Annotated in this window: 35 protein-coding genes, 2 tRNA genes and 2 pseudogenes; 15 read left to right on the top strand and 24 right to left on the bottom strand. The window is 42.0% G+C overall.

The window, feature by feature from the left end; all coding sequences use genetic code 11:
• Nucleotides 1-113 precede the first annotated feature (113 nt).
• A pseudogene (locus FTU39_RS11355) lies at nt 114-2,837 on the bottom strand (type VI secretion system Vgr family protein); the annotation flags it as partial.
• Nucleotides 2,838-3,231: 394 nt separating this feature from the next.
• Between FTU39_RS11355 and FTU39_RS11350 the strand changes: the two are divergent.
• The 3 genes and pseudogenes from FTU39_RS11350 to FTU39_RS11340 all read left to right on the top strand — a co-directional run.
• Nucleotides 3,232-3,459, top strand: a complete 228-nt coding sequence (locus FTU39_RS11350; RefSeq protein ID WP_004970172.1) for a hypothetical protein — start codon at nt 3,232-3,234, stop codon at nt 3,457-3,459.
• Nucleotides 3,460-3,664: 205 nt separating this feature from the next.
• Nucleotides 3,665-3,740, top strand: a tRNA-Thr gene (locus tag FTU39_RS11345).
• A 362-nt stretch (nt 3,741-4,102) separates the two neighbouring features.
• A pseudogene (locus tag FTU39_RS11340) lies at nt 4,103-4,360 on the top strand (PAAR domain-containing protein); the annotation flags it as partial.
• Nucleotides 4,361-4,430: 70 nt separating this feature from the next.
• On the opposite strand, the gene FTU39_RS11335 reads toward FTU39_RS11340, so the two are convergent.
• The 7 genes from FTU39_RS11335 to FTU39_RS11305 all read right to left on the bottom strand — a co-directional run bounded on the left by FTU39_RS11335 (nt 4,431) and on the right by FTU39_RS11305 (nt 12,477).
• On the bottom strand, nt 4,431-5,261 hold the full coding sequence (locus FTU39_RS11335; RefSeq protein WP_104852875.1) for a cyclopropane-fatty-acyl-phospholipid synthase family protein: 831 nt from the start codon (nt 5,259-5,261) through the stop codon (nt 4,431-4,433).
• Between the two features lie 297 nt (nt 5,262-5,558).
• Nucleotides 5,559-6,866 carry an FAD-dependent oxidoreductase gene (locus FTU39_RS11330; RefSeq protein ID WP_180052198.1) on the bottom strand — a complete coding sequence of 436 codons (1,308 nt, stop codon included), beginning with the start codon at nt 6,864-6,866 and terminating at the stop codon, nt 5,559-5,561.
• A gap of 423 nt (nt 6,867-7,289) precedes the next feature.
• Nucleotides 7,290-8,174 (bottom strand): pirin family protein, encoded by an 885-nt coding sequence (locus tag FTU39_RS11325; RefSeq protein WP_154321175.1) that lies wholly within the window; start codon nt 8,172-8,174, stop codon nt 7,290-7,292.
• Nucleotides 8,175-8,370: 196 nt separating this feature from the next.
• Complete coding sequence (gene ahpC / locus FTU39_RS11320) at nt 8,371-8,934, bottom strand: alkyl hydroperoxide reductase subunit C (RefSeq protein ID WP_004970191.1); 564 nt, start codon at nt 8,932-8,934, stop codon at nt 8,371-8,373.
• 250 nt (nt 8,935-9,184) lie between these two features.
• The gene (ssb, locus tag FTU39_RS11315; protein WP_096902231.1) at nt 9,185-9,760 is read right to left on the bottom strand and encodes a single-stranded DNA-binding protein; all 576 of its coding nucleotides are present in this window, start codon (nt 9,758-9,760) and stop codon (nt 9,185-9,187) included.
• Nucleotides 9,761-9,811: 51 nt separating this feature from the next.
• Nucleotides 9,812-11,176, bottom strand: coding sequence for an MFS transporter (locus tag FTU39_RS11310; protein ID WP_136144259.1), 1,365 nt, complete (start codon nt 11,174-11,176; stop codon nt 9,812-9,814).
• A gap of 215 nt (nt 11,177-11,391) precedes the next feature.
• Nucleotides 11,392-12,477, bottom strand: a complete 1,086-nt coding sequence (locus FTU39_RS11305; RefSeq protein WP_004970195.1) for a DUF475 domain-containing protein — start codon at nt 12,475-12,477, stop codon at nt 11,392-11,394.
• 304 nt (nt 12,478-12,781) lie between these two features.
• Here FTU39_RS11305 and tenA point away from each other — a divergent pair, with 304 nt between their 5' ends.
• Both tenA and uvrA read left to right on the top strand, forming a co-directional pair.
• Nucleotides 12,782-13,456, top strand: a complete 675-nt coding sequence (gene tenA, locus FTU39_RS11300; protein WP_004970198.1) for a thiaminase II — start codon at nt 12,782-12,784, stop codon at nt 13,454-13,456.
• A 146-nt stretch (nt 13,457-13,602) separates the two neighbouring features.
• Complete coding sequence (gene uvrA / locus FTU39_RS11295) at nt 13,603-16,437, top strand: excinuclease ABC subunit UvrA (protein ID WP_180052197.1); 2,835 nt, start codon at nt 13,603-13,605, stop codon at nt 16,435-16,437.
• Nucleotides 16,438-16,561: 124 nt separating this feature from the next.
• Here uvrA and FTU39_RS11290 read toward each other — a convergent pair whose 3' ends face one another.
• Nucleotides 16,562-18,265: a diguanylate cyclase gene (locus FTU39_RS11290; RefSeq protein ID WP_180052196.1), complete on the bottom strand. Its 1,704-nt coding sequence runs from the start codon at nt 18,263-18,265 to the stop codon at nt 16,562-16,564.
• A 411-nt stretch (nt 18,266-18,676) separates the two neighbouring features.
• Here FTU39_RS11290 and FTU39_RS11285 point away from each other — a divergent pair, with 411 nt between their 5' ends.
• The gene (locus FTU39_RS11285; protein WP_004970207.1) at nt 18,677-18,859 is read left to right on the top strand and encodes a hypothetical protein; all 183 of its coding nucleotides are present in this window, start codon (nt 18,677-18,679) and stop codon (nt 18,857-18,859) included.
• 513 nt (nt 18,860-19,372) lie between these two features.
• On the top strand, nt 19,373-20,296 hold the full coding sequence (omp33-36, locus tag FTU39_RS11280; protein ID WP_257224483.1) for a porin Omp33-36: 924 nt from the start codon (nt 19,373-19,375) through the stop codon (nt 20,294-20,296).
• 89 nt (nt 20,297-20,385) lie between these two features.
• On the opposite strand, the gene FTU39_RS11275 is transcribed toward omp33-36, so the two are convergent.
• From FTU39_RS11275 to FTU39_RS11265, 3 genes are all read right to left on the bottom strand, one after another.
• Nucleotides 20,386-21,084 carry an ion channel gene (locus tag FTU39_RS11275; RefSeq protein ID WP_180052194.1) on the bottom strand — a complete coding sequence of 233 codons (699 nt, stop codon included), beginning with the start codon at nt 21,082-21,084 and terminating at the stop codon, nt 20,386-20,388.
• 208 nt (nt 21,085-21,292) lie between these two features.
• Nucleotides 21,293-23,002, bottom strand: a complete 1,710-nt coding sequence (locus FTU39_RS11270; protein ID WP_154321179.1) for a cation acetate symporter — start codon at nt 23,000-23,002, stop codon at nt 21,293-21,295.
• 1 nt (nt 23,003) lies between these two features.
• Nucleotides 23,004-23,336, bottom strand: a complete 333-nt coding sequence (locus FTU39_RS11265; RefSeq protein ID WP_180052193.1) for a DUF485 domain-containing protein — start codon at nt 23,334-23,336, stop codon at nt 23,004-23,006.
• A gap of 185 nt (nt 23,337-23,521) precedes the next feature.
• Here FTU39_RS11265 and FTU39_RS11260 point away from each other — a divergent pair, with 185 nt between their 5' ends.
• Nucleotides 23,522-27,013: a PAS domain-containing hybrid sensor histidine kinase/response regulator gene (locus FTU39_RS11260; protein WP_179988835.1), complete on the top strand. Its 3,492-nt coding sequence runs from the start codon at nt 23,522-23,524 to the stop codon at nt 27,011-27,013.
• 523 nt (nt 27,014-27,536) lie between these two features.
• Nucleotides 27,537-28,304 (top strand): hypothetical protein, encoded by a 768-nt coding sequence (locus FTU39_RS11255; protein WP_096902222.1) that lies wholly within the window; start codon nt 27,537-27,539, stop codon nt 28,302-28,304.
• A 125-nt stretch (nt 28,305-28,429) separates the two neighbouring features.
• Here FTU39_RS11255 and FTU39_RS11250 read toward each other — a convergent pair whose 3' ends face one another.
• Both FTU39_RS11250 and FTU39_RS11245 read right to left on the bottom strand, forming a co-directional pair.
• Entirely contained in the window at nt 28,430-30,130 is a 1,701-nt protein-coding gene (locus FTU39_RS11250; protein WP_004970216.1) for an NAD-dependent malic enzyme, read from the bottom strand.
• A 170-nt stretch (nt 30,131-30,300) separates the two neighbouring features.
• Nucleotides 30,301-30,582 carry a DUF2798 domain-containing protein gene (locus FTU39_RS11245; RefSeq protein ID WP_004970219.1) on the bottom strand — a complete coding sequence of 94 codons (282 nt, stop codon included), beginning with the start codon at nt 30,580-30,582 and terminating at the stop codon, nt 30,301-30,303.
• Between the two features lie 195 nt (nt 30,583-30,777).
• Between FTU39_RS11245 and argS the strand changes: the two genes are divergently transcribed.
• Together argS and FTU39_RS11235 are read left to right on the top strand one after the other, a co-directional pair.
• Nucleotides 30,778-32,568 carry an arginine--tRNA ligase gene (gene argS, locus FTU39_RS11240; protein WP_104852866.1) on the top strand — a complete coding sequence of 597 codons (1,791 nt, stop codon included), beginning with the start codon at nt 30,778-30,780 and terminating at the stop codon, nt 32,566-32,568.
• Nucleotides 32,569-32,602: 34 nt separating this feature from the next.
• Entirely contained in the window at nt 32,603-33,211 is a 609-nt protein-coding gene (locus FTU39_RS11235; protein ID WP_004970222.1) for an SPOR domain-containing protein, read from the top strand.
• A 95-nt stretch (nt 33,212-33,306) separates the two neighbouring features.
• On the opposite strand, the gene FTU39_RS11230 is transcribed toward FTU39_RS11235, so the two are convergent.
• The 3 genes from FTU39_RS11230 to FTU39_RS11220 form a co-directional block, all read right to left on the bottom strand.
• Nucleotides 33,307-33,960: a glutathione S-transferase family protein gene (locus tag FTU39_RS11230; RefSeq protein WP_131261277.1), complete on the bottom strand. Its 654-nt coding sequence runs from the start codon at nt 33,958-33,960 to the stop codon at nt 33,307-33,309.
• A gap of 123 nt (nt 33,961-34,083) precedes the next feature.
• Nucleotides 34,084-34,482 (bottom strand): OsmC family protein, encoded by a 399-nt coding sequence (locus FTU39_RS11225; protein WP_004970227.1) that lies wholly within the window; start codon nt 34,480-34,482, stop codon nt 34,084-34,086.
• Between the two features lie 32 nt (nt 34,483-34,514).
• On the bottom strand, nt 34,515-35,462 hold the full coding sequence (locus FTU39_RS11220; RefSeq protein ID WP_004970229.1) for a pirin family protein: 948 nt from the start codon (nt 35,460-35,462) through the stop codon (nt 34,515-34,517).
• Nucleotides 35,463-35,708: 246 nt separating this feature from the next.
• Between FTU39_RS11220 and FTU39_RS11215 the strand changes: the two genes are divergently transcribed.
• Nucleotides 35,709-37,001, top strand: a complete 1,293-nt coding sequence (locus FTU39_RS11215) for a GGDEF domain-containing protein (RefSeq protein ID WP_180052192.1) — start codon at nt 35,709-35,711, stop codon at nt 36,999-37,001.
• Between the two features lie 215 nt (nt 37,002-37,216).
• On the opposite strand, the gene guaA is transcribed toward FTU39_RS11215, so the two are convergent.
• The gene (gene guaA / locus FTU39_RS11210; RefSeq protein WP_180005906.1) at nt 37,217-38,785 is read right to left on the bottom strand and encodes a glutamine-hydrolyzing GMP synthase; all 1,569 of its coding nucleotides are present in this window, start codon (nt 38,783-38,785) and stop codon (nt 37,217-37,219) included.
• A gap of 224 nt (nt 38,786-39,009) precedes the next feature.
• Complete coding sequence (locus FTU39_RS11205; RefSeq protein ID WP_180052191.1) at nt 39,010-39,432, bottom strand: DoxX family protein; 423 nt, start codon at nt 39,430-39,432, stop codon at nt 39,010-39,012.
• Between the two features lie 231 nt (nt 39,433-39,663).
• Here FTU39_RS11205 and FTU39_RS11200 point away from each other — a divergent pair, with 231 nt between their 5' ends.
• Complete coding sequence (locus FTU39_RS11200; RefSeq protein WP_096902210.1) at nt 39,664-40,299, top strand: DedA family protein; 636 nt, start codon at nt 39,664-39,666, stop codon at nt 40,297-40,299.
• Between the two features lie 98 nt (nt 40,300-40,397).
• On the opposite strand, the gene FTU39_RS11195 is transcribed toward FTU39_RS11200, so the two are convergent.
• From FTU39_RS11195 to FTU39_RS11175, 5 genes are all read right to left on the bottom strand, one after another.
• Nucleotides 40,398-40,988 carry a LysE family translocator gene (locus FTU39_RS11195; RefSeq protein ID WP_004970239.1) on the bottom strand — a complete coding sequence of 197 codons (591 nt, stop codon included), beginning with the start codon at nt 40,986-40,988 and terminating at the stop codon, nt 40,398-40,400.
• A gap of 241 nt (nt 40,989-41,229) precedes the next feature.
• Nucleotides 41,230-41,625 (bottom strand): hypothetical protein, encoded by a 396-nt coding sequence (locus FTU39_RS11190; protein WP_004970241.1) that lies wholly within the window; start codon nt 41,623-41,625, stop codon nt 41,230-41,232.
• Nucleotides 41,626-41,638: 13 nt separating this feature from the next.
• Nucleotides 41,639-42,475, bottom strand: a complete 837-nt coding sequence (locus FTU39_RS11185) for a ParA family protein (RefSeq protein ID WP_070155018.1) — start codon at nt 42,473-42,475, stop codon at nt 41,639-41,641.
• A 189-nt stretch (nt 42,476-42,664) separates the two neighbouring features.
• Nucleotides 42,665-43,057: a SirB2 family protein gene (locus tag FTU39_RS11180; RefSeq protein WP_131261283.1), complete on the bottom strand. Its 393-nt coding sequence runs from the start codon at nt 43,055-43,057 to the stop codon at nt 42,665-42,667.
• 13 nt (nt 43,058-43,070) lie between these two features.
• Entirely contained in the window at nt 43,071-43,382 is a 312-nt protein-coding gene (locus tag FTU39_RS11175; protein WP_096902208.1) for a BolA family transcriptional regulator, read from the bottom strand.
• A 233-nt stretch (nt 43,383-43,615) separates the two neighbouring features.
• Here FTU39_RS11175 and FTU39_RS11170 point away from each other — a divergent pair.
• Together FTU39_RS11170 and FTU39_RS11165 are read left to right on the top strand one after the other, a co-directional pair.
• Nucleotides 43,616-43,691, top strand: a tRNA-Gly gene (locus FTU39_RS11170).
• A gap of 346 nt (nt 43,692-44,037) precedes the next feature.
• Nucleotides 44,038-45,012 (top strand): hypothetical protein, encoded by a 975-nt coding sequence (locus FTU39_RS11165; protein ID WP_257224482.1) that lies wholly within the window; start codon nt 44,038-44,040, stop codon nt 45,010-45,012.
• Nucleotides 45,013-45,117 lie beyond the last annotated feature (105 nt).

Here is a 45,117-nt window from a genome sequence, read left to right as displayed (position 1 = left end):
ACTGGCAGTACTTTTATAATCATGAACGACCTCATATGTCAGTAAATGGTTGTCCACCTATTTTTAAACAATAACAAGGCTTTAGATTTTCTACCCATTAATTCAATTAAAAATGGGGGTATTACCCGTAACGTACTCAATTGATTATTTTCATTTAATATAGATTTATTAGTTTTAATGAGCTTTCCATTCAATTTATCTAAAACAAAGATTTCTTTTTCTCCTGTAGAGGGCTGATTCCACTGATAATTAATTTTATTACTGAATAACGTTGGTGACTTAGGCAAGCTTATTTTTTCTTCAATAATCTTCTCCCCACCCTCAAAACAATGCTGTCCTGCTTTCGCCTCAAATTTAGCTGAAGTACTCACAAAAACACCTTTTGAATTAATTTTGATTTGTGAACCACCTGCCGTTAGCACAATTTCTTTTGGACTGGTAATTTCCACCCGATCTTCCGTAGAAATCAGCTTGATTTTCTGGCGTGCAATTGCATCTATAGCACCATCTTGTGCCTGAATTTCGACTTTACCCTTGGCTGCAAAAGCACGTATACCTTGCTCCGCTGCAAATAAACTGATTTTATCGCGTGCATGTGTAATCACAGATTTTTGGGTAGAAACATTAATACTGCCTGCGGCACTTTGATGAATATGTTGATCTGCAGAAAGGTGTAAATCTTGCTGAGTTGAAACTGCAATTGAGTTGGGCGCACAAAGAATCATAACCGCCTGCTTAAAACTTGCCGCTTTAGTTTGATCTTCTAGTTCAATTTGATTTAAAAATTCTTTGAGATGCTCCAGTGTTTCCAAAGGATCTGTTTGCTGATTTTGTGCCAACTCACTTAAGCCTTTGCTTGCCGCTAAACTGGACTCCAATTGCCTTTTGGCAGGACTCGCATCTAAATGATACGCTTGTGCCTGTGCTTGTGGATGAGTTGAAAGCAGTAAGCCTGCACCTGCACGCACAGCTCCCCACCGATCAGTTCTTAATTCAAAGCCTTCGCCGCGCCCAATTGAATCCTCCTGCCGCATTGGATGGCTCAAATATCCTAAATTCAACTGACTCGCAGCATGACTACTCTGCAATTGCGCACTGAATTGTTTGGTGGTGTCATTGAAGCGAAGTTGGTTAAACCCTGCACCACGTATTTCTTGTGAACGAATCCCGCTCAAGTATTTGGTATCGGGTAGAGTTCCAACTGTATCGAATTGTGTCTGTTGTCGTTCTGCCTCATGTAAACGTCCAACCACAAAAGGACGATCAATATTGCCATCAAAGAAATCCACCACCACAATTTCACCAATACGTGGGTGAAATCTTGCACCATAACCCTCACCTGCCCACGGTGTGAGTACATCCACCCACGCCGAATCGCTCTCATTGTCGTTGGCACCCGCACCACCATCATGCAAGTGGTCATCACTTCGGGTAAATAAAAACCGAACTTTAATACGCCCCCACGCATCTACATGCACGGTTTCATCCTCAGGTCCAACCACTTTAGCGCGCTGTGGATAAGCCACGGGACGATGCAGTAATGGATTAAACTCTGGAACGAGCGCAATATGTCGTCGAATCAAATTCAATTGACAAAATTGTTGAGGATCACCCTCCAACGGTAACTGAAATGTCCACTGACTTTGTTGCAGCAGACTCAAAAAATGCTGTTGTAATTCAGGTGCTAAATTGTTTTGGTTATAAAACTGTTTGGACAGTATTAAAAACTCTCGTTCAGTTTGGGGATGTTGATCAATTTCAGCATGCCCGTGTAATTCAAACCAATACCCCACTTGCGCATCACGTAAATTACTTTGCGCGGAAAAATATTTTGCCTGCAAATCATAATACTGAGCCAATTGTTGTCCCAATTGTTCTAATTGTTCGGTACTTGCAGCTGTCACCTGATCTTGCCCAGTTAAGTCTTGCATCCACGCAGGACTCACGCACCACGCCTGTTCTAAACTTAAAGCTTCACTATTTTGTGTGCTACTTTGTAAGGGCGATGTGAACTGTACTGAATTTTGGTCCTGTGCCAAAAGATCGGGTTGCCAGCGTTGTAACTGTACTTCAGTGGGTTGCAGGTTACGCTGTGCCATCCAAGTGTAAATGCTATCCCGCTGCTCGATTGCACTTGTACGCTGAAATGCCACTCGTCTACGTTTTAAGGGCTGATAATGACTATTCTGCTCAATCAGTCTTAATTTTTGTGTATCCATAGGCGTTAAAAAATGCTCAACCCAAGGTTGTTTTTCATCCACCAACCAATTGATGCCTTCGCTACGCCACAAACGGGTTAAAAACTCATAATCGCTTTCGTTGGATTGTATGATGAGAGGTCGAACTGCATAACGCTGACTGAGACCACTTAAATCTAAACTTAAACTTGCAGCAAATAATGCACTGCGGTCTTGCCATTCTTTAAACAGAATTTCACTCACCTCCACCACAGTTTTATTCATAAATACCCGACTGTTGCGGCGTTTATGCCACAAAGCCGTTGCATCCTGAATCTGCAATTTATAGAGACTGAGCGTGCCATCACTTTGCCCTTGCGCTGCTGCAGTAATAATGCCGCTATGTCGAAATAATTCGCCTTGATCGGTGAGTTGATCTACAGCCACCCGACTGCCAATAAATTGTTTCAACGGCAAATTTGCATGCGGTGAGAGGCATAAGACATCCATCTGCAAACCTTGGTTGATGGCATGCTGACCATAAACGCACTGCAAAAAGACCTGATGATTTAAGGCTGAATTAGAAAACTGGATATGAATTGTGCGGTGTTGAGGGCTTAAGCCAAATTTTTCTAATACAGCAAAGAGTGAACTTTGCATTGTTATTATCGTTGCTATTTTTATAGTGGCGCTATTCTAATCAGCAACTTGGCAATTATCTAGAGCGTAAAATGGATAAAGCGATAAACGGAATTTGCAGTTAAGACCATCTCCATCGCCAATTTTGATAATCCTCAATCCCTCTATTGATGAAAAATCAACAAACATGACACATTGCGTTACTCTGCAGTCAAGACAATCTTCAATCGCTATGCTACAACTGAGTTATGCCGTCAAAAAAGGAGAGGTGAAGAAATTTATTGTTTTTTATCAAAACCTTTTTTTATTTTTATTTCGTCATCTCAGCTTTCTACATAAAAGGGTCATCATTAAGCTTTAGCATAATAAAAGCATGCAAATGCCTTACATATATAACTGCTATTCGGGAGCGAACATGAATAACAGCCAAAATTATGTCAAACAAATTAAAAATGCTAAACGTGGAGGATATACGCCTACCATCGCCAAAGACATCAACAAACATAAGATTCAAAAAGCCATTCGCCTAATTGAACAATGGAGAACGCTCGCAAATGAACTCAAACCACAAATGCAACTTGATATGGCCTTTACCTTAGAAGAATGTGCACAGGATTTAGATCGCATCTTAAGAAATAAATAATCGCTTTTCACACTTCATTTCAAGTTATTTTCTTCAATGAGCCCACCCGCTGGGCTCATTTCATACAAAACCTTCTATGTGATTTCCTCGTTTGTAACGCGCCAAAATACTGTGTACAAAATCTTCAAAAACTCTATGCCCTGCATTAAACGGTTACTTTTTGGCTTGCGCACACGTAAAAATTCTGTAAAATTCTCTACACAACGCCGGCATAGCTCAGTTGGTAGAGCAACTGACTTGTAATCAGTAGGTCCACAGTTCGAATCCGTGTGCCGGCACCATATTAAACCTCATAAGTTTTTAATTTATGAGGTTTTTTGTTTCTATAAACGTATATTTTTATCTTCCTCATGCTGCTCGAATCTCCAATTTATTTAGGGCTTCGATGTATCTGCAAAACTTCAATTGCAATACAAGATTGTGACTTTTCACTTGTTAAATGTATTTTATGATTTAGAATGCTGTACACATATTTCAGATCGTATTTTTATATTGATGGTCTATTTTGTTGATGTTTCATCCATATAGACTGACATTTAAAAATATTTTTGTGAATTAAAATAAAAATTTAAAATTATAAGTCTTAGAAAATTGAGTATTAAAACAATGCTTCTCTAAAATTTTCCAGTTTAAGGAAGACCTCATGGCTCAAAGCTTTGCAACGCATCATTCCATGACCAATCATGGTGGAATCATCCTTGCCAACCAAATGCGTGTTTCTCAAATGGGAAATTTATTTTTAGTGGCGGGTGATGGACATTTCTGCCCTCAGTGCCAACGTTGGTCCACGATTATAAAAAGTCACGATCATATTCTTTTTGATGATAAAGCCGTGGCTTATGTCGGAGATCAATTGACGTGTGGCGCAAAAATTTTACCGAAGCAGTTTCATGTGGTGGGTAGGATTTAAAGCTAAGCATGGACAACTAAACACCGAAAAATCCCATCATCTAACAGCTCATTACAATAGATTAAGCTTTTTCCGCACTCACCTGCACATATTTAATCCAGCCATCTGCATAGAGCTTGGCACATAAACGTGCGGTCATGGCAATTTTAAACCAGTCTGCATCTCGCGTTTGAATTTGATGCTTGAGATGCTGATGCACATAATCAGCAAAACCCGCCAAAACCTGTGCCGACAAATCTTCCACCTGAATCTGTTTAAATTCAAACTGTGCCAAGACCGCTCGAAGCTGACTTTCGGACATTAGATCTTTAAAATTGACATCGGCAGATTTTAATAAGGCACGATATTGCAGCTGTTTGAATGCATGTGGTGGCGCTTGTTCTGCCCAAATTAAATAATGAAAGCCCAAACGTCCGTTTGAATTCAAAACTGCATTGACCTGACTTAAAAATGAATTCAAATGACTGTGATATGCCGCATCAATACAGAACACCACATCAAAACGTGGTTGTGGAAAAAGTGCTTTTAAATTTAAAAATGAAGCAGCGTGAATTTTAATATTTGAATTTAAATGTTGTCGAATCGACTGCACATGATGATCTTGTAGCTCAACAGCTTCAAGTCGTTGTATTTGATAGTGTTCCAACCAATATTTAAGACTGGCACCTTGCCCACAGCCTAAATCCAACACAACATCTTTTGAATTTAAATGCACTGCTGCTGCCAAATGCGCTGCCAAATTTTGACATGCAGCGGGATAATCAGATCCCACTGCATCTGACCAATAACCTAAATTGCTCCACGGCAGTGCGGAAGTATCTCCCAAATATGCCGCTTGAATGGCATATTTATGTTTTGGAAAATGCTGTCGTATCGCCTGTTGCCATTTCATACTGACTCAGTCTAATTCAAAAAAGAGGGGCTGTTGATAATTCATCTATGTTTGCGACAACGCATATTTTTTAGCTGATATAAGGCATGAGGCAGGAAATTTAGTCATTCTAAATGACTGACTCATAACGCAATAGCAGCAAAAAATATGCTTGTCCTGAAAGGCTGTGGCTAAAACTTTCTCAGATTGCGTTATGAAACTTGGCAATAGTCTCGCTATTCCCTGCGTTTCATGCCTGATCTGCTCAGTTTTAGCCTACAGCACAAACCATTTATGAAATATCAACAGACCCTAAACTTAATAACCTAATTGCGGCGCAACCTCAACTTGTGGTTTTAAATCAATAAACGGTAATGGTGCACCAAAAGTTTCTGCAATATGCATAGCGGAAGTCACTGCAGATTCTAAAATTGGTAAACCATCGCACGACCATGAACCGCAGAAGAACACTTTACGATTGTCTTGGTGATGGCGCTGCTGCAACTCTTTGTTTAATGCCACTGTCTTTGAATCCACCACAGCGCGGGTTAAAGTTACCGTTGAAATGATCTTTTTCGGATCAATTGGTGTAACTGGACGCCATGTTTGGAACACTGGCGATTTACCGACCAAAGTTGGTTCGATCGAGTTAAGCCATACCGTAAATTGCTGACGAGTAAATTTACGATCCATCATATAACTTAAAACAGACCAATCTTTACGTTTTGGCGGCATCACCGTTTGATCAGTGTGAATCACCAAATCACCCTGCTCGAATTTGAACTGTTTAAGCAATTCAATATCTTCTGCAAATTGTTGATTGTCCAAGAAGTCTTGGACTTTAGTGGTTGGCGTTGCAATCACCACACGGTCAAATGTTTGCGACTGACCCTCAGAATTTTCAACAATTACACCATCTTCTTGTTGATGAACACGAGTAATCGCTGCACCACTTTGAATATTAATACCTTCAATCAACTTATCAACCAATGCAGGCGTGCCACCTTGTAAACGCAATAATGCATCACCATCAGTCAATTGGCGTAAAAATACCAACAATGGTTTTGCTGGCCATTCACCAATGGTTTTAGGGTCACAAGTACAAATGGTGTAAAGCACTGGCATCACTGCACCATGCCAAAACACTTCTTCAATTTCGTTACGGTTGATAAATTCCGCAAGGGTAATGTCTTGGTTTTTAGATTTGAAAAATTTAGCGATGGCTGTTTTTAACTGCAACATGCCTTTTACCAAACGCCAGCCGTATTGTTGTATGCCTTTACGGTTGTTAATGATTGGGAAATTACCAATACGGGTACGGCTTGTGGTCAGCCAAGTTTCGGTACGATCTTCAAATAACCAACTGCACGCCATATAAGTACGCACAGGATAAGTTTTAATGCCTAAATGTGTGGCCAAGCTGAGGGTGTTTTTCCACAAATGTGGGTTCATGACCCGTAACGGCGCATCAATTAAACCATCCTCAAATTCGATGCTATGACTGTCCATTCCACGACCAGGCAGCGCCTCAAAAATTGTAATGTTATGCCCTGCATCTTTAAGAATTCTTGCGGTAGCCAGTCCAGCCATACCACTACCGATCACTGCGATATCCAAACCGATCATCCATCTTTTTACATACTTTATGAAATTATGAACCATGCCTAAGGAAAATGAGCTATTAAAAACTACCAGATTGTGTACTTTTCACAGAGAAACAACACAAAGTACATTGGCAATATGATTACATTTTTTAACAATCAGAAAGTGCTTAAATAAGCCTTAGAATTTATTTATATTATTTCTTTAATACTATAAATAGTGTTCTAAACCATGTAGATAAATTCACCAATTTTATAATTTTCGTTTTACAAATAAATCTCTAAACGCTATGATACCAAGCACAAAAATGATAGCTACATCACATATAATTATCATAAGGAATATGATCAATCCGCTAAAACTAGAAATTTGACAGCGCCAGAACAACAAAAGCCTCGGTCGGGACATCGACATGAGGCTTTTTTCTTGGCTAAGATTTTTTAAAGCTTAACCCGCTTGATGTTGAATCGGAATTTCACCAAACTTGCCTTGATTAAAATCTTCAAAAGCTTGAATGATTTCCTGCTTGGTATTCATGACAAATGGACCATAGCCTTGAATAGGTTCATTTAATGGCTTGCCTGTCAGCACTAAAAATTGCGTATCTTGCAGTGCTTCAAGCTGAATTAACGCTTCGCCATCTTGAGCAAATAACACCACTGAGTGATCTTGCACAAGTTGACTGCCATTGACCCGCACTTCACCTGCCAACACCACCAATAAAGTATTGTGATCTACCGGCACATGCAGCGCTTGGGTCTGTGCAGCTTTCAATTGTCCATCCCAAACATTGACAGGGCTAAAGGTGCTGGCAGGCCCAGATTGCTCTGCGTACTGACCTGCAATAATGCGTAAATGCCCCGCCTGATTTTCAAACTCAATTTTCGGAATATTTTGAGATTCAATGGCTTGATAACGTGGCGATGTCATTTTGTCTGCGGCAGGCAAATTCACCCAAAGCTGCACCATTTCAAACAATCCGCCTTGTGCTGCATAGTCTTTGGAGTGAAATTCCTCATGCACCACACCCGCACCTGCTGTCATCCACTGCACATCGCCTGTTTTGATGGTGCCACCACCACCTGCCGAATCTTTATGCGTCACTTCGCCCCGATAGGCAAGCGTCACCGTTTCAAAACCGCGATGTGGATGCGAACCAACACCATGTTGTGCGGTAGTCGCATCAAAATGATACGGCGCTGCATAATCCAAGAGTAAAAATGGACTGATCGCCTGCCCTAAACGGTCATAAGAAAATAGATTTTTGACTGGAAAACCATCGCCCACCCAATGCATGTTTTGGTTGCGATATAAACCGATTATTTTTTTCATGTGTTACACCTATTGCTAGGAGAATAGATGTTTTGATCTTAATCGCTCATCGCACCACAACCTAGTGCAAATTTGGCATACAGCATTGCAAGAATGGAATAATCTTGCTGAAACTTATACATGGTTAAACAAATCATGAGCATAAAAAATCCAGAAGCGAGGTTCTGGATTTTTAAAATTGAGTGCGATGATTCGATTAGATTTTACCCACCAAATCAATAGATGGTGCTAGGGTTGCATCGCCTTCTTTCCACTTGGCAGGGCAAACTTCGCTAGGGTGTGCATGCACATATTGCGCTGCTTTTACTTTACGCAACAACTCTTGCGCGTCACGACCAATACCGCCTGCATTGATTTCTACAATTTGGATTTTACCTTCAGGGTCAATCACGAAAGTACCACGATCTGCCAAACCTTCTGCTTCAATCAGCACCTCAAAGTTTTTAGACAATGTCCAAGTTGGGTCGCCAATCATTGGATATTGAATCTTTTTAATTTCTTCTGAGGTGTCGTGCCATGCTTTATGGGTAAAGTGTGTGTCTGTAGATACTGAGTAAATTTCCACACCCATTTTTTGGAATTCAGCATATTGATCGGCTAAATCGGCAAGTTCAGTTGGGCAAACAAAGGTGAAATCTGCAGGGTAGAAAAACACCACTGACCATTTACCAATAAAGTCTTGCTCAGATACGTCAATAAATTGACCATTGTGGTAAGCGGTTGCGTTAAATGCTTTGACTTGGGTATTGATTAAACTCATGGATGACTCCTCAATTCGTTTCGGGGATTGCTTATCTTGTGTAGCTAGAATACGAAAATCGAAAGAATCGGTAAAACAGTGTTTTTTTATAAAAATAATCGGATTTATGAATTATAAATCCTATCATAGTTTGAAATTTAATCGAGAAAATAGATATTTGCTAAATATCTGCATAAAAAACCCTTTGTCGAAACAAAGGGTTTGGATGATGATTTTCCATTTTGAATCAAATGGCTATCTCTAGTATGTCTCAAAACGGCAAATCATCATCTAAATCTGCAGGTGCGGTTGCAGGCGCAGCTTGTGGCTTCGGTGCAAAACCACTTGGGTTATTGTTGGCATAGCCACCACCCTGATTTTGGTTAAAACCGCCTTGATTTTGATTCGCATAACCTGTGGCTGGAGCTTGGTTCTGATTGCCATAACCGCCTTGGTTATTGTTAAAACGTGGTTGAGCAAAGCCACCATCTTGCTGGTCAGATTGTCCACGGTTAGCAGAGTCGAGCATTTGCATTTGATCGCCACGAATTTCAGTGGTGTAACGCTCTTGACCATTTTGGTCTGTCCACTGACGCGTACGCAATGAACCTTCAATATATACTTTAGAACCTTTGCGTAAATATTGCTGTGCAATCTCGCCTAAACGGTTATGTAAAACAATGCGATGCCACTCTGTTTGCTCTTTACGCTCACCTGTGTTTTTGTCTGTCCAGACATCACTGGTTGCGATAGAAAATTGAGTGAGAGAACCACCATTTGGGAAAGTTTTTGTTTCAGGATCACGACCTAAAGTACCCACTAAAATGACTTTATTTACACCACGCATTAGACGTTTTCTTCCTATTTGTTTCTATTATTTACTTTATAAGAGTTATGCTTAAATGGCTACCTCTTTCCCAAACAAGTGCGTTAATTGTTGTCGCGCAGCATCATCAATTTGCTGTTTATCCACTTTCACATAAGCCACTTGCTGGTCAGACATCACCACGACCTCTTCAATACCACGAATTGCCAAAAGTTGAGAAGTCCATTCATCTGTTTCTCGGTTCTCAGGCAAACGCAACACCAAAGACGAAAGATAGCGCGGCTGCGCCAATCCAAAACTAACGAATAGCCAAATTATAGCAATCGCGGTCAAAATACTCCAACCGATTGCGGTGTGGTTGAGCATCAATAATTGTCCGCCAATCATCCCACCAAAGAATGCACCCAAAAACTGACTGCTGGCATTTACACCCATCGCGGTGGCTTTAGATTGAATTGGTGCAGCCTTTGACAACCACGAAGGTAATAAGGCTTCCATAACGTTAAAGGCAATAAAGAATAAACCCAAACCCAATAAAAGGATGTATTTCGATTCAAACCCGAAAATCAGCACCAACAGCCCTAAAATAATACCTGCAATCGCGGTCAGGAAAATGCCACGCATTTTGCGATATTTTTCTGCCAAAACAATGCTTGGAAATGCCACGAACAGACTGACCAACAACAATGGCAAATACACCCAACCATGATGCTGCAAAGGAATATCGGCAAATTGGATTAATTGCGAAGGCACATAAATAAACATGGCAGTCAGCAATAAATGTAGGGTAAATACCGATACATGCAGACGGTTTAAATCGCCCATTTTCAGGACTTGCTTTAACTGAGTGATATAGCCTTGCTGAAAATTACGATGATGACGCGTGACTTTAGGCACCAATAACAACATGAGAATCGCTGCTAGTCCCATCACTGTGGTGACCCAAAATAACCCTGAAATACCAACCCAGCCCGTAAGCCATGGCCCTAAACTAAAGGCCACCACAAAGGACATACCGATACTCATCCCCATCACCGCCATGGCTTTCATGCGGTTTTCTTCGCGGGTCACATCGGCCAGTAATGCCATCACCACGGCAGATACTGCGCCACCACCTGCAATGGCACGACCAATAATCACGCCATAAATGGTGTCAGACATGGCTGCAATTGCACCACCCAAAGCAAACAGTAATAAGCCAAAAACCACCAATGGCTTACGGCTATAACGGTCTGCAATTAAGCTAAACGGAATTTGTAAAATGGCTTGGGTGAGTCCATAAACACCAACGGCAAGACCAATCAGTGCAGGAGTTGAGTATTGATATGACTGCCCTGCTACTGAAAATACAGGAATAATCATGAACAGACCCAACATGCGCAATGCAAAAATACTGCTTAAAGCAAAGGTCGAGCGGCGTTCTAAGGCATTCATCATATCAATCGACTAAAACTAAATAATTTTGAATTTGCAGATATCCTACAACATTCAGCTTAAGGATGCTGATTTTTCCCGATGTTTATTCAACAGACCCTACTTTTTCAATAAAAAAGGGCGCAACGTTGTGCACCCAAATTTATATTTTATACAGTCTTCATCACCGTATTGCTCTGTGATTTCGCGGCAATACAGCAACGGGCATCACCATAGCATTAACCCGCTTTTGCCTGACGTTTTTTAAATTGAATAGATGCAATCACCGCCCAAACAATAAAGGCAACACCAATTAAACCTGTCACCACTTCTGGCACATGCAAGCCTGTACCGCTGGCAATCATAATAAAGGCCAACGCACCAATCGCATAGTGCGCACCGTGTTCAAGGTAAATATAGGCATCCAACGTGCCTTTTTCGACTAAATAAATCGTCATCGAACGCACGAAAATTGCACCAATCGCCAAGCCTAACATGATGATCACCACATCAGAGGTGATTGCAAATGCACCAATGACACCATCAAAACTGAACGAGGCATCTAGCACTTCCAGATATAAAAAGCCCCCAATACCCGCTTTCACCACGCCTGTCGGTACGCCATTTTCGTCATGACGCACAGCATTGCCCTGTTCATCGACCTCTGGTTCACCGCCCAACATGTGACTCAGCACTTGTACGCCAATATAAATCACGATGCCCCAAATACCCGCCATCGTCACCACAAGGCGCTTATCTTCCACCACATTGGCCGCCATGATTAACAAAGTCACTAAGGCCAAAAATACCGACATGGCAGGCACGCTTGCCAGATTGCTCAAACGACGCTCAAACCATCTAAACCAGTGCGTGTCTTTTTCATCATCCAAGAAAAAGTTTAGGAAAACCATCAACAAGAATGCGCCACCAAAAGCAGCAATTTCAGGGTGATGTGCCATCAGTTTAGCCGAATATTGCTTCGGATCATTCAATGCCAGTTGCACCACTTCCATCATGCCCATATCGGCAGTGACCGCCACAATGACCACAGGGAAAATTAAACGCATACCAAAAACTGCAATGATAATCCCCACGGTTAAAAACAGCATTTTCCAGAAATGATCCCAACCGCGCAGCACTGACGCATTCACCACCGCGTTATCAAACGACAACGACACTTCCATAATCGCCAAAATTGCGGTAATGGTTAGTGCGGTAAGCATGGTTTGCACACCTGCTTCTGGGCCATGGGTATAGCCCCAGTATGCAGATAGCGCAAGACACACAATCGAAAATACGATTGAGAAACCAAAATGTTTCATCATGAGAAACGACCTATCACTATATTTTGATCTGAACTTTTCATCTGCCGAATCTGTACCATCAAAGCAAAGTACAGTTTTGATTAAGCTTTAACAGATACAAAAATTCTGAAAATTGAATTGCCCGAATTTTAAATCGGACAAAAACTGAGAATGTAAAATTTTATGCTGCAATTATGACGCTTTTTCCTCAACTTCGGCAAAATTCTTCGTATGATTTTTGGTTTCCCGATCAGATACCGTGAAAACCGTGTTTTTCATTCCCAAACTACTATAGTGAAATGCAACGACATATTAGGAATTTAGGATGCGCTTTTCTCAAGACGCTTGGCAACGTAACCTTGCCCTTTATCACAAGACGCTCGCTTTACCATTTAATCAGGAGTTGGCACAAGGCACCTTAAGTAAAGCTGCTTTTGCACATTATGTGATTCAAGATTCACATTACTTAATTGCCTACGGGCGTGCACTGGCAGTCTGTGCGGCTAAAGCTTTTGATGCAGATGATATTATTCAGTTCGCAGATGCCGCCAAAATCGCAATTGTGGTGGAACGTACCTTACATGACAGCTTTATGCAGGAGTTTGATATTTCCAAACAGGAATTTGAAAGTACTCCGCTGACCCTTGCCTGTCATCACTACACTTCTTATTTAGTCGCAACCGCATGGTCAGAAAGCTATCCTGTGGTATTGGCATCACTACTGCCATGTTTCTGGATTTATGCCGAAGTTGGTAAAGATATCGTCAATAATTCTGCACCGAATAATCCGTATCAGGCATGGGTCGATACCTATTCGGGCGAGGAATTCCACACCGCAGTCAATAATGTGATTCAAACCATAGACCGTGTTGCTGCGCGCTGTGATGCCGATACCCTTGAAAAAATGCACCACGCCTACACCAAAGCTGCAGAACTGGAATGGTTATTCTGGGATAGCGCCTATCATCAACGTCAGTGGCCGGGTTTAGATCAAGCTTAACGGCCGCCCTCACGCACCGTATGGCAATAGCTCCATACATACAGTGCGACAGCTCATGACCGATAAAGCATGAAAAATAACACTTGAACAATTTTCATGCGCTATCATATATAGGTTTTTCATTTGCAAAATATCGAGAAGTTTTTATGAGCCAAAGTCATATCCGTATTCGAGGTGCACGTACCCATAACCTAAAAAACGTGAACCTTGATATTCCACGCGATAAATTTGTGGTAATTACGGGTTTATCTGGTTCAGGAAAATCTTCACTGGCGTTTGATACCCTTTATGCCGAAGGACAGCGTCGTTATGTCGAATCGCTTTCTGCATACGCACGCCAGTTTTTATCGCAAATGGAAAAACCTGAAGTCGACTCGATTGAAGGTCTAAGTCCCGCAATTGCCATTGAACAGAAATCGACCAGCCATAACCCGCGTTCAACCGTGGGTACCATTACCGAAATTTACGACTATTTGCGTTTACTGTATGCACGTGTCGGCACACCTTACTGTCCTGAACATGATTTACCAATGGTGGCGCAAACTGTTTCAGAAATGGTCGATGCTGTAAAAGCACTGGAAGAAGGCACTGCCTTAATGCTACTCGCGCCTGTGATTCGTGAGCGTAAAGGCGAATATGTGCATCTGTTTGAACAGCTACAAAGTCAGGGTTTTGTACGCGCCCGAGTTGATGGCGAAGTCATGGACATTGACCCACCACCAGAACTCGATAAAAAGAAAAAACATACCATTGAAGTGGTGGTAGACCGTTTTAAAGTCCGAGATGATTTGGGCAACCGTATTGCCGAAAGCTTTGAAACTGCACTGCGTTTAGGTGGCGATTTAGCCATTTTATCGTGGATGAATGCGGAACAACCTGATCGTATTTTTTCGGCCAAGCACTCTTGCCCGCAATGTGACCGTGCCGTGGCAGAACTTGAACCGCGCCTGTTCTCATTTAACAACCCTTTTGGCGCTTGTCCAACTTGTGATGGTTTGGGGACACGTAGCCATTTCAGCGCAGAAAAACTAATTCCAAACCCTGAACTTTCAATCAGTCAGGGTGCAATTCGCGGTTGGGACAGACAGCGTCCCTATTATTACAGCATGCTAGAAAAAGTCGCAGCACATTATGAACTTTCATTAGAAACTGCGTGGAATCAGCTTGACAGCACTACCCAGAAGAAATTTCTGTACGGTACAGGCAAAGACAAAATTGACCTGAGCTATACTGATGAACGTGGTCGCCATCATAAACGTGTGATTGCGTTTGAAGGCGTGTTACCGCATTTAGAACGTCGTTACCGTGAAACCGAAAGTAATTATGTACGTGATGATTTGGCGCAGTATTTATCTAATGCTGCCTGTGATGCCTGCGGAGGTTCACGCTTAAATGAAATCTCCCGTAATGTCCGCGTGAAAGACAAAACCATTGCTCAAATTACCCAAATGTCGATTGGCGATGCCGAAGACTACTATCAAGGCTTAAATCTTGAAGGGGCTAAAGGTGAAGTCGCAGATAAAATCTTTAAAGAAATTCGTGAACGTCTGCACTTTTTAGTGTCGGTGGGTTTGAATTATTTAAGTCTGTCACGCTCCGCCGAAACTCTTTCAGGCGGTGAAGCACAACGTATCCGCTTGGCATCTCAAATTGGTGCGGGGCTTATGGGCGTGATGTATGTGCTAGATGAACCTTCAATTGGCTTGCACCAGCGTGACAATGATCGCCTGTTGGAAACCCTGATTCGTTTACGTGACTTGGGTAACACGGTGTTGGTGGTAGAACACGATGAAGATGCGATTCGCGCTGCCGACCATATTATTGATATTGGCCCAGGTGCAGGTGTGCATGGTGGACATATTATTGCCGAAGGCACCTATGCAGAACTGGCCGAACATGCAGACTCCCTAACAGGGCAGTATTTATCGGGCAAATTAAAAATTGAAGTGCCGAAAACGCGCACCCAACCGCCACATCCCGAACAACAAATTAAGCTAATGGGCGCAGCAGGACATAACCTGAAAAAAGTGGATCTCACTTTGCCTTTAGGGGTAATGACTTGTGTCACAGGCGTGTCGGGTTCAGGAAAATCCACCCTAATTAACCGTACTTTGTTGCCTTTGGCTGCAACACAATTAAATGGCGCAACTACATTAACCGCAGAAAAATTCGACTCGATTGATGGTTTGCAATATTTAGATAAAGTGGTGGATATTGACCAAAGCCCGATTGGGCGAACGCCACGCTCGAACCCCGCGACCTATACAGGCTTGTTCACTCCAATTCGTGAGCTGTTTGCGCAAACCCCTGAAGCTAAAGCACGTGGCTATGCAGCAGGACGCTTCTCCTTTAACGTTAAAGGTGGACGCTGCGAAGCTTGTGAGGGTGATGGCATGATTAAAGTTGCCATGCACTTCTTGCCAGATATGTACGTGCCTTGCGATGCCTGTCATGGTAAACGCTATAACCGCGAAACTTTGGAAGTCAGTTATAAAGGTCGCAATATTTCTGATGTTTTGGAAATGACCGTTGAAGATGCCATGCATTTCTTTGATGCCATTCCTGTGATTCATCGTCGGTTGGAAACGTTAAATCAGGTTGGCTTGGGTTATATCCGCCTTGGTCAATCAGCTACAACTTTATCTGGCGGTGAAGCACAGCGCGTAAAACTGGCGCGTGAACTGGCCAAACGAGATACAGGCAAAACCCTGTATGTACTGGATGAACCGACCACTGGTTTGCATTTCCATGACATTGCCAAATTGCTCGACATCCTGCATGAGCTACGCAACAAGGGTAATACCATTGTGGTGATTGAACACAACCTAGATGTGATTAAAACTGCAGACTGGATTGTCGATTTAGGCCCTGAAGGTGGTGCAGGCGGTGGACAAATCATTGCCGAAGGCACACCTGAAACTGTCGCAAAATCTAAAATTTCACATACCGCAAAATTCTTAAAACCGATGTTAAAAGGCTAAAATAGATTATTTCAGTTTTTAAGCACATTCAAGTTTAAATCCAGATTCAGCACAAACTTGTGCTGAATCTTTCACTCTAGGCTTTTTATCACTTCGGAAATGCTCGTGGATCAATTACTGTGACTTAATCACCAGCAACGGCATTGCGCCCACGTGCTTTGGCTCTAAATAAGTGTTTATCGGCTTTTTCCAACAATCTGCTCCATGACGCAGCACCCACCGCCACGCCAGCACTGACCGACACTTGAATATAATCATTCAGTTCTGGAATAAAAATTTCTTGATTCACAATATGGCAGCGCAATTTATCTGCCAAATACAGCGCCTCAGTAAATTCTATTTGCTCAATCAAAACCAAAAACTCATCGCCACCATAACGCACCACCAAGTCTGAGGCACGGACATGCGCTTTGAGAGTATCGGCAATACATTTTAAAGCTTGGTCACCTACCACATGCCCGAAGGTATCGTTAATGTGTTTGAATTTATCCACATCCATAATAATCAGACCAGTTTTGCTCAATTTTTCAGGTCGATGTTCTAAATATTTGATGTATTCCTCAAGCGCCAAACGGTTGGAAACACCAGTTAAGGCATCGGTATTGGCAATATTACGCAGCTGAAATTCTAAAATATCGCGTTGCTCTAGGCGTTGTTTTAGTTTTTGAATAGCCTCCAAAAGTGTTACTTTGTCTGGATTTTGCGTACCATGAGCTTCATCATCATAAGCTGCCAAGCGCAAAATTTGGTTGCGTGCCTGAATTAAAGGAATAAATACCTTCGAACGCGCATAGACCATGGTAAAAATAGCAGCCATCAAAGAAATTAATGCGACCACCAAAGTTAAAACAAGTTTTTGCTGCGCTTTGATATAATCTTTTTTAGCTAAGTTCAAACTATAATCTAACAAGTAATTTTGTAAGTCGACCACGGTGCTAAATTTATTCACCATAACTTCGGTCAATTGTGTGCCTGTCAAAGAATAAGCTTCATCCTGTAAGCTCTGCTCCATCAGCTGCTTTACGATTGGAATCCCTTGATCTAAAAACTCAGTCTTTAAGCGATGATGTAAAGCTGTATATTCAGGCACTTTATGTGCTTCAGGCAGAATCGTATGCACCAAGTCCCATAAATGATAAGCTTGACGCTGGTTTTGTAAGGAGTTGGCTAAGTTTTCCGCGGGAATTTTTTCACCAAAAGTGATGGCAGCCATAATATTCGATGCGACTCGCCCAGCTTGATCACGCAATTCTGATAAAATAAAAATCACACTATAATAAGTTGATGCACGCGAATCTTTGCCCACAGAATCCAGCATCACATGCTTCAATACATACTGAGAACTATCCCAAGCAGCAAACATTTTCTGAATCGCATGATCCAATTGAGCTGAACTGCGAGAAGACTGAGGAGTTGCAGCATAAGCATCTACCGCATCACGTCCCTCTTTTAACGAAGATTTTAATTGAAGTGACAAATGCTCCGCATGCGGAATAAAACCCTTGCTTTTGAGTAGTTGAGTAGTTTCTTCGATTTGCTGATCAACATTAGCCCGATAGCGTTTTAATTCTTCAATATATTCTGCTCTTTTCTCGGGCGTACTCGACATGACTTGATTGGCTGGAGCACGCTCACGTGAAATATTATTGGTCAGCTCAGCTACATTACGCAAAACAGAAACTTCGATTAAAGCTCGCTCAGCTCTTTTATAACTTTGATAACTATTCACAATTGAAGGAACAGAAATAAAAAGTAATGACACGATAATAATGATCATCGAAATGCACAGTCGCTGACTGATATGTTCTGAGCGCAACTTCATCACCATGCTAAGTTTCACCTACGTCATTATTACTTTGCAAAATCGTGAACTTGATCACTAAATCGGCGACTATATTACATGAATACCCTTTAAAATACTTACCAAAAAGATAATTAATTCAGTTAGATTTTAGTTTAATCGACAAATATGGCAGCTAAATTGGGCTAATATTTCAGACCTGTCTAACTCGATCAGCTCACTCAAGAAAACTTCTAAGCGCATACCCGTGACCCATTTTCTTAAAACGACAAATACAAAATAATGGTTCAACATGCAGAAAATATTTTACAGATGCAACATTTAGGTGCATAATGCACCTCATTAGGGCGAGTTTAGTTTTTCCTCAGCAGTAAACTAAATTTACCCGCAAATTTTGGCGAAAAATCCCAGTTTTTGAAAGAAAACTGGGATTTTTTTATGGGTTTTGATCATATCACACCCTCAAACTGCACCATATCAGTGCAATTTTCGCAAAACCATTTGCGTTTTCACATGCAAAAAAAACCCAACCTTGGGGAAAGTTGGGCAGATAAAAAGCAAACAATTATGGAGAATCAGATCGCACTACTGGATGAACCAAGCTTAGGATTTGATGGTTAAATTATGAGATAAGTCACATAATTTACAAACCCGACTTAAGTAGTAGGACTTCATGGTGGAATTATGAAATAAATCACAGTTTATGTAAAGCCTAGTCAACCAGTCTGATTTATTTTTATACAAATATTAAAATTTAATGTGACTAAACTCACATTAATTCAAATATTCCACTCAAATTCAGTCTAAACAAGCCTTCTTTATTGCTTGTTTTTTACCCAAATATCATGATTTCACCCTAAAACAGGTGAATTTTTCCGTTATTCTTCACATTCCAAGAATTATTATTAAAGATAATTTCAATAAAACTGATCGATTAATCCAATTAATGCTTTGCTTATTATTTCTACTTTTGTTGCAAAAACGAACATATCGACTTGTTATCCATACAGTTTTTAGGTTGACAGCAAAAATTTTATTTGAATATTTTTTAAACAACAAAGTCAATTGGACTTAATTCTTAAATAAAGTCCTTTTAGTTCATTGACTTAATAATTTGTTACACTAAAATGATCAATGTTTCATCCATTTTTAACAAAACTGGTAACTATCATGAAAAAACTCGGTTTAGCCACTGCATTATTATTAGCCATGACCGGTGCTCAAGCGTACCAATTCGAAGTTCAAGGTCAATCAGAATTTCTAGACACTACTGAAAACAACCAAAACTTCACTGGTGCTGTTCAAGGTACTTACTACTTCAAAAATGTTGATGCGACTAAAGGTCCTTTAGCAGAAGCTGCTTTCTTAAACCAAGCATCTAACGTTGCTTTAGCTTACCAATACGCTCAATATGACGCTCCTCGTGCAGGTGGTCGTTCAGACGTTGAATCTCATGTTTATGGTGCTAAAGCTGAAGCGTATGTTCCAACTAAACTTGTTCCAGCGTATGCAAGCGTTGCTTATAGCCACACTCACAACGATGGCAAAAATGCTGCGACTGCTGATGACAATGGCGATCGTTACGCTTTAGAACTTGGTGCACTAGTAGCGCCTAACTTCTTAGTTGCAGTAGGTTATACAAGCATTGCAGACACTATGGCTGTTGATTCATTTGGTATTATTGCAAATGGTGCAGTTAAAGCAGTTGGTGAAGCTTTAACAATCAATGAAGATCAAGATGCAATCACTGCACGTACTAAGTACGTAGGTGCAATTGATGGTACAAACATGGCTGTTGGTTTTGAAGCTGGTTTAGTTTATGGTGAAAGCACAGCTTATAACTTAAAAACTGATCTTTATTTAACACCTGCTCTTAGCGTTGGTGCTTCTTATGCAGAAACTAGTGCTGACGTTGCTATCGACTCTGCTTGGGGCGCGAACGTAAACTACTTCATCACTCCTGCAGTTGCTGTAGGTGCTAGCTATGTAAATGCGAATGCTGTAGGCGAAGCTGTTGACACTCAAACTGTTGGTGTAAACGCTAAATTCCGTTTCTAATTTCACATTAGATACTGAAGTTAAAAAAGACGCTCATCTGAGCGTCTTTTTTATGCCTGAAATATGTCATGAAAAATTTACACGCTGTTTTACTCAGCTGAATCATCATGGTGATGATGCGGTAGGTGGCGAATGTACTGCAATGCGATTAAACGTGACACGATCAATGCCAAATACATTACTCCACAGAACATTTGCAACATGGCAATCACCCGTGCTTCGGGACTGATCGGTATAAGGTCGGATAAGCCTGTCGCGGACTGCAAACTAAAACTTAAAAACAGTAAATCAAGCCAGCTTTGCAAACCTGCAGCATTTGGGTTCTGAAAACTTTGCGGAATCAAAATTTGACAGATGCTATATAAAAAGGCAAAACCCCAAGCGATTAAGGTAAACACCGCTGCAGCAGCAAACAGCTCATCTTTAGTTAAATAACGATCATGGAACATATAACGCAATAAGCCATAGGCTGCACTAAAATAGGCTGCAGCTTCACAAGCATGACTCATCACCAAAATAAAAGGATGCCGCACACCTAGTAAAATAAAGAATGAAAAGAACAAAGCCGCATAAACAAAACTGAGCCCCAAAACACTCAACATTGGCGCTTGTCGAATCACTTTAGCAATGAGCAGCAACACCAATACCCCCACCATCCACGTGATGACTTTATAGGGCATGTTGTGATGTGCAAAAAGTGAGAGCAGCAAAATCACAAATTGTAAGAACAACAGCCATGCCGAAGGTAATATCCGAAAACCTTTCCATACATTTTGTAGTGCTTGCATACGCCTCGGCTGCCTTTTTATTGTTTTGATTTCTAACATAACATGCTGCCAGATCACCGCATGCATGGACTCTGTATCAAAATTGCATATATAAAACCTCTCTATGCTTTAGATGAAATAGCCCTCCTAGATGCTAGATAGATCATCCACGAAATTTTAGCCATAAAAAAAGTCCCATTGCTGGGACTTTTTTGAGGTGTTTCAGACCTTAGTGGTCAGATGCACCAGAGATACCAATACCAGTTTGTGAGCGTACGAACTGTGCATCGAATGCTTTACGTTCAGCTTGTGCTTGCGCAGAGTTGTCAGTGATAGAGAACAACCAGCAGCAGAAGAATGAAAGTGGCATTGCAAAGATCGCAGGACCGTTAAATGGGTTGATTGGTGTGTCAGAAATTTGAAGCGTATCTACCCAAACTGCTTTAGACAATACAATCAAGGTGACTGCTGAAACTAAGCCTGCTACCCCACCAATCACTGCACCACGAGTCGTTAAGCCTTTCCAGAACATAGATAGTACAAGTACTGGGAAGTTTGCACATGCTGCTACAGAGAATGCTAAACCGACCATGAACGCAACGTTTTGTTTCTCGAAAAGAATACCCAAGATCATTGCGAAGATTGCTAAGCCTAAAGTTGCAATTTTAGACATGCGAAGTTCAGATTCAGGTGTCGTTTGACCTTTCTTGAATACGTTAGCATACAAGTCGTGAGAGATTGCTGAAGCGCCAGACAATGTCAAACCAGCAACTACCGCAAGAATTGTTGCGAATGCTACTGCTGAAATGAAGCCCATGAACAAGTCACCGCCAACCGCATCAGCCAAGTGCACCGCAGCCATGTTGTTACCACCAACAAGTTCTAACTTGCCAGTAACTGCCATTTTCGCAACATCAAGGAATTGTGGGTTGTTTGATACATAAAGGATCGCACCAAAACCAATGATGAAGGTTAATAGGTAGAAGTAACCAATGAAACCGGTTGCTACAACTACTGATTTACGTGCTTCTTTCGCGTCTTTTACCGTGAAGAAACGCATCAAGATGTGTGGTAAACCTGCAGTACCGAACATTAACGCAAGACCAAGTGAGATTGCATCAATTGGGTTAGATGCTAATTTACCAGGACCCATAATGTTTGCAGCATCTGCCAAGCTCAAGTCATGTACTTTAGAGAAAACTTGGATCGATTGCTCGAACATGTTAGTGAAGCTGAAGCCCACACCTTTCATTACCATGAAGGCCATGAAAGTTGCACCTGAAAGTAACATCACCGCTTTGATGATCTGTACCCAAGTTGTTGCCAACATACCACCGAACATTACGTAAGCCATCATGAGTAGACCCACGATCACTACAGCAAGGTTGTAGTTCAAACCAAAGAGAAGTTTGATTAACTGACCCGCACCTACCATTTGTGCAATCAGGTAGAATGCAACTACGACAAGCGAACTGAATGCTGCAAGGGTACGTACTGGCTTTTCAGATAAACGGAACGAGACCACGTCAGAAAGGTTATATTTCCCTAAGTTACGTAAACGTTCAGCAATCAAGAACAATACGATTGGCCAGCCCACCATGAAGCCAAGTGAATACAGCAAGCCGTCAAAGCCTGACATAAACACCATTGCGGAAATACCCAGGAACGACGCTGCTGACATATAGTCACCTGCAATCGCGAGACCATTTTGGAAACCTGAAATACCACCACCTGCGGTATAGAAGTCCTTAGTGCTTGTGGTTTGCTTCGCTGCCCATTTAGTAATGAACAAAGTTGCGCCCACGAAAATCAAGAACATAATAATTGCAGGCCAGTTGGTTGGCTGCTGTTCTGCTGCACCTAAATCTGGTCCTGCAAATGCCATACCTGACATTAATACAGTAGACGCAGCCAGTGCTTTCAATGAATTCCATTTCATCTTAGTGCGTTCCTTTCTCATGTGTAATTGCTTCAACTTCACGCATCGCTTCTTCATTCAATTGGTCAAGTTTGCTATTCGCAATTGATGCGTAAACCGCACATAAAATGAAAGATAAAACGATAATGCTCAGACCTAATGGAATACCCCAAGTCGTCACACCGCCAGAAATTGAACTCAATAAGAATTCTTTGTTATAGCCCACTAAAAGCATGAAACCTACGTACACAAACAACATGATTGCTGTTAATGTCCAACTTAGGTTACTTTTTCTGCGAACCATTTCTTTGAATTTTGGGTTTTGTAGAATGCGTTCTACTTGTACCTCATCCATAACCTGCTCCTTCAAGCGCCCTGCCTTAGGCGCAAATTTTTAATTCGAATTATTTCGAACTTAAAATTAACAATGTTGGAGCCGATTTGCAATTTAGACTTTGGTCGCTAAAAAAATGATCAACCTCAGCGCAAAGGCAATGGAATAGGCTATCATAGCCCTATTGTCGATACTTTTAAGGCATCATGAACAGCTGGCTCATTATGGGGGTTTTAGCCCTCTATATCGCATTACTTTTTATCTGTGCTTTCTATGGGGAAAAACACGCCAGTCGTTTAAGCACGCGTGGGCGCATGCTCATGTTCAGCTTAACTTTAGGGGTGTACTGTTCATCATGGACTTTTTATGGTGCAACGGGCGCAGCCGTTCGTGAAGGGATCATTTTTTTACCCATTTATTTAGGGCCATTGCTGTTTGTCGCTGTTGGTTATGATATTTGGCGACGTTTGGGTCGAGTGCGACAACACCACGCCATTTCATCGATTGCTGACTTTGTTGCTGCACGTTACGGTAAAAGCGGGCCATTGGCATCACTGGTCACAATTTTGGCGGTGATTGCAATTATCCCGTATTTGGCTTTGCAATTACGCGCAATTGCGCTGAGTGCCGCAGTGATTTTGGATCAAAGCACCAATGTTGAAAGTACCACCAATGCGGTGTTATTCCTGACAGGTTTATTGGCTATTTTGGCGATGCTGTTTGGTACTCGACAAATTGCCAATACCGAACAACACGGCGGCTTAATGCTTGCGGTTGCCTTTGAGTCCTTTGTCAAACTATTTGCCTTGCTGGCTGTGGCCTTCTTCTTTGTATTTGAAGCGCCTGACAATATTCATCAAATTGCCAATGATGTTTCAATTACCTTCCATGAAGTACAGCTGTTTGGTGTGCCTGAAACCTTTTGGGTGCAAACCTTATTGGCGGCATTAGCGATTATTTGTTTGCCGCGTCAGTTTCACGTTGCTGTGGTCGAACTGCGCGATGAAAAACATATTCGGGGTGCGCGTCGCTGGTTTGCCGTTTATCTGATTTTAACCACCATCGCGATTGTTCCAATTGCCAGTTGGGCCTTGCACGCAGCTCCGCAATATTTAGCCATCCCAGATGTAGCGGTTTTGTCTTTGCCACTCAGTTATAACCAAGACTGGTTGACGCTGTTGGCGTTCTTGGGAGGATTCTCCGCCTCAACAGGCATGCTATTGGTATCTTCAGTAGCACTGTCGATCATGCTGAGTAATGACCTGATCATGCCTGCCTTGTGGCGCATGGGCATTTTCTCACGCCATGACAAGCGCTTGCCTTTGGTACTGAAATTCACCCGACGCATTTGTATTTTAGCGGTGATGCTGCTCGGCTTCCTGTTCTTCAACTTCTTTAACGATATTGATCAACTTTCTGTGTTTGGCTTGTTGGCCTTTAGTGCAGTGGCACAGTTCTCCCCTGCCCTGATTGGGGGGTTATATTGGCGTGGTGGCAGTAAACAGGGCGTTTATGCAGGCTTAATTGTTGGATTTGCGATGTGGGCCTATACCCTGCTACTTCCGACTATTTTACGCAGCCTGCCAAGTCAGTTCAGCGAGTTTACCCGTGAATTTTTATTGCTGGGACCTTTAGGCATCAACTGGTTACGCCCTGAAGCCTTGCTTGGCTTTGAATCTTTTGCCCCGCTCACACATGGGGTGGTTTGGGCGCTCGGTTTAAATATTTTGTTATATGTTTGGGTGTCACGTATTTTCCGCCCAAGTGTGGCAGAACAGATTCAGGCCGAAAGTTTCTTTTATTATGAAACCAAGCCTTTGCCAACTCAGAACATGAGCAACGAGGTCAGCTATTCACATCAGGATGTAGCGCGTTTAAAAGTAGGCGATTTAATCACACTGGCAAAACGCATTACAGGCGAATCTCCAACCCGACAAGCCTTTGAGCAGTTTAGTCAGCAAAATAATGTGGTGCTGAATGAAAATGCCAATGCCAACGGCATGTGGTGGCGTTTTACCGAACAATATTTGGCAGGCACCATTGGTGCAGCATCTGCGCGTACTTTGCTCACCACTGCCATGGTCAATAACGGACTCGCTTTAGGGCAAGTTGCGAATATTCTTGACCAAGCCTCACAATGGCAACGCTTTAACCAAAACCTAATCATGACCATGATTGACCACATGACCCAAGGCGTGAGTGTGGTAGATGAAAATATGTGTTTGGTAGCATGGAATAATCAATATCTCAAACTATTTGATTATCCTAAAGATATTGTCTATGTCGGGTGCCCAATTGCCGATTTGATTCGCTATAACGCAGAACGTGGTGAATGTGGTCCGGGCTCAATTGAAGAACACGTGCGTAAACGTATTCACTGGATGAAAATGGGCAGTGCACACGAGTTTGAACGCATCCGTAAAGATGGTCGTGTAATTCAAATGCGTGGTAATCCAATTGAAGGCGGTGGTTTCGTGACCACCTTTGCCGATATTACCGCTTTCCGTGAAAACGAAGCCGTACTTGAAGCACGGGTACAAGATCGCACACAACAATTGGCCGATGCTTTGGCAGAACAGCAATTGGCACGTGAACAAGCCGACAAAGCCAATATGTCCAAAAGCCGCTTTATTGCCGCTGCCAGTCATGACTTATTACAGCCAATGCATGCAGCGCGCTTATTCAGTACGGCTTTAGAGCAAAGTATTCAGTCCGATGAAGACCGTAAAACCCTGCAACAACTGGATCGTGCCCTGCATGGTGCAGAAAGTATGCTCTCGGCCTTGTTGGATATTGCCCGTTTGGAAGGCGGTACGATTCAGCCGAAACGTCAGGCTTATCCACTGCATGACTTACTCAGCGATTTAAGCCTGCAATTTAAATCCATTGCGGCACAACGTGGCATTGAATTCCGTGTGCATGACGTACAGTTCTGGATTGATACCGACCCACAATGGATTCGTCGTATTATTCAAAACTTTGTCAGCAATGCGCTGCGCTATACCGCCAAAGGGCGTGTGGTCGTGGGCGTGTTACGTTCTGCAGAACATCCACAACATATTAGAATTGGGGTGTGGGATACAGGTCCGGGTATTGCCGAAGAACAACGTATTAAACTGTTTCAGGAATTTGAGCGTTGCGGACATACGTCGCCTTGGGGTGAGCAAGGTCTAGGTCTTGGGTTAGCGATTGTGCAGCGTATGACCAGTTTGCTGAACTACCCTGTGCATGTCTATTCGGAATTGGGCAAAGGCTCGTGCTTTATGATTGAAGTGCCGATTGTCGAAGCTCCAAAAGTAGTGGCTGCACCTGTGCAAGTGGTGCCGTTGAAAACCAAAGCCTATAAAATTTTGTGTTTAGACAATGATGAAACCATTTTGGAAGGCATGGCGACCCTGCTGAGTAAATGGGGCTATCACGTATTTAAAGCCACCGAACCTGAACAAGCAATTGAGTTGATTCAACGTGAGCACATTCAAGTTTGGTTGGTCGATCAGCACTTAAATGACGATAAAATCGGTTTAGATTTTATTCTGGAACATCGTCAAGCCGATGTACCTGTGGCGTTAATTACAGCAGACTCCGACCCAGAATTGCCACAGCGCTTAAAAGAGCTGAATATTGTATTGCTGAAAAAACCGTTAAAACCAGCATCGCTGCGTTCTTGGTTATCTGGACTGAAAATTTCAGGCAGCTGATAGCAATAAAACTTTGTCTGTCCCGCTTTAAACTGTGCTTGATTCAAGCCATGTTTAAAGTGCAAGGCAGGCAAAGCTATTCAATATCCGTCTTGTGGCGGCTTGAAGCTGTTTTACCAACTGCAACCCTAGACCACTCAAAAAATAACAGATTGCCTGTAAAGTGTCACAGCCATTGGCCTGATGCACAACACCCATTGACCAAAGTTTTCAAAAATGTCGCGTTTTGAGTGCCTGCCCTTCACATTAAATACCATCACCTCACTGGCTATGGCAAAGTCTGACAAGATCGTAAGCAAATACACCCAAACTTGCTTACAATTTCTTTAATTGCCGAGTTTGTAAAGGCTTTTCTGAGCACATTGCAATACATTAGACTTTAGTCTTATACATCTATTGACTATCTGCGCGCATAACTAAGTACAAGAAATGATCAGCGCATTCATCTTCAAGCCACATCCAAACAAATTTCCTGCCCTATTAAGCGTTGATCGACCTGTTTCCACGTTTTAGGAAGAATCTCATGAATACCGTGAACCATGAACAGCAGCTCGCAGAACAAACACAGCAGCTACAGCGTCAATATGGCGTAAATGCGCTATTGCCCGAAATTCACTGGGATCGTCTGTTTCAAAACAGCAAACTCAAAGCTCCTCATCTACAAGCGCTGAATACCCTGTATCAAACCGCAGTACCCTTAGCCCTACAAGTCTTTGAAGAACTCAATTTTGATGTGTTTCGCCCTGCGGCGTATCAACCACAAGGTTTAGGTCTGTTCAACAAACTTTCAGCACAGGAGGAGCAATTACTGGATGTTTTGGAACAAGAAGCGCAAGGCTTAGATCAAAGCACCCGCCAGCATATTTGGAGTATGTTATTACGTGGTGGTGCGGTACTGGTCTTTAAAGCATGGTTAGGCAAAGTCAAAACAGATGAGGCACAACTCGATACAGCTCAATTTGATGAATTGTCCGATTTGCTGTTCATTAAAACCTCACCTTTTGAGCTGGCAGAACGCTTAAAAGTCGATGCGCATGCACCCACTGAACATATTTTTCTACTGTATGGCAATGACGTGTATTTAGACCGTTTTAACAGTCTTGAAACGGCAGCCTTATTTGTCGATTTAGGCGTGTACGATGCTGCGTTTATAAGCCTGAGAGATGACCACGTTGCAAAATACCTGATTGGACAAGGCTATGTCAGTGAGCAGCAAATTGATGAATTGCAATGTGCCTTAAATCCTTTGAATTGTGCCGATTTAAATCCAAAACAGAACTATATTGCTTAGTGTGAGTTGAAGACTTAAATTCCAAGTAATCACATCGCAAACCCCATCCTATTCCAAATAAAAACAAGGCGTGCAATAGCACGCCTTGTGGCTTATTTCATTAACAATACACGAATGAATTTTGCTTAAAACGTCACACGTTTATAATCACGATATTCAGGCTTCCAGAAATTAGCCTCAATTGCCTCTCGTAATGCCTCATCACTCATGACAGCTGCAACGCCTGCATCCATTGCTGCTTTTGCGACTCTAAATGCAATAAATTTAGACACCTGCTGAATTTCATTTAAATCAGGCAATAAATCTGCATTTGGATCCTGCAACAATGGTGAGCAGTCCGCCAGCGCATTACTGGATGCAATTAACATACTGTCTGTCACACGTGTTGCCCCTGCAGCGATTACCCCTAAGCCAATACCTGGGAAAATATACGAGTTATTGCATTGGGAAATATTATAAAGTTTGCCCTGATAGTTCACTGGCTCAAATGGGCTACCTGTTGCAATTAAGGCCTTGCCTTCAGTCCACTCCAAAATATCGGCAGGAAATGCTTCAACTTGTGAGGTTGGGTTTGACAATGGCAACACAATTGGACGCTCGCAATTGGCAGCCAAGGTTTTAATCACCTCTTCAGTAAATAAACCCGGTTGCCCCGAAACCCCAATCAATACCGTTGGCTTGGCGTTTTGAATGACGTCCAACAGAGAAATCACACCTTCAGGATTGCCCCAATGTGCAACACGGTCAGGACTTTGTGCCAATTTACGTTGGAAATCGAGCAAGTTTGGCTGATTGCTGGTGAATAAGCCAAAACGATCCACCATATACACACGAGCACGTGCTTCAGCATCGCTTAAGCCTTCCACCACCATTTGCGCCACAATTTGCTCGGCAATACCACAACCTGCCGAACCTGCGCCCAAGAAGGCAATGGTTTGATCTTTCAGTTGTTTGCCTGCAGCCCGTGATGCTGCAATTAAGCTGCCCACAGAAACGGCTGCCGTGCCTTGAATATCATCATTAAAACAACAAATTTGATCACGATATTTGTTTAATAACGGCATGGCATTTTTCTGAGCAAAATCTTCAAACTGAATCAATGCCTTTGGCCAACGGCGTTTCACCGCATCAATCACCTGATCGACAAATTGATAGTATTCCTCACCACTAATACGTGGCTGATTCCAGCCCATATAGATCGGATCATTCAGTAATTGTGGGTTATTGGTGCCTACATCTAAGGTAATGGGTAAGGTATAGGCAGGACTAATACCGCCACATGCTGTATATAAAGACAGTTTTCCAATTGGAATACCCATGCCGCCAATGCCCTGATCACCCAAGCCTAAAATACGCTCACCATCGGTAATCACAATCACTTTGACATTCTTTTTATTGATGTTTTGTACAATATCATCAATATGGGCACGGTCTGGATAGGAAATAAAAATACCCCGATGACGGCGGTAAATATCGGAAAAACGCTGACATGCCTCGCCTACAGTTGGGGTGTAAATAATAGGCATCATTTCACTCAAATGCTGTTCAATCAGGTGATAAAACAGGGTTTCATTGGTGTCCTGAATGTTGCGCAAATAAATATGCTTGTTGATGGCATCGCTAAAAGCAGAATATTGCTGATACGAACGCTGGCTTTGTTCTTCAATATTTTCAATTGCATGTGGAATTAAGCCATGCAAGTTAAAACGGGTGCGTTCTTCTTCTGAAAATGCAGAACCTTTATTTAATAAAGGCAATTCTAAAAGGCCGTTGCCCGCATAGGGAATATATAAAGGACGTTTCTGCTGCAAATTTGCGGTTGTCATTGTTCATCTCATTCTAATCGGTTGCTGATGGCGCATGGATTGAGATGCACCATCTGACATCTGACTAGCTTAGCCCGAATTGCAGCAAATAGGGCATTTAGAAGTTTGATAACCAAATCTGAATGATTTTTATTTCTGATAGCCCATGTTATATAGGCATCGAACCTAATTTATTTGGGTGGTTGCAGTGGCGTCATATCTACAATTAAGCCAGTGAACTTACGCACCAAAGGCAGCACACATAATACGACTGGAAAAGCAAACGCCCAAGAAATCATCCAGTTATGCAACCACAGGGTAAAAAATCCCTCAATCCAGCCCAAATTTCGGATCATATTAATCAACGAAATGATGCCACTCATCAAACATGATAAAAAGAAAGGCATTACCACCGTGGCCCATTTCATGGGTAATTTGGGTACATTGCCAAAAATCATTGCACGTTGTTTCATGCTCTAGCCTTTTCGCCTCACTGAATGCCGCATACTATGCCATGAATTGCTTGCTTAAAGGATGATTTTTCAGGCAATTTGTTCATGCTTAGCTACAATCTCTGAAATTCGATAAAGCATACAATTGCACTCCCCTAAAGCCCCTGAAATTTGCTATATTTAGCGTTTTTCTGCACATCTATTTTTCGACTAAATATGAATACGGCAATACAAGCAGCGCTCGATCATGCAGTGCAATCCCTTCAAGCTGAAGGTGTACTCCCATCTGACTGGAACAATACGAGTAATTTAACCCGTACCAAAGACCGCAGCCACGGTGATTTCGCATCAAATATTGCCATGATTGCCTCTAAAGCCGCAGGCATGAAGCCACGCGATTTAGCCGAAAAAATTCTTGCTGCTCTGCCTGAAGTTGCAGACATCAGCAAAGCAGAGATTGCAGGCCCTGGTTTTATTAACTTCTTTTTAAATGCCGACCAGCGTTTTAGTGTTTTAGATCAAATTCAAGCACAAAAACAACAATTTGGACGCAGCCAAATCAATGCAGAAAAACGCATTCAGGTCGAGTTCGTTTCTGCTAACCCAACCTCAAGCCTACACGTGGGTCATGGTCGTGGTGCTGCTTATGGTATGACAGTTGCCAATTTACTTGAAGCCACAGGTGCTAAAGTTGACCGTGAATACTATGTCAATGATGCTGGCCGTCAAATGGATATTTTGGCGACTTCAACTTACTTGCGTTATTTGGAACTGGCAGGTCAAACGCTGGTGTTCCCCAAAAATGCGTATCAGGGTGACTACGTTAAAGACATCGCACAAAGCATTTTAAAACAGGATGGTGAACGCCATGTACGCCCTGTTGCAGATGTATATAACAATGTGCCTGAAGATGTGCAATATGCGGCAGAACTCGATGCCGATGGCAACAAAGTGGTCTTGTCGGGCGACAAAGAAAAACACATTGATGGTTTGATTTTCAATTCACAAACGCTCTTGGGTGATGATTACCGCGTGTTCCATCAGGCTGCGCTGAATGCTATTTTGGCCGACATTAAAGATGACTTGGGCGAGTTTGGTGTCACCTTTAACCAATGGTTTAGCGAAGCGTCATTGACTGAAAAAATTGATGAAGCTCTGCAAACACTAGATCAACGTGGTTATCTATACGAACAAGACGGCAATATCTGGTTTAAATCGACCGCATTTGGCGATGAAAAAGACCGTGTGGTGAAACGCCGCAATGGTCAAACCACTTACTTTGCTTCAGACATTGCTTATCACCTGAATAAATTACAACGTGGCTACACAGACCTAATTGATATTTGGGGTTCAGATCACCACGGTTATATTTCACGTGTGAAAGCGGCCATTGATGCACTAGGCTACGACTCGAAAAAATTAACGGTACTGTTAGTGCAGTTCGTGAGCTTATGGCGTGGTGGTGAAATGGTACAAATGTCATCCCGTTCAGGTCAGTACGTGACCTTGCGTGATTTGCGTAAAGAAGTCGGCAACGATGCTGCACGTTTCTATTACGTCATGCGCAAATCTGAACAGCACATTGACTTTGACCTAGATTTGGCCGTTTCACAAAGTAAAGACAATGCGGTCTACTATATTCAATATGCTCATGCACGTATTTGTCGTATGCTCGAAAAAGCTGCTGCTACGCAATTGAATTTTAATGCGACAACTGCACGTCAGTTTGCCGCTAAACTTGAGCTAGATGCTGAAACTGAAATTTTAGCCAAACTGGCTGCGTATCCTGAAATTTTAGTACGTGCTGCCAACAGCCACGAACCGCATCAGGTAGGTAACTATTTGAAAGAATTAGCAGCATTGTTCCACGGTTGGTACAATGAGCATAAAGTGCTGAATGATGATGCAGCCTTGACTCAAGCACGCTTATTGCTTTCAGTAAACGTACAACAAGTCTTGCGTAATGGTTTAGAATTATTAGGTGTCTCTGCACCAGAAACAATGTAAAAGCCCAATAAAAGCATAACAAGAGGAAGTCCACGTGTTTGGAAAAACGCAACGCGGTGTATCTGAGCGACCGAATAAGCCCAAAAAACCACTAATTCCAACGTGGTTAGGCACACTCGTGGTGATTTTAATCGTGTTGTGTTTTGCTGTAGCCTTAATGCTATGGAAACCGTGGGCACCTGTGCAGCCTAAAGGGCAAATCAATTCTGAGCATTATCAGGAAGATACCAACAAAGACTATCGTTTTTATGATTTGCTGCCACAGCAACAGGTTACACCAATTCCTGAGCAAGCGGTGCCTGAAACACAGCAACAGAATACCGTAGTCATTGTTGAAGCACCTGCTGCTGTAGAGGCTCCAGCGGCCAGCGAAGCCAATGTTGGTCTGACAGAAATGCCAGCCCCTGTGGTACAAGCCAGCTATATCCTACAAGTGCGTAGTTATACCGACCCAGATGCTGCAGATGCACGTCGTGCCGAAATTATTTTGAATGGTTTATCGGCAGATGTAGTGAAAAGTGTAGAAGGTGGTGAAACTTGGTATCGGGTGATTTCAGGCCCTTATGATTCAGCCGATGCTGCAGTGATTGCTCAGCAAACTTTGCAGCATAGTGGAATTGATTCAATTGTCGTGAAACGCTAAGCCTCATTGTTATCAATCGACCAAAATCAATTAAAAAAAGATGCCTCTGCATCTTTTTTTAGGTCTATAGAACGATGTACTCACAAAAATCATCGCTAGATTTGCATTAACTGCTGCTCACGTTCGCGTGCACGCTGAAATGCAGGACGCTGTTCCACGCGTGCCAAATAAGCCGCAATCTGTGGATAATGATGCCCGGTACGGCTTTGCAATGCTTGGAGCGGGAAACCCATTTGAATATCGGCAAAAGAAAAATCCCCTGCAAAATAATCATGTTTGCCCAAATAATCTTCTAAATAAGCAATATGATCTTTTAAACGAGGCTGAATAAACCCTGCTTTAACACCTGCAGTAATTTTTTGCGCCATTGGTCGAACTAACCATGGCACATGCTGCGGCACATTGGTTATCACCAATTGCATCACTAACAATGGCATTAGCGAGCCTTCGGCATAATGCATCCAGTATTGATATGCTTGCTGTGCTGAAGCCTGCTGCGGTTTAAACTGCCTTTGCGTATCATAATGCTGCTGCAAGTACTCCAAAATGACTGCAGATTCTGCAATGGTCTGCTCTGCATCCGTCAAAATTGGTGCTTTACCCAATGGGTGAATCAGCTTCAATTCATTGGGCGCACTTAAATTGGGCTGACGGTGGTAAAACTTGATTTCATAGTCCAAACCCAGCTCTTCGAGCGCCCACAAAATGCGGAAAGAGCGGGATTGATCAAGGTGGTGTAAAGTAATCATAAACGTCCTATTTTGTTTTTATTACATCTGTTTTAAGTGATTGTTATATCTTCTGTTTCACGCAACATTATAAAAAGGCATGTCCTGCATGCCTTTTTATAAGAGACGGATTCAACTCTAGGTTTAACCCAATTCAGTACGAATTTCCACACTGCGTAACAAGGTTTTCGTCACAGGTGTTTTTTGACAGATATTCAGTACTTTTTGCTGTAATTCTGCATCTAACGCTGCTTCAGTTTGCACACGGCGTTCAATCCACTCCTGCCCTTCCTGATTGGTAAAGAAGTCCGCCTCGACCTGAATTTTGCCAAAATCCAAACCCTTATGCTGTGCATACATACGCAAGGTAATCATGGTGCAAGCGACCAAACTGCTACATAACAGATCATAAGGTGCAGGACCTGCATCTTGACCACCTAACTTTTCAGGCTCATCTACCTTCCATTGGTGCTGACCACTTTGGATCTGACCTTGCCATGCCGTGTCTAAACTGCGTACCTGTGCTGTGCCAATCTTGGCCATAAGATGCTCCCTATAGATTGATATTCCATCATTTATTTTGATGCACGCATTTTTGCGGGGAAAGTCGGCGCTTCTAAACGTGGTCCATCGTAGTCTGGTATTGTGCCAAAACGAGGATCATGATTGACCCATTGCTCACGTGCAATGCTGAGTTCCTCTTGGGTACGACCGACGAGATTCCACCACAACAAAATTGGCGACTCAAAAGGTAAACCGCCCAATAGCAACAGACGCGCACCCGCATGTAAATCTAGCTGAATTTCGGTTAAGCCCGGTTCAAGCACCAGCATATTTTCATCGTTTAATTCATGCCCATGCACAGTGGCTGTGCCTTCCAGCATCATCAAACCATATTCAAATTTAGGATTCAGCGGCAAACGGGTTGTCGTGCTGGTTTCACTATAAATATCTACCCCTAGCAACTCACTATGTACTAATACTGGTGAAGTGGTATTTAAAAATTCACCAACTAAGATGGTAAATTCCACTCCATCTAGCAAAACCACAGGCAAGTCAGGGTAATGATCAAAACGTGGCGCCATATTGCGCTGATCATCAGGTAAAGCAATCCACAGTTGCGCTGTATGCATGTGTGTTTCGGTGTCGGGAGCAACTTCGGTATGTGAAATACCATAACCCGCGGTCATTAAATTAACCTGTTTGGGACGAATCAATTGCTTAGTACCCAAACTGTCGGTATGCATAATGCTGCCTTCAATCATCCAGGTGAATGTTTGCAAACCAATATGTGGATGCGGCCCGACATCTAAGCCTTCACCTTGTGGAAAATTAACAGGACCTGCGTGATCTAGAAAACACCATGCCCCAATCATGCGTTTATGCCGACTCGGTAAAGCACGTTTAATTAAAGTTCCCTGCCCAATTTCAGCACTACGCAGTGGAAATTCCTGTATAAATTGCTTGACGTACTTATCACAATCGTCTGAATTGGAAAGCTCGGTATAATTGCTGTTGCTCATCCTATACCTCTTATATTTCTGTAAATTCCTTGACTATTAAATATAGTAAATCACTAACGAAGAGCAAGATGAAATTTGTTGTTCTGATTTTTATGGTTCAAACTTGAACTACACCTTAAAATATATGGCATAATTTTGACCAAAATTTAAAAAAAATAGAGAAAATACCCAAATTTAGGGAGGTTATTTTTTCTGCATTTTGCGCATAATCCTAACTATAAGTTGTCAATTTGAGTAAATATCGCTATGTCTGTAAAAGCTCGAATGGGGGAACAGACCCGTTCGAAGATTTTAAGCAATCAGGAAGCCTCAGAAAAACTTTTAAAAACAACTGAGTGTGATCTTGAAAACCGACAAGCAATTGAAAAAGCATTGCAGCACCCTGCTGCGCAACTCCCGCCGCAATTTGAAACACATTTTTATCAACACCAGAATTTACATCAGCGTCGTTATTTACGCCAAGTCAATTACATTGGGCAAATGACGTTCCTGCTGTATTTCTTTATCGATTATTTCATCATTCCAGATGTCACTACACTCTCGGCCACACTCCGTCTCAGTGCTGTTGTATTGGCGCTGATTGGCAATTATTTCTGCTTTAAATTGATCAAAGATATTCGCCTGCTAGATTTAATTTTACCGGTCAGCGCCACACTGTGCTGCGGTATTTGGTTCTATATCCTGTCGCAATCACAAAGCCCTTGGATTTCCACTTATGTGTATGCCTCGATCATTTTTGTGCTCATGGCGAACCTATGTATTCAAGTGCTTTTCCGCCCTGCGGTCTACAATTCATTGGTCATGAGCGTACTCATGTTTTTGGGGGTGATTTCCCTCACCAATTTGCAGGATGCCTTAGTTTTTATGGTGGTGTATATCCCTGTATGTTTGTTGAGTTTGTATATCAGTTGGATCAACACCCTAAATGCCCGCCATCACTTTTTACGCAGTTTGCTGGATGACTGGAATTTTCATACCTTGCAAGCCTTGGCACACACCGATGAACTGACCCAACTCAATAACCGACGTCAGTTTGTACACATGGCAGAACACAAAATTCATGCATGGCCTAAATCTGAATCGGTCTGCTTACTAATGTTTGATGTCGACTTTTTTAAACAAATTAACGATACCTATGGGCACGATATTGGAGATCGGGTCTTACAAAATATTGCAGACATTGCTCGTAAAGAAATGCGCCGCAAGGATATTTTGGCACGCTTTGGCGGTGAAGAGTTTATCGCTCTGCTTAGTGAAACCAGTTTAGATGAAGCACTGATGATTTCAGAGCGTTTAAGACAAAAAATTGCACAGCATCAAATGTGTATAGGAAATAAGTGCTTTAATTTTACCGTGTCGATTGGTGTATCGAGTTTAAAACCGCAACAAACTGACTTACAGCTGTTGATTAAAGAAGCCGACCTCGCACTTTACCAAGCCAAACAAAGCGGACGTAACTGCGTGATCAGTTATGATGTGGGAATGTCTGAGCCCCCTAAATCTACGGTAAAAAAAGAAATTAAATCTTGGATTGTTTAGCAGGCATAAAAAAGAGCACATGGAGTGCTCTTTTTTATGTGCAAGAGGAAAGCTAGCTGCCGCAAGCATCTTGCACCCATTTTAAAAGCCGTGCTTTAAAATGGGCTCATGTCGTAAAACTGGCAAGCAGCAGTGCTGCTTGAAACCCCTAGCTGCCGCGCGCATAGCGCTTGGCGTAATTCAGGCACGAAGCAGTGCTTCGTGAAATCCCTGAATTACTCCCATTCAATGGTTGCAGGTGGTTTAGACGATACGTCGTAAGTGACACGTGAAACGTCTGCAATTTCATTCATGATGCGGGTAGAGATTTTGTCGACTAAATCGTACGGTAAATGTGCGAAACGTGCTGTCATAAAGTCCACTGTTTCTACAGCACGAAGTGCAATTACCCATGCATAACGACGACCATCGCCGACGACACCAACAGATTTCACAGGCTGGAATACCGCAAACGCTTGTGCTGTTTTGTCATACCAACCACTTGCACGCAGTTCCTGCATGAAAATATCATCAGCTAAACGTAAAATGTCTGCATATTCTTTTTTCACTTCACCCAAAATACGCACGCCCAAACCTGGACCTGGGAATGGATGGCGGTAAATCATGCTGTGTGGCAAGCCTAGAGTCGTGCCGAGTTTACGCACTTCATCTTTAAATAAATCACGTAAAGGTTCAACCAATTCAAAGGCTAAATCTTCTGGTAAACCACCCACGTTGTGGTGTGATTTAATCACGTGTGCCTTGCCTTGTTTGCTGGCTGCAGATTCAATCACGTCTGGGTAAATCGTACCTTGTGCCAAGAATTTCACGCCATCCAGCTTACGTGCTTCTTCGGCAAAAACTTCAATAAATTCACGACCAATGATTTTACGTTTTTTCTCTGGATCAACTTCGCCAGCCAATGCACCCAAGAAACGCTGTTCAGCGTCGGCACGAATCACGCGAATCCCCATGTTTTCTGCAAACATTTGCATCACTTGATCGCCTTCGTTCAAGCGCAACAAACCATTGTCTACAAATACACACGTTAATTGATCGCCAATGGCTTTATGCAACAATGCCGCAACCACAGAAGAATCCACACCGCCCGACAAACCAAGCAATACTTTTTCATCGCCAATTTGCTGACGTAATTGCTCTACGCGCAGGTCGATGATGTGTTCTGGTGTCCATAAACCGCGACATCCACAAATTTGATGGACGAAGTTAGACAATAACTCTGCACCTTTTGCAGTGTGTGTCACTTCTGGGTGGAACTGAATCCCATAGAAACGGCGAGTTTCATCAGAAATCATTGCCACTGGGCAGCTTGGCGTGCTTGCAGTAATTTGGAAGCCTTCTGGAATGCGTGCCACTTTATCGCCATGGCTCATCCAAACGTGCAATTGGTTTTCACGGTCTTGCAAGTTACCAATCAGTTTGTCACGTACCAAAATATCGACTTCGGCATAACCGAATTCATGTACTGAACCCGCTTCAACTTTACCGCCCAGTTGTTCTGACATGGTTTGTAAACCATAGCAGATACCCAGTACAGGTACGCCTAAGTTAAATACGATTTCAGGTGCACGTGGACTACCCGCTTGATGAACACTTTCAGGTCCACCCGATAAGATAATACCGTTTGGATTAAATGCACGAATGTCTTCTTCCGACATATCGTAGGCATACATTTCAGAATATACGCCCGCTTCACGCACACGACGCGCGATAAGCTGACTATATTGCGAACCGAAATCCAGAATCAGGATACGATCTTCAGTAATTTGAGTATTGGTAGTCATGACAAACAACTATAGAAAGGCAAACGAATTAAGCGCGCTATTCTAGCATTTTTCCACGCCTTGCGCACACTATTCAGACAATCCTAAAAATGGCTATTTTTCTTCGTGATATTGCAGTGACCACATACTCTAAGTTTTAAAAGACTATTCATTTTCTATGGCATAAAAAAAGCAACCTTCTTGAAGATTGCTTAAATTGTTGAGCTGATGTGGAAATCAATGACTTACTTTTTTGCTTCCAAAAGATGGTCTAGACTTATTTTGCCTGCACCGTAAAGCATGATGTAGAAGAAACCGCCAGCCAAACCAATATTTTTCATAAAATTCAGCACATCTTCTGGTGCAGCATGGAATAAAAATGCAGTTAAAAGACTAAAAACACCTAAACCCAAACCCACGACACGTGCTTGTAAACCGAATAGAATTGCCAAACCACCACCAAGTTCTAGCAAAATCACCAAAGGTAGCAATGAACCTGAAACACCCATAGCTTGCATATAGCCCACTGTTGCATCATAGCCTGCAATTTTTCCCCAACCAGATACAATAAATAAATACGCTAAAAAAGCACGTGCAAATAAACTTACAATGGCTTGCACACTTGCTTTTTCGACCACACTTTTTAACACAACATTTGGATTAAACATCAGATCACCTATATTTTTGATTCATTCTTGAAGACAAATACATCTTAGTTTTTTCAAAATTCAGGATAAATACGCATTTAAAAGACATGTTGTTGCATCTATGCAACGAAAAAGAACCGATGTGGCTGGTCTAGCATCCCTAAAATCACTGTGAAAATTATTTACCTTTTCATACTGACTTTCCGCCTGTGGACTGCTAGGATTTGAGCACACTTTCGCTTGTTTTTTCCCATGGAACTGATTGATTTTATATTACACGTCGATGAACATTTGCTCGAATTCATCACCCAATATGGGGTATGGATTTACGCTATTTTATTCCTGATTATTTTTGTAGAAACGGGCTTGGTGGTCATGCCGTTTTTACCTGGCGATAGTTTACTGTTCGCGGCAGGCGCATTGGCTGCATCGACAGGAGTGATGGATCCGTGGATTTTGGGTATTTTATTGTTTACTGCTGCGGTACTCGGTGACACCCTGAATTACCACATTGGTAAATATATTGGTCCACGGGTTTTTGAACTGGAATCACGTTTTATCAATAAAAAACATTTGATCGAAACCCAGAAGTTTTTTGAGCGACACGGCGGAAAAACCATTATTTTTGCGCGTTTTGTGCCTTTTGCGCGTACCTTTGCGCCCTTTGTGGCGGGTGCAGGCAGCATGAATTATAAATACTTCCTAACCTATAACGTAATTGGCGCTTTTTGCTGGATCGCGTCGTTTATTACACTCGGTTATTTGTTTGGCAATATGCCAATTGTGAAAGACAATTTCACCCATTTAATTTTCGGCATTATTATTTTAAGTGTCTTGCCTGGGGTGATTGGTTTTATTCGCCAAAAACTCAAGAAAAAAACTGCTTAAGTTGTGAAATTTTTTGGGCATGCCTGTTGAACAGTGCTGCCCTTATCCATTCAAAATAGGTGAGATGAGTGCTCAACTCACCAAAAATCTCTAAATCTTTAGAAAAAACGTGCCACCACAGGCAGCATACACACCACCAACAGCAAAGCCGAGCCTTTATATAACAGATCTGCAGTCACTTTATTGGTTTCTCGCGCCAAAACTGCTCGCCCAAAAGACATCCAAAATAACGCTGTTGGCAATAAAATCAGACCAAATAAGACATAGACCATAGCAAAGTTGGTCGGGTTATCCCACGTTTCTGTAGGAAAAATACCTGCAGCAAATAACAAGGCTTTTGGGTTTTTAAAAGTCGAAAAAAATAATTGTGCAGGGCGAATGGCAGAGTGTTTTTGACAATGTTGCTCTAAATGTGACTGCTTCCATAAATGAAAAGCCATCCAAAACACATAGCCTGCGCTTAAAACATGCAGTATATCAATTAAATAAGGCCAAATTGGCGCACTCAAATGAATGAATAACGCCCACAGACTAATGGCATACATATAACCAAAAAACTCTGCGGGAATCAGCAGACTGGTTTTGGCAATGCCTTGTTGGTGGGCTGAGCTTGCCAATAGCGCATTGGTCGGGCCAGGAATCATCAAGACCGCAATCATTGCTAGGACAAAGAGCCAACTTTCAATCATAAACACCAGAGCATGCAAATCAAAAATAGGAGCACACCTTATATGAAAGCCATTGAAAATGACAAGTTTTTCTATCTAGCAGGACTGACCCAAGGGTGTAAATAAAACAGAAAATAAAATTAAGTTTTTGTTTTTAAAATATTAGATTGAAATCAATCTTGAATTATCTTGCTACATTTTTTAAGCAATGGTGCTGCACAAATGGCAGCACCATAGACAAAATATTCGCAAATCCTAAAATTTAAGATGTTACAGGTTTGGGCTTAACAATAATCGGGCAAGCTTTAAATTTTGCTGCTTGCACAATGGCTTCTTGCTCACCTAAAAGACGTGCCAATTCTGTTCTTTTGGTATTGGATGACTGTCCCATATTGACAGAAACACTCGGTGCAACGCCCCAACCGCCACGGCTGCCCCAACCACCGCCTAAACCGATACCCACACCAACACCTGTACGTTTCGGTGCTTCAACACCGCTTTCAATATATTGCTGAATACGGTTATATTCGCTTTGTAATTGTTGGCAATTCAAAGCCTGATAATGTGTAGGCGACACATAGCTAGGTTTCACTGTGGTCGCACAAGCCCCTAGCAATAAACTACTTGCCGCGACAAGACCAATTGCAAATGTTTTCATGTCTACCTCTGTATCACGCTTGCTCAATTTCATTGAACAATGATTGATAGGCCTGCGTCAATTTATGATCTGTTGCCAAATGAATTAATGGCAAATTTTTATGATGTGATTCTTTCATCAACACCGAAGGCGGTAACATACTATTCAAAACAGGCAAACCTTCATCTTTGAGTTGCTGCACCACTTCACGCGGTAACTTGGCCTGTGCCTGATATTGATTCACCACAATGCCTTCAATTTGCAAGTTTGCATTATGGTCATCCTGAGTTTCCAACACATTTTCAATCAGGCTTTGCAAAGCGCGTTTAGAAAAGACATCGCAGTCAAATGGAATGAGCACCCGATCTGCAGCAATTAATGCCGATAAGGTAAAAAAGTTAAATGCAGGCGGGGTATCAATAAACACGCGGTCATATTGATCGGACAATTGTTGCAAGGCATCGCGCAGCTTATAAATTTTATGTTTCGATTCAAGTGCATGTGCCAAGCCGCCCAATTGCGGACTCGCAGGAATCACATCCAAATTTTTAAATGGCGATTGATGCACATAAGCTTCTAAACCTTTGCTGCGGTTTTTTAAAATTGAGCCTAAAGCATTGCCCAATAAGCCTTTGGATTGATTTGCACCCAACACTTCTTCAAAGTAATTTTCGATGTTGGGCTCAAGCGCAGGCTTGTCGGCAGAATAAGTAGCATCATCACCCAACAAATACTGGCTGGAGTTGGCTTGCGGGTCGAGGTCAATCACCAATGTTTTTAAACCCTGATGCGCACTGATTGCAGCCAAATTGACGGTAATACTGGATTTTCCAACACCACCTTTCTGATTAAACACCACACGTGTGCGCATTGCCGCCCCTCTTTTCAATTTTTGTTGTGACATCACTTCAGTTTAACTGAGCTGTAAATATTCTTGCCGAATTATGTCTAACAATTCACCAGTGCTCAAATATGCAGCCAATCTTTTGCCAATATTTACATACATTCAATGCTCGTGAGTTCACACCCACGAGCAACATCCACAATAAGATCTGCTGACTTAGCCAAAGCTTGGCTTTAACATCACCAAACCTAAAATGGCAAAAAATGCGACTAAGGCTAAGCCCCAACCAACACGGCGTTGAATCAACAAAATACTGTCATCTTTTTTATACGCTTTGATTAAAGATGACAGCATCACCAAAAATAAAATAATTTTGGCATAAAACCATGTTTCGACTTGAAAGTCTTTTAAAAACAAAGCAATGACACCTGTCACTACAATCAACGTCAGTGCTGAATGTTGCAATGCCACAAAGACTGTCCACGCTTTAGGATTAGGCGAGTTATTTTGTGTGCCCTTAAACAAAGTCATGGCACGTACAAACAGCACCAATAATAATAAAGCCGCCGCAGCAACGTGAATGGTATTCAGCATTCCTAAATTTTCCATTTATTTCATTCCATTACGATGTTTTTGGTGCGTGGGCGCATTCTGGACTGCTGGTGTCTTGTCCCTGCCATTCAGATGCAACAAAGGCATGAATTGCCAATGCATGAATTTTACTTGGGGCGAGTAAGTCACCCACAGCAGCATAAATTTTTTGATGACGTTGTACGGCGCGTAGCCCCTGAAAATCTTCACTCACCATCACCACTTTAAAATGCGACTCTTTACCCGGGAAATAGCCGCCATGTCCTGCAGATTCGTTCACCACCTCTAAATGGCTTGGATTGAAAACGGCTAAGCGTTGTAGCAACTGTTGTTCTAAGCTCATGCTTGTATTTCCCCGAATGGTTTTAAAAGCTCTCTGAAGTATAACGTGTTCTGTGTGATTCGCAGCATCTTGCCGTGAGGATTCTTCGATTTACGATTCGCACCACTTTTCGTTATGAAATTTAGGCTGATGACTGCTGTTTTTTCTAAAAATGTTGTTTATTTATTCAGTCAGTACAACGATATGCAAAAAATGATTGACCCTATTTTTGCATCATGTATTATACACCGCATGCGGGAATAGCTCAGTTGGTAGAGCACAACCTTGCCAAGGTTGGGGTCGCGAGTTCGAGTCTCGTTTCCCGCTCCAGATTCAAAAAGCCCCCATCGAAAGATGGGGGCTTTTTTATTGTTGTTTTATTCAATATTTTACTTCATAAGAAATTTTTATACTTAAAAAAGTAAGTTTACAAAAGTGCTCTTTCAAAACTGTGAACAAAAAACCGTGTAGATGATGCTCCAGAGTAATTAACTATAACTAAAAATATAGACAAATATTTGCATAAGTGCTCATTTTGTCTATGTCGATTCAGTAGTGGCAAGGTGGGTATTTATTAGAGATTTAAATGATTATCTTTTGTATTTTAGGTGAGTGTCTTGGTATATTAGCATCCATATCTATTGATTATCCAATCCCTTAACCTAGGCATGACTTTGTGAAATTAACACGCATTCATCACTGTAAAAACTTGAATGTGCAAAAGTACAAACAGCTTGAGAAACAAGCTGTTTTACTTGGTCGTATTCGTAGCGAGGTGTGGGCTAAATATGGTGCTATTTCAGGTTTGAATATCAGTGACAGAGCTATTCGTGATGCGTGGATGAAAGAAAGTCGTGACTTTGGTGTTTCTGCAAATGCGTGGAAAGAAACGCTACGTGATTGCATAGGTGATATTAAAGCCTATCGAGAAGCATCAAAAGACAAAGTAAAGCAGGCGATCCGAAAACGCACCTCCTGTAATAATGAACAAAAAAGACTATACACCTTGCTTAAAAAAGATGAATGGATGACTGATAATTTCCTCCATCGTCAAATGCGTAATCACTTTAAGCATGGTGTTAATCACACACATAATCAAATTATTGTTCGTGCGGATATGTGTAAAACCTTTGAGTTAAATGGTCAATGTTGGCTTAAAGTGCCGAGTCTAGTCCCTCGACAAACCATTAAAATCCCATTAAATACGACTGTTGATTTTGCACCGAAAGGCACATTAAGAATTATTCTAAAAAATGGCAATATTGAAGTTCATTCAACCTATGATGCAGTTGAAACACAAGATTGTGGTCAGGAAACAGTAGGTGTTGATAAAGGGTACTCAGAAGCTTTTGTGGATTCTGATGGTGAAGTATATGGGAGTGGTCTAGGCAAGCTGATCTCAAGTGAATCAGATTATTTAAATCAAAAGTACAAGCACAGAAACAAGCTCAGAGCGATTGCTAAAGCTAAACCACACAAGAAACAGAAAATTGAGTTAAATAATCTAGGTCGAAAAAAACTAGATAAGCGACAAGATACTCAAAAAGCAAAGCTCAAAACATTAATATTTACAGCAACTCACAAGTTGGTTGATAAAGCCAAAGTGATTGTTGCGGAAGATTTAACATCAGAGATGGATCCGGAAATTTGAACAACTCCTATAAGTGATACTCTGCTCCTCAAATGATGTTATAAACATCAATATATGGAGTATTTTATGGCACGTAGACCAAGAAGAAATCATTCAAACGACTTT

The organism is Acinetobacter sp. YH12099 (assembly GCF_013419195.1).
Lineage (GTDB): Bacteria > Pseudomonadota > Gammaproteobacteria > Pseudomonadales > Moraxellaceae > Acinetobacter > Acinetobacter towneri.
This window is presented reverse-complemented; position numbering and strand designations above follow the sequence as displayed.

What these genes read in the sequence shown, in the direction of transcription:
- FTU39_RS11350 (WP_004970172.1), top strand. Translation starts at nt 3,232, where the DNA reads ATGAATAACAGCCAAAATTATGTCAAACAAATTAAAAATGCTAAACGT.
- FTU39_RS11335 (WP_104852875.1), bottom strand. Translation starts at nt 5,261, where the DNA reads ATGAAATGGCAACAGGCGATACGACAGCATTTTCCAAAACATAAATAT.
- FTU39_RS11330 (WP_180052198.1), bottom strand. Translation starts at nt 6,866, where the DNA reads ATGATCGGTTTGGATATCGCAGTGATCGGTAGTGGTATGGCTGGACTG.
- FTU39_RS11325 (WP_154321175.1), bottom strand. Translation starts at nt 8,174, where the DNA reads ATGAAAAAAATAATCGGTTTATATCGCAACCAAAACATGCATTGGGTG.
- ahpC (WP_004970191.1), bottom strand. Translation starts at nt 8,934, where the DNA reads ATGAGTTTAATCAATACCCAAGTCAAAGCATTTAACGCAACCGCTTAC.
- ssb (WP_096902231.1), bottom strand. Translation starts at nt 9,760, where the DNA reads ATGCGTGGTGTAAATAAAGTCATTTTAGTGGGTACTTTAGGTCGTGAT.
- FTU39_RS11310 (WP_136144259.1), bottom strand. Translation starts at nt 11,176, where the DNA reads ATGATGAATGCCTTAGAACGCCGCTCGACCTTTGCTTTAAGCAGTATT.
- FTU39_RS11305 (WP_004970195.1), bottom strand. Translation starts at nt 12,477, where the DNA reads ATGATGAAACATTTTGGTTTCTCAATCGTATTTTCGATTGTGTGTCTT.
- tenA (WP_004970198.1), top strand. Translation starts at nt 12,782, where the DNA reads ATGCGCTTTTCTCAAGACGCTTGGCAACGTAACCTTGCCCTTTATCAC.
- uvrA (WP_180052197.1), top strand. Translation starts at nt 13,603, where the DNA reads ATGAGCCAAAGTCATATCCGTATTCGAGGTGCACGTACCCATAACCTA.
- FTU39_RS11290 (WP_180052196.1), bottom strand. Translation starts at nt 18,265, where the DNA reads ATGGTGATGAAGTTGCGCTCAGAACATATCAGTCAGCGACTGTGCATT.
- FTU39_RS11285 (WP_004970207.1), top strand. Translation starts at nt 18,677, where the DNA reads ATGGGTTTTGATCATATCACACCCTCAAACTGCACCATATCAGTGCAA.
- omp33-36 (WP_257224483.1), top strand. Translation starts at nt 19,373, where the DNA reads ATGTTTCATCCATTTTTAACAAAACTGGTAACTATCATGAAAAAACTC.
- FTU39_RS11275 (WP_180052194.1), bottom strand. Translation starts at nt 21,084, where the DNA reads ATGCAAGCACTACAAAATGTATGGAAAGGTTTTCGGATATTACCTTCG.
- FTU39_RS11270 (WP_154321179.1), bottom strand. Translation starts at nt 23,002, where the DNA reads ATGAAATGGAATTCATTGAAAGCACTGGCTGCGTCTACTGTATTAATG.
- FTU39_RS11265 (WP_180052193.1), bottom strand. Translation starts at nt 23,336, where the DNA reads ATGGATGAGGTACAAGTAGAACGCATTCTACAAAACCCAAAATTCAAA.
- FTU39_RS11260 (WP_179988835.1), top strand. Translation starts at nt 23,522, where the DNA reads ATGAACAGCTGGCTCATTATGGGGGTTTTAGCCCTCTATATCGCATTA.
- FTU39_RS11255 (WP_096902222.1), top strand. Translation starts at nt 27,537, where the DNA reads ATGAATACCGTGAACCATGAACAGCAGCTCGCAGAACAAACACAGCAG.
- FTU39_RS11250 (WP_004970216.1), bottom strand. Translation starts at nt 30,130, where the DNA reads ATGACAACCGCAAATTTGCAGCAGAAACGTCCTTTATATATTCCCTAT.
- FTU39_RS11245 (WP_004970219.1), bottom strand. Translation starts at nt 30,582, where the DNA reads ATGAAACAACGTGCAATGATTTTTGGCAATGTACCCAAATTACCCATG.
- argS (WP_104852866.1), top strand. Translation starts at nt 30,778, where the DNA reads ATGAATACGGCAATACAAGCAGCGCTCGATCATGCAGTGCAATCCCTT.
- FTU39_RS11230 (WP_131261277.1), bottom strand. Translation starts at nt 33,960, where the DNA reads ATGATTACTTTACACCACCTTGATCAATCCCGCTCTTTCCGCATTTTG.
- FTU39_RS11225 (WP_004970227.1), bottom strand. Translation starts at nt 34,482, where the DNA reads ATGGCCAAGATTGGCACAGCACAGGTACGCAGTTTAGACACGGCATGG.
- FTU39_RS11220 (WP_004970229.1), bottom strand. Translation starts at nt 35,462, where the DNA reads ATGAGCAACAGCAATTATACCGAGCTTTCCAATTCAGACGATTGTGAT.
- FTU39_RS11215 (WP_180052192.1), top strand. Translation starts at nt 35,709, where the DNA reads ATGTCTGTAAAAGCTCGAATGGGGGAACAGACCCGTTCGAAGATTTTA.
- guaA (WP_180005906.1), bottom strand. Translation starts at nt 38,785, where the DNA reads ATGACTACCAATACTCAAATTACTGAAGATCGTATCCTGATTCTGGAT.
- FTU39_RS11205 (WP_180052191.1), bottom strand. Translation starts at nt 39,432, where the DNA reads ATGTTTAATCCAAATGTTGTGTTAAAAAGTGTGGTCGAAAAAGCAAGT.
- FTU39_RS11200 (WP_096902210.1), top strand. Translation starts at nt 39,664, where the DNA reads ATGGAACTGATTGATTTTATATTACACGTCGATGAACATTTGCTCGAA.
- FTU39_RS11195 (WP_004970239.1), bottom strand. Translation starts at nt 40,988, where the DNA reads ATGATTGAAAGTTGGCTCTTTGTCCTAGCAATGATTGCGGTCTTGATG.
- FTU39_RS11190 (WP_004970241.1), bottom strand. Translation starts at nt 41,625, where the DNA reads ATGAAAACATTTGCAATTGGTCTTGTCGCGGCAAGTAGTTTATTGCTA.
- FTU39_RS11185 (WP_070155018.1), bottom strand. Translation starts at nt 42,475, where the DNA reads ATGCGCACACGTGTGGTGTTTAATCAGAAAGGTGGTGTTGGAAAATCC.
- FTU39_RS11180 (WP_131261283.1), bottom strand. Translation starts at nt 43,057, where the DNA reads ATGGAAAATTTAGGAATGCTGAATACCATTCACGTTGCTGCGGCGGCT.
- FTU39_RS11175 (WP_096902208.1), bottom strand. Translation starts at nt 43,382, where the DNA reads ATGAGCTTAGAACAACAGTTGCTACAACGCTTAGCCGTTTTCAATCCA.